The sequence below is a fragment of the Oceanobacillus kimchii X50 genome (genome assembly GCF_000340475.1).
In the GTDB taxonomy this organism is placed as follows: Bacteria; Bacillota; Bacilli; order Bacillales; family Amphibacillaceae; genus Oceanobacillus; species Oceanobacillus kimchii.
The window spans coordinates 2,595,935-2,653,605 of record NZ_CM001792.1; the positions used below are offsets into that span (position 1 = coordinate 2,595,935).

At 34.2% G+C, this 57,671-nt stretch carries 59 protein-coding genes and 1 riboswitch (2 of these 60 running past the window's edge); of the genes, 9 read left to right on the top strand and 50 right to left on the bottom strand.

Features of this window, described 5'->3' with window-relative positions:
* The 7 genes from flgM to C794_RS13650 all read right to left on the bottom strand — a co-directional run.
* Positions 1-159, bottom strand: partial view of a flagellar biosynthesis anti-sigma factor FlgM gene (gene flgM / locus C794_RS13620; RefSeq protein WP_017797699.1) — the 5' portion only. The gene continues 99 nt to the left of window position 1, outside the view; only the first 159 of its 258 coding nucleotides appear in the window; it begins with the start codon at positions 157-159; its stop codon lies beyond the left edge, outside the window.
* A 61-nt stretch (positions 160-220) separates the two neighbouring features.
* The gene (locus C794_RS13625; protein ID WP_017797700.1) at positions 221-646 is read right to left on the bottom strand and encodes a TIGR03826 family flagellar region protein; all 426 of its coding nucleotides are present in this window, start codon (positions 644-646) and stop codon (positions 221-223) included.
* Between the two features lie 598 nt (positions 647-1,244).
* Positions 1,245-1,922, bottom strand: a complete 678-nt coding sequence (locus C794_RS13630) for a ComF family protein (RefSeq protein ID WP_017797701.1) — start codon at positions 1,920-1,922, stop codon at positions 1,245-1,247.
* Positions 1,919-3,340: an ATP-dependent helicase ComFA gene (locus tag C794_RS13635; RefSeq protein WP_017797702.1), complete on the bottom strand. Its 1,422-nt coding sequence runs from the start codon at positions 3,338-3,340 to the stop codon at positions 1,919-1,921. Before C794_RS13635 ends, C794_RS13630 begins: the two co-directional genes overlap by 4 nt.
* 63 nt (positions 3,341-3,403) lie before the next feature.
* Positions 3,404-4,243 carry a DegV family protein gene (locus C794_RS13640; protein WP_017797703.1) on the bottom strand — a complete coding sequence of 280 codons (840 nt, stop codon included), beginning with the start codon at positions 4,241-4,243 and terminating at the stop codon, positions 3,404-3,406.
* A 130-nt stretch (positions 4,244-4,373) separates the two neighbouring features.
* Positions 4,374-5,066: a response regulator gene (locus tag C794_RS13645; RefSeq protein WP_017797704.1), complete on the bottom strand. Its 693-nt coding sequence runs from the start codon at positions 5,064-5,066 to the stop codon at positions 4,374-4,376.
* A 105-nt stretch (positions 5,067-5,171) separates the two neighbouring features.
* Positions 5,172-6,311: a sensor histidine kinase gene (locus C794_RS13650; protein WP_017797705.1), complete on the bottom strand. Its 1,140-nt coding sequence runs from the start codon at positions 6,309-6,311 to the stop codon at positions 5,172-5,174.
* Positions 6,312-6,465: 154 nt separating this feature from the next.
* On the opposite strand from C794_RS13650, the gene C794_RS13655 reads away from it, so the two are divergent.
* A complete protein-coding gene (locus C794_RS13655; RefSeq protein WP_017797706.1) occupies positions 6,466-7,116 on the top strand; it encodes a YigZ family protein in 651 nt (216 codons plus the stop codon).
* A gap of 52 nt (positions 7,117-7,168) precedes the next feature.
* On the opposite strand, the gene C794_RS20870 is transcribed toward C794_RS13655, so the two are convergent.
* The 9 genes from C794_RS20870 to C794_RS13700 form a co-directional block, all read right to left on the bottom strand.
* Positions 7,169-7,324 (bottom strand): hypothetical protein, encoded by a 156-nt coding sequence (locus C794_RS20870; RefSeq protein ID WP_017797707.1) that lies wholly within the window; start codon positions 7,322-7,324, stop codon positions 7,169-7,171.
* A 122-nt stretch (positions 7,325-7,446) separates the two neighbouring features.
* The gene (locus C794_RS13665; protein ID WP_017797708.1) at positions 7,447-7,932 is read right to left on the bottom strand and encodes a VanZ family protein; all 486 of its coding nucleotides are present in this window, start codon (positions 7,930-7,932) and stop codon (positions 7,447-7,449) included.
* A 345-nt stretch (positions 7,933-8,277) separates the two neighbouring features.
* A complete protein-coding gene (locus C794_RS13670) occupies positions 8,278-8,604 on the bottom strand; it encodes a helix-turn-helix domain-containing protein (protein ID WP_017797709.1) in 327 nt (108 codons plus the stop codon).
* A 78-nt stretch (positions 8,605-8,682) separates the two neighbouring features.
* A complete protein-coding gene (locus C794_RS20490) occupies positions 8,683-8,811 on the bottom strand; it encodes an anti-repressor SinI family protein (RefSeq protein ID WP_017797710.1) in 129 nt (42 codons plus the stop codon).
* 22 nt (positions 8,812-8,833) lie between these two features.
* Positions 8,834-8,918: riboswitch (cyclic di-GMP riboswitch) on the bottom strand.
* Positions 8,919-9,032: 114 nt separating this feature from the next.
* Positions 9,033-9,692, bottom strand: a complete 660-nt coding sequence (locus C794_RS13680) for a TasA family protein (protein WP_017797711.1) — start codon at positions 9,690-9,692, stop codon at positions 9,033-9,035.
* Between the two features lie 30 nt (positions 9,693-9,722).
* Positions 9,723-10,316, bottom strand: a complete 594-nt coding sequence (gene sipW / locus C794_RS13685; RefSeq protein WP_017797712.1) for a signal peptidase I SipW — start codon at positions 10,314-10,316, stop codon at positions 9,723-9,725.
* Complete coding sequence (gene tapA / locus C794_RS13690) at positions 10,313-11,092, bottom strand: amyloid fiber anchoring/assembly protein TapA (RefSeq protein WP_230199349.1); 780 nt, start codon at positions 11,090-11,092, stop codon at positions 10,313-10,315. The genes sipW and tapA overlap by 4 nt, the downstream gene beginning before the upstream one ends.
* 499 nt (positions 11,093-11,591) lie before the next feature.
* Positions 11,592-12,152, bottom strand: coding sequence for a TasA family protein (locus C794_RS13695; protein ID WP_017797714.1), 561 nt, complete (start codon positions 12,150-12,152; stop codon positions 11,592-11,594).
* A gap of 61 nt (positions 12,153-12,213) precedes the next feature.
* Positions 12,214-12,798 (bottom strand): TasA family protein, encoded by a 585-nt coding sequence (locus C794_RS13700; protein WP_017797715.1) that lies wholly within the window; start codon positions 12,796-12,798, stop codon positions 12,214-12,216.
* 525 nt (positions 12,799-13,323) lie between these two features.
* On the opposite strand from C794_RS13700, the gene C794_RS13705 reads away from it, so the two are divergent.
* The gene (locus C794_RS13705) at positions 13,324-14,286 is read left to right on the top strand and encodes an LCP family glycopolymer transferase (RefSeq protein ID WP_017797716.1); all 963 of its coding nucleotides are present in this window, start codon (positions 13,324-13,326) and stop codon (positions 14,284-14,286) included.
* A 121-nt stretch (positions 14,287-14,407) separates the two neighbouring features.
* Entirely contained in the window at positions 14,408-16,420 is a 2,013-nt protein-coding gene (locus C794_RS13710) for a penicillin-binding transpeptidase domain-containing protein (RefSeq protein ID WP_017797717.1), read from the top strand.
* Between the two features lie 41 nt (positions 16,421-16,461).
* Here the strand turns inward: C794_RS13710 and C794_RS13715 are convergent, their stop codons facing one another.
* The 9 genes from C794_RS13715 to C794_RS13755 all read right to left on the bottom strand — a co-directional run bounded on the left by C794_RS13715 (position 16,462) and on the right by C794_RS13755 (position 22,188).
* Positions 16,462-16,905, bottom strand: a complete 444-nt coding sequence (locus C794_RS13715) for an IDEAL domain-containing protein (protein WP_017797718.1) — start codon at positions 16,903-16,905, stop codon at positions 16,462-16,464.
* A 147-nt stretch (positions 16,906-17,052) separates the two neighbouring features.
* A complete protein-coding gene (locus C794_RS13720; protein WP_017797719.1) occupies positions 17,053-17,412 on the bottom strand; it encodes a DUF779 domain-containing protein in 360 nt (119 codons plus the stop codon).
* A 14-nt stretch (positions 17,413-17,426) separates the two neighbouring features.
* On the bottom strand, positions 17,427-18,947 hold the full coding sequence (gene exaC, locus C794_RS13725; RefSeq protein WP_017797720.1) for an acetaldehyde dehydrogenase ExaC: 1,521 nt from the start codon (positions 18,945-18,947) through the stop codon (positions 17,427-17,429).
* A 215-nt stretch (positions 18,948-19,162) separates the two neighbouring features.
* Positions 19,163-19,348, bottom strand: a complete 186-nt coding sequence (locus C794_RS13730; RefSeq protein WP_017797721.1) for a cold-shock protein — start codon at positions 19,346-19,348, stop codon at positions 19,163-19,165.
* Positions 19,349-19,718: 370 nt separating this feature from the next.
* The gene (locus tag C794_RS13735) at positions 19,719-20,459 is read right to left on the bottom strand and encodes a Cof-type HAD-IIB family hydrolase (protein WP_017797722.1); all 741 of its coding nucleotides are present in this window, start codon (positions 20,457-20,459) and stop codon (positions 19,719-19,721) included.
* An 87-nt stretch (positions 20,460-20,546) separates the two neighbouring features.
* Positions 20,547-20,798, bottom strand: coding sequence for a hypothetical protein (locus C794_RS20185; protein ID WP_017797723.1), 252 nt, complete (start codon positions 20,796-20,798; stop codon positions 20,547-20,549).
* A gap of 10 nt (positions 20,799-20,808) precedes the next feature.
* A complete protein-coding gene (locus C794_RS20190) occupies positions 20,809-21,051 on the bottom strand; it encodes a DUF1648 domain-containing protein (protein WP_017797724.1) in 243 nt (80 codons plus the stop codon).
* Positions 21,052-21,086: 35 nt separating this feature from the next.
* A complete protein-coding gene (locus C794_RS13750) occupies positions 21,087-21,590 on the bottom strand; it encodes a DUF1648 domain-containing protein (protein ID WP_017797725.1) in 504 nt (167 codons plus the stop codon).
* Positions 21,580-22,188 carry a pyroglutamyl-peptidase I gene (locus tag C794_RS13755; protein ID WP_017797726.1) on the bottom strand — a complete coding sequence of 203 codons (609 nt, stop codon included), beginning with the start codon at positions 22,186-22,188 and terminating at the stop codon, positions 21,580-21,582. Before C794_RS13755 ends, C794_RS13750 begins: the two co-directional genes overlap by 11 nt.
* Positions 22,189-22,369: 181 nt before the next feature.
* Here C794_RS13755 and C794_RS13760 point away from each other — a divergent pair, with 181 nt between their 5' ends.
* Positions 22,370-24,028: an SLC13 family permease gene (locus C794_RS13760; RefSeq protein ID WP_017797727.1), complete on the top strand. Its 1,659-nt coding sequence runs from the start codon at positions 22,370-22,372 to the stop codon at positions 24,026-24,028.
* Between the two features lie 40 nt (positions 24,029-24,068).
* On the opposite strand, the gene C794_RS13765 is transcribed toward C794_RS13760, so the two are convergent.
* The 5 genes from C794_RS13765 to motA all read right to left on the bottom strand — a co-directional run bounded on the left by C794_RS13765 (position 24,069) and on the right by motA (position 30,242).
* Positions 24,069-25,286, bottom strand: a complete 1,218-nt coding sequence (locus C794_RS13765; protein WP_017797728.1) for an MFS transporter — start codon at positions 25,284-25,286, stop codon at positions 24,069-24,071.
* A 333-nt stretch (positions 25,287-25,619) separates the two neighbouring features.
* Positions 25,620-26,087, bottom strand: coding sequence for a chemotaxis protein CheW (locus C794_RS13770; RefSeq protein ID WP_017797729.1), 468 nt, complete (start codon positions 26,085-26,087; stop codon positions 25,620-25,622).
* Between the two features lie 12 nt (positions 26,088-26,099).
* Complete coding sequence (locus C794_RS13775) at positions 26,100-28,136, bottom strand: chemotaxis protein CheA (protein WP_017797730.1); 2,037 nt, start codon at positions 28,134-28,136, stop codon at positions 26,100-26,102.
* A 548-nt stretch (positions 28,137-28,684) separates the two neighbouring features.
* Positions 28,685-29,464, bottom strand: coding sequence for a flagellar motor protein MotB (motB, locus tag C794_RS13780; protein ID WP_017797731.1), 780 nt, complete (start codon positions 29,462-29,464; stop codon positions 28,685-28,687).
* Positions 29,457-30,242: a flagellar motor stator protein MotA gene (gene motA / locus C794_RS13785; RefSeq protein WP_017797732.1), complete on the bottom strand. Its 786-nt coding sequence runs from the start codon at positions 30,240-30,242 to the stop codon at positions 29,457-29,459. Before motA ends, motB begins: the two co-directional genes overlap by 8 nt.
* A gap of 495 nt (positions 30,243-30,737) precedes the next feature.
* Between motA and C794_RS13790 the strand changes: the two genes are divergently transcribed.
* The 4 genes from C794_RS13790 to C794_RS13805 all read left to right on the top strand — a co-directional run bounded on the left by C794_RS13790 (position 30,738) and on the right by C794_RS13805 (position 33,320).
* Entirely contained in the window at positions 30,738-31,358 is a 621-nt protein-coding gene (locus C794_RS13790; RefSeq protein ID WP_017797733.1) for a sigma-70 family RNA polymerase sigma factor, read from the top strand.
* The gene (locus C794_RS20495; RefSeq protein ID WP_017797734.1) at positions 31,358-31,531 is read left to right on the top strand and encodes a YvrJ family protein; all 174 of its coding nucleotides are present in this window, start codon (positions 31,358-31,360) and stop codon (positions 31,529-31,531) included. The genes C794_RS13790 and C794_RS20495 overlap by 1 nt, the downstream gene beginning before the upstream one ends.
* Positions 31,528-31,794 (top strand): helix-turn-helix domain-containing protein, encoded by a 267-nt coding sequence (locus C794_RS13800; RefSeq protein ID WP_017797735.1) that lies wholly within the window; start codon positions 31,528-31,530, stop codon positions 31,792-31,794. The genes C794_RS20495 and C794_RS13800 overlap by 4 nt, the downstream gene beginning before the upstream one ends.
* Positions 31,795-31,994: 200 nt before the next feature.
* Positions 31,995-33,320 carry a short-chain fatty acid transporter gene (locus C794_RS13805; RefSeq protein WP_017797736.1) on the top strand — a complete coding sequence of 442 codons (1,326 nt, stop codon included), beginning with the start codon at positions 31,995-31,997 and terminating at the stop codon, positions 33,318-33,320.
* Between the two features lie 56 nt (positions 33,321-33,376).
* Here the strand turns inward: C794_RS13805 and C794_RS13810 are convergent, their stop codons facing one another.
* The 11 genes from C794_RS13810 to C794_RS13865 form a co-directional block, all read right to left on the bottom strand.
* Positions 33,377-33,616: a hypothetical protein gene (locus tag C794_RS13810; RefSeq protein WP_017797737.1), complete on the bottom strand. Its 240-nt coding sequence runs from the start codon at positions 33,614-33,616 to the stop codon at positions 33,377-33,379.
* A gap of 239 nt (positions 33,617-33,855) precedes the next feature.
* Entirely contained in the window at positions 33,856-34,818 is a 963-nt protein-coding gene (locus C794_RS13815) for an agmatinase family protein (protein WP_017797738.1), read from the bottom strand.
* Positions 34,819-35,040: 222 nt separating this feature from the next.
* A complete protein-coding gene (locus C794_RS13820) occupies positions 35,041-35,883 on the bottom strand; it encodes a carbohydrate ABC transporter permease (protein ID WP_017797739.1) in 843 nt (280 codons plus the stop codon).
* Positions 35,884-35,914: 31 nt separating this feature from the next.
* Entirely contained in the window at positions 35,915-36,808 is an 894-nt protein-coding gene (locus C794_RS13825; protein ID WP_017797740.1) for a carbohydrate ABC transporter permease, read from the bottom strand.
* 69 nt (positions 36,809-36,877) lie between these two features.
* Positions 36,878-38,206, bottom strand: a complete 1,329-nt coding sequence (locus C794_RS13830; RefSeq protein ID WP_017797741.1) for an ABC transporter substrate-binding protein — start codon at positions 38,204-38,206, stop codon at positions 36,878-36,880.
* Positions 38,207-38,379: 173 nt separating this feature from the next.
* Positions 38,380-39,366, bottom strand: coding sequence for an N-acetylglucosamine kinase (locus tag C794_RS13835; protein ID WP_017797742.1), 987 nt, complete (start codon positions 39,364-39,366; stop codon positions 38,380-38,382).
* Between the two features lie 191 nt (positions 39,367-39,557).
* A complete protein-coding gene (locus C794_RS13840) occupies positions 39,558-41,210 on the bottom strand; it encodes a glycoside hydrolase family 13 protein (protein ID WP_017797743.1) in 1,653 nt (550 codons plus the stop codon).
* A 285-nt stretch (positions 41,211-41,495) separates the two neighbouring features.
* Positions 41,496-42,545, bottom strand: a complete 1,050-nt coding sequence (locus C794_RS13845; RefSeq protein WP_268258104.1) for a LacI family DNA-binding transcriptional regulator — start codon at positions 42,543-42,545, stop codon at positions 41,496-41,498.
* Positions 42,546-42,565: 20 nt separating this feature from the next.
* Positions 42,566-43,405: a sugar ABC transporter permease gene (locus C794_RS13850; RefSeq protein WP_017797745.1), complete on the bottom strand. Its 840-nt coding sequence runs from the start codon at positions 43,403-43,405 to the stop codon at positions 42,566-42,568.
* Positions 43,405-44,727: a sugar ABC transporter permease gene (locus tag C794_RS13855; protein ID WP_017797746.1), complete on the bottom strand. Its 1,323-nt coding sequence runs from the start codon at positions 44,725-44,727 to the stop codon at positions 43,405-43,407. The genes C794_RS13850 and C794_RS13855 overlap by 1 nt, the downstream gene beginning before the upstream one ends.
* 596 nt (positions 44,728-45,323) lie before the next feature.
* Entirely contained in the window at positions 45,324-46,601 is a 1,278-nt protein-coding gene (locus tag C794_RS13865; RefSeq protein ID WP_017797748.1) for a sugar ABC transporter substrate-binding protein, read from the bottom strand.
* Positions 46,602-46,883: 282 nt separating this feature from the next.
* On the opposite strand from C794_RS13865, the gene C794_RS13870 reads away from it, so the two are divergent.
* Positions 46,884-48,635, top strand: a complete 1,752-nt coding sequence (locus C794_RS13870) for a glycoside hydrolase family 13 protein (protein ID WP_017797749.1) — start codon at positions 46,884-46,886, stop codon at positions 48,633-48,635.
* A 154-nt stretch (positions 48,636-48,789) separates the two neighbouring features.
* On the opposite strand, the gene C794_RS13875 is transcribed toward C794_RS13870, so the two are convergent.
* The 9 genes from C794_RS13875 to C794_RS13915 all read right to left on the bottom strand — a co-directional run.
* Positions 48,790-49,476 carry a YesL family protein gene (locus tag C794_RS13875; RefSeq protein ID WP_017797750.1) on the bottom strand — a complete coding sequence of 229 codons (687 nt, stop codon included), beginning with the start codon at positions 49,474-49,476 and terminating at the stop codon, positions 48,790-48,792.
* Positions 49,477-49,903: 427 nt separating this feature from the next.
* On the bottom strand, positions 49,904-50,872 hold the full coding sequence (locus C794_RS13880; RefSeq protein ID WP_017797751.1) for a sugar phosphate isomerase/epimerase family protein: 969 nt from the start codon (positions 50,870-50,872) through the stop codon (positions 49,904-49,906).
* 147 nt (positions 50,873-51,019) lie between these two features.
* A complete protein-coding gene (locus C794_RS13885) occupies positions 51,020-52,054 on the bottom strand; it encodes a Gfo/Idh/MocA family protein (protein WP_017797752.1) in 1,035 nt (344 codons plus the stop codon).
* Positions 52,055-52,059: 5 nt separating this feature from the next.
* A complete protein-coding gene (locus C794_RS13890; protein WP_017797753.1) occupies positions 52,060-53,091 on the bottom strand; it encodes a Gfo/Idh/MocA family protein in 1,032 nt (343 codons plus the stop codon).
* Between the two features lie 17 nt (positions 53,092-53,108).
* Positions 53,109-53,828, bottom strand: a complete 720-nt coding sequence (locus tag C794_RS13895) for a ThuA domain-containing protein (protein WP_017797754.1) — start codon at positions 53,826-53,828, stop codon at positions 53,109-53,111.
* A 38-nt stretch (positions 53,829-53,866) separates the two neighbouring features.
* Entirely contained in the window at positions 53,867-54,889 is a 1,023-nt protein-coding gene (locus C794_RS13900; RefSeq protein ID WP_017797755.1) for a LacI family DNA-binding transcriptional regulator, read from the bottom strand.
* Between the two features lie 33 nt (positions 54,890-54,922).
* The gene (locus tag C794_RS13905) at positions 54,923-55,741 is read right to left on the bottom strand and encodes a carbohydrate ABC transporter permease (RefSeq protein ID WP_017797756.1); all 819 of its coding nucleotides are present in this window, start codon (positions 55,739-55,741) and stop codon (positions 54,923-54,925) included.
* Positions 55,741-56,601: a carbohydrate ABC transporter permease gene (locus C794_RS13910; protein WP_017797757.1), complete on the bottom strand. Its 861-nt coding sequence runs from the start codon at positions 56,599-56,601 to the stop codon at positions 55,741-55,743. The genes C794_RS13905 and C794_RS13910 overlap by 1 nt, the downstream gene beginning before the upstream one ends.
* Before the next feature lie 86 nt (positions 56,602-56,687).
* Positions 56,688-57,671, bottom strand: partial view of an ABC transporter substrate-binding protein gene (locus C794_RS13915; protein WP_017797758.1) — the 3' portion only. It continues 315 nt past the right edge of the window; only the last 984 of its 1,299 coding nucleotides appear in the window; its start codon lies beyond the right edge, outside the window; it ends in the stop codon at positions 56,688-56,690.

Genomic DNA, 57,671 nt, shown 5'->3' on the forward strand with positions numbered 1-57,671 from the left:
TGCGCGCTTCGGATCACTTGCGCTTTCTTGTAATTGTTTTGCTTTAGAAGAAATCTCAATTTGGTCTTTTTTATAAGCATCACTTTTTTGTTCTGGTTTTGGTTGGATGGATTGTTTATATGGATTAAAATTGGTTGGATTTGGTCCATTTATTTTCATTTTCCGTCACCTCTTCCACTAAAAATAATATCGGTAATAAAGTACTTATTCTGTAATTGTATTATTTTCCATGTTTATCTATAGCATAATATGTATCTACTTTCTTTCCTTCAGACTGTTCATTAATTAATTTTCTTTCTTCAATTTGCTCAAAAGCAGATAATTCTTCTTTTAATTTGTCTAAACAATTATCACAGAATTTTCCACTCGTAATTGTTGTATTACAATTTTCACAAGGATACCCTAAGTTTGGAAAGTTTTTCACTTGTAATCTGCGTTCTTTTATAAACTTTGTTATTAGAACTTCTTTCACTTCTGTAGCATCTACAATTTCAGATAATGTTGCTTGTCTATTTTTTCTTACTCTTAGAAACGCATAGACTTTTTGAAATGCCTGTTCTTCCTTTTGAAAACAATCTGTACAAATATCACGAGTTGTCTTCACATAAACAGTGTCGCAACGTATACAATTTGCTAATTCCCCCACTGTTATCTCTCCTCTTTCAATGATAACAAAATAAGTCTACTCATAATTGATTAATTGGTAACGTTTTATAGTTAGGTTATTCTTGATTATATCATCGTCACAAATAGGCATTATGTTAATAGTTATATTAAAAATAAGCATATCGACCTAACCAGTCTCACTTTCATTGGAAAGAACGAATAAGTATATACCTTTATACCTATATCATTCACTAATTTATTCCAGGTATAAAAGAGTTAGTAAAAAATCCAACCGTTCATTATATTATTTTGTTGATGAAGCTTATTTGACGTATATACATTAATTACTAACAAGGGGGAGGTATAATGAAATACCTTTATCTTATTACCGTTCATCTTATCCATTTACTCTTGTTTCGCTATTGTAACCTGGTAGAATCCAAATTTTGTACCAATAAAGTTTACTATTTTTCCTTCTATCCCTTTTGATTGTTAATTACTTAGTTACAATCAGGAGTAAAAGATGGATTGTACTGCTAGTTTTAATCATATTTTACGCTGTCATTACTTTACTTACGCTCACAGTAGCAACGCCATATCTGTATAAATTTTTTATTTTTAAATGTTTGTACAAATCATTATCCTCTTATAAGTGTAAAAGCATAAACTTCCGGACAGCCATTTTTTAATAAAATCGAAGCTGCCTGTCGAATAGTAGTTCCTGTTGTATAAATATCATCAATAAGGACAACTCTTTTTCGAATTGGCTTCAAAAGATAATATGGATTAGAAGACCTCAATCTGTCTATTCTTGATTTCTTTGACTGTTTTTCACTTGCCTTTCTTCCAAGTGCTTCTTGAATGGGCATATCTAACATTTCAGCTAGCGCAAGAGCTTGATTAAAACCTCTCTCATTCATACGTTTAACACTAAGAGGAACAGGTACTAAAATTAATTCTTTGTTTTGAGATAAAAAAATACTCTCAAACGAATACTTCAACTCCTCGCGGAATATTTCACGTAATACATAGTCACCTCGAAACTTCCACAATGAAATAATATTTTTCATCCATTCATTATAATGAAATAAGGAATAATTAAATTGAATTACCTCGCCAAGTTGATCCCATTCAATACAATCATGACATATTGATAATTGACTTGGACGACTACAAACCGAACACCTACTTCCTGTTATCTTTTCCATGTTAGAAGCACAAACAGTACAAATAACATGTTCTCTTTTAAATGTTAACCAACTTTCCCAAGAAACTATCGTATCTAAAGATTGACCGCAACTTAGACATTGACTCATAATTTTTTTCCTTTTTTGTTCATATTAATAATCAATTGCTTACTTTTTTCCATTGCCTCTGTTCTCCCGTTATGAAAGTATACAACTTCTCCAGCAGGATCGTCAGCACTTCTCCCAGCCCGGCCCGCAATTTGCACAAGCGCAGCTTCATCAAAGACTTCATGTCCTGCATCTAGAACTGCAACATCTACGGATGGGAATGTTACTCCTCTTTCCAATATTGTGGTTGTAAGTAATACTTGTAATTTCTTTTCGCGAAATGTATTAACCTTTTCTTCCCTACGCTGATCTTCCGCATATACCTCTTGGAATTCTGATTGATGCTTGATAGTACGATGGTGAAGTAATTCTATACATAAGTCTTCTTTTAAATCTTTTGCTAGTTGAACTGTTGGAACAAAAATTAATAGTTGTCTTTCTGGTTTTTTTCGCATGGATAGCCATTTTAAAAAATTTGGAGGAATTTGTTTTTTAGACAAGTATTGTTGAAGTCGAAAAGTCATCTTCATTGTTGGTTCTGGTAATGGATAACCGTGATAACGTAAAGGAACAAAGACATGTGGAAGTTTTCGTTGTCGAATTCTTTTTTGTAAATCTTTACGAGGCGTTGCAGTTAGATAAACCGTAGTTGCATTGGGCTTTTTTGCATGAACTGCAGCATAAGCTAATGTATCATCATAATAAAAAGGAAAAGCATCTACTTCATCAATTACTAATACATCAAAGGCTTTTTTAAATCGCATTAATTGATGTGTAGTAGCCAATATAATTTGAGTCATTCCTTTCTTATTTACACTACTTCCATATAAAGCTTCTACAGGAACTTTCTCAAATGCTGACTGTATTCTCGGATACAATTCACGAATAACATCCACCCTTGGCGAAACAATCGCAATACGTTTTCCTTGTTGCAGACAGTAATTGATAGCGTGAAAAAGCATTTCAGTTTTACCAGATCCACAAACCGCCCAGATTAGAAATTCTTTTTCTTTTCTTTGGATGGCTTTTACTAAACCAGTGGAAGCAACCTGTTGAGCCTGCGTTAATTCGCCATCCCACGTTAAAGGATTCTTATGATATATGTGTTTCATTTGTATCCCATTCCATCGATATAAAGGTTTACATTCACTTATCCTTCCCATTTGAATACAATTTCGACAGTAGTAATGTTTTTGATTACAAAGGCTACAAGGATAAGTAGAAAAAAGGGTTCGTTTTTTATTGCCACATCGCATACATTGAATAGATAAACCTTTTTGGATAATCGCTTTTACGGGAATAAGTTGATGGGTCGATATGAGGGTTTGGTGACATTTCATGGGGAAAGGAATTTCTTCTTCCAATAACAATTTATTAGATAAATAATACGAGATTAATAATGGTGAGGATGTAATACGTTTACTACCTTTTTCTTTCATATATGCACCTCCAAATATTAGTATCGTGCTGTATATTAGCATACATACAGCACGAATTCAGTATTATTTTTTATACCATCCAACACCTACTGCACCTTCTCCAAGGTGAGTACCGATTACAGGACCAAAATAACTAATAGAAGTTTCTGCATTTGGATATTTTTCTTTAAATTGTCGTTCTAATTGTATTGCAGACGCTTCATCATTTCCATGGATAAACACAACTCGTAAATCATTGCTTTCAGCATCATCATCTAGCATTCCCATAATACGATGAATAGCTTTCTTTCTAGTTCGAATTTTTTCAAAAGGAACAATTAGCTTGTCCTGGAAATGAAGAACTGGCTTTACTTGCAACAGACTTCCAATTAACGCTTGTGCACCTGATAGCCTTCCTCCACGTTGTAAATTTGTTAAATCATCTACCATAAAGTAAGCACGTACAGATTGCTTCATTTCATATAAACGATCTATAATTTCATTCACTGATTTTCCTTCTTTTGCTAATTTAGCAGCCTCTATGGCATAAAATCCTTGAACCATACAACTTATTTCTGAATCAAAGGTAATTACTTTGATCCCTTCAACCATTTCCCCTGCACTTGTGACAGTTTGATAAGTGCCACTAATTCCACTAGATAAATGAATAGAAATAACTGCATCGAAATCCTCTGCTAATGATTCAAGCTTCTTGGTTACATAGCCAATGGAAGGTTGGGAAGTACTTGGAAGTTCTTTTGTTATTTTCATTTTTTTATAGAATTCTTCTGTCGTTATATCAATTTCTTCTTGATATGAAGCGTCATCAAAAATAACGCTTAGTGGTACCATATGTATATTATATTTTTCTCTATCTTCCCTCGAGATATAAGCCGTACTATCTGACATGACAGCTATCTTCATGACTATCCTTCTCCTTAATAGGTTTTAACTGTAGTTATTTTATTTTACATGAATTCCTACAAAAAATCGACCTTTCAACAACAGAAATAATGCCTTGGTGATGTACACCAAGGCATTTTTATTTCCCTTGTTAAATTACTTCTACCCATCCTTTACGGATAGCAGATACTACAGCTTGTGTTCGATCATTAACGTTCATTTTTTGTAGAATATTACTTACATGGTTTTTTACTGTTTTTTCACTAATATATAGTGTCTCTGCTACTGCTCGATTACTCTTTCCGTCAGCTAGCAATTGCAGTACTTGACATTCTCTTTTTGTAAGTAAGTGTAACGGCTTTCGATATTCAATTCCTTTATCCGCAATACTGGAAGAATTTTCTTTAGCCAAGCGTCGATATTCTTTTACTAAATTATGTGTAACACGCGGATGTAAGTATGATCCACCCTCGCTTACTACTTTAATTGCATCAATTAAAGCATCTGAATCCATCTCTTTCAATAAGTATCCTTGAGCTCCAGTTTTTAATGCGTGCGTAACATAACTTTCGTCATCATGAATCGATAAAATAATAACCTTTGAATTCGGAAAGTATCTTACTAAATCTGCAGTAGCCTGAACCCCATTAATCTCAGGCATATTAATATCCATAAGTACAACATCTGGCGCGTTTTCTTTTACAAGCTTAGATGCCATAGAACCATCATCACCCTCAGCTACTACTTCAAATGACGGTTCAAAATCTAGTATTCTTTTTACACCTTCTCGAAACAACTTATGATCATCAATTAATACAATTCTTACTTCTTTCTCTGTAATCATTTGGAAAAACTCCCTCCCGATGATAGTAATTCTTTTTATAGTTCCCTACACGAAATGACAGTAAATAATAATTCTATTTCTTCTATCTATTCTTCTATTATATACTTAACTTGGCGAATATGGAACTTTAATTATTATAGATGTTCCTTTTCCTATTGTAGATTTTATATTTAATTCTCCCTCAAGCATCTCTACTCTTTCTCTCATCCCAATAAGACCAAAGGATTTGTCATTTTTTTCATTTTGATCAAAACCTTTTCCTTCATCTTTCACTATCAATGTTAAATCTTCTCTACGAATCTCTAATTTAACTTGAATTAATGCAGCTTCACTATGTTTAATCGCATTTTGAATCGATTCTTGCATCAATCGAAACAGAGCAATTTCATACTTTTGGTTCAATCGTTTTTCTTCGCCAATAACATTAAAGTTTATTGTGATTGAATGATATTCTGAAATACTTTCTACATATTTTCTAATCGTAGGTATAAGTCCTAAATCGTCTAGTGCCATTGGACGAAGGTCGTAAATGATTCTTCTAACTTCATATAATGAAGATCGAACCATTGTACGAACACTACGAATCTCCTCAATTGCTTGCTCATGTGTTCCTTTTTTTATTGTTCTCTCTAGTATTTCTGATCGAAGTAACATATTCGCTAGCATTTGTGCAGGACCATCATGAATCTCTCTTGATAGCTTCCTTCGCTCTTCTTCTTGCGCTTCAATTATCTTCAAGCCAAATTCTTGCTTTTCTTTGGCGTTTTCGATCATTTCATTAACTTGACGAAAATCATCCTGTAAATAATTTAAAATAACAGCAATTTTACCTGCTAAATTTTCAGCTCGGTTGATAGTATGTGATAACCCAATTAACCTTCGTTCAAGTTCATCTCTTTTTTCCCTCAGCGATTTCTCTTCTTGTCTAAGAATAGCAAGTTTCGTTTGCATTAAATGTGTATTTTCATAAACTTCTCGAATTTCATCTTCGGAATATTTTTCAAAATATTTACTGACTTCAGCTAATCGCTTACGAGAAAATCGAACTCTTTCTTCCAGTTGGTCACCATTTTGAATATGGCGTAAAACTTTTTCTTTGGTTAATTTAAGCTCTCGAACTAAATGTTCATGCTCTTTTCTGGCTTCTTCACTTATATTAAAAATTTCATCTTTACTGTTTTCAACTACATCAACCATTTCATTAACCACATAATCCAAAGCTTTATCACTTATTTTTATTGCCATAATACATCCACCAACCTATGTTATAATTATTCGTAACGTCTCTCTGTTTGTAAGGGTCAGATTAAGAATATTTCAAAAGATATTATTTATCCCATCCTTATACTCATAAAGTGATCTATCTACTATAATGTAAGTTTGAGGTGAGAAAATCAAGATGTTAAATACTTATTATACCGTAAAACAACAAGGAATGGATGAAATAACTATTCAAAAATCTCGATTTATTGGATATGTCAAACGTGTGGAAACAGAAGAGGAAGCGCAAGAATTTATTCAAGAAATTAAAAAAAAACATTATAATGCAACACATAACTGTTCGGCATATATGATTGGAGAAAATGATCACATTCAAAAAGCAAATGATGATGGTGAGCCTAGTGGAACAGCTGGAGTCCCGATATTAGAGGTACTAAAGAAAAAGGGCTTAAAAGACACCGCAGTAGTAATAACTCGTTATTTTGGAGGGATAAAATTAGGAGCTGGTGGTCTAATTCGTGCTTATGGAAGTACTACTTCTCAAGCAATCAAAACTACCGGAATTGTAAAACGTCAACTAATGCAAGGTATCTCTGTAAAGGTTGAATATACTTTACTCGGTAAATTAGAGAATGAATTAAGACAGTCTACCGAATTTATATTGGATGATATTCGTTATCTGGAAAATGTGGAGTTTATTGTATTTGTTAAACAAGGAGAAGAATCTCAACTTCTTTCTTGGATTACTGATATAACAAATGACCAAGCAATAATTGAATTACGAGATACAAAATATATGGAGATTGATGTGGAAGATACTGCTTCCTGACTATGAGAAAAGCCTACGAACGTAAATCAAAATACGTTTGTAGGCTTTTTTACTATCTTGCAGTGTGTATATACTTTTTTAAGTTTGGATTCATTGATAACTCTTCAACAAGCTGCTTAATTAACTCTTCAGAAGAGCATATCTTTTGATTTTCGGTATCATGAATCATTCGTTGAAGAATATTCTGATACTGTTCTTGCTCTTTCATTTAACTCTACCGCCTTTTACTAGAATATAATTTTATATTCCGTTAATCATGTAGTCGGATTTTGTCTTATGATGAAATTTATTGTAGCTAATCGTAATTTTATACAATTTTTTCAAACATGTCTATACTTTTTTTGTAATCTGAAAAATCATAGCAATTACAATTAATGCTAGACTTCCTCCCAATATATCTAAGATTACATCTCCGACATATGGAGTTCGATTTGGAGTAATTCCCTGATGAAGTTCATCAGCAACAGCATATAGAGCAGTAAGAGTAATAGACCAAATATATATTTTACTTCTCTTCCATTGCGTGTTCTTTATAAAAGATATGAAAAATAAACATGTTAATACAAAAAATACGCCGACATGAGCACTCTTTCTTATAAAGAATTCAATAAAACCCTCTATTCCCAATGTTTTTACACTTACAATAGATGAATGATACGTAAATTCAATCCAAGATAAATATGGAGATAAAAATCGTAAGTCTAACCCACTTAATAAAGGTTTTACATCTTGGTTCTCATATGGCGTAGCAGATGAAATAAAAATTACTAACATCCACATAATTGGTAATAGCCAATATAATAATTTTAAGCGCATTACAAATACTTCCTTTTTGTGTGTTCAAAAAAGAGGATGGAAAGGACCGAGAAGATCGAGGCGGCATAGCTTTGAGTACCTGAAAATACGTGAAGAACTAAAAAAGAAAGCCAACGAACTTCCACAGGATGTGGTGATTGCTGCGTTGCCCACAGGACATGGGCGATTTTAGCAGAAGGTCCCTCTGAGATGTGTCATTTTCCGGACATTTTGAACAACCCTTTAGATAAACTTCTACAGAAATATTACTCGTATCTAGTATATACAATTTCAATATAATTGCCACATCATATGTACATCGTATCTAAAAATCATTAGCCTGTTAAGATTGTAAAACTTAACATACTAATGATTTTTTTTTTGACGCCATTTATTAAATTCAAGGTATTCTTTAAATTGCTCTTTTGATACCCCAGATTTCATCGCTTCTTGAACTATTTGCATCCATTCTTCATCAAGGTCAACTTCCTCATTATTATCTTCTAAGATTATTTCATTTACACTAACGCCTAACACATTACTGATTTTTTCAATAAATTGAATAGAAGGATTAGATTGAAGGTTACGCTCAATCGAACTTAGATATGATTTAGCGACTCCTGCTCTTTCTGCTAATTCGGAAATGGACATTCTTCTTTCTTGGCGAAGTTGTTTTATTTTCTTGCCGATCAAGCTCATCACCTACTTTCACTGCAAATTATAACATAACTGCAGCGAATAGTTCTATATTGCGTACGTTGTTGATACAAATTATAACTTTTGTCCCGTAATCATTATGAACTGTCTTATTTCTTCAATTGTAAGTCCCAATTCTTTCGCTTGTTTAATTAAACGTACCCACTCTTGATCAACCTTAACAGAATGTAATGTTTTATCCACAATTCAGTCCCCTACCTTACATCCAGATAGTCCAGCCATCTTAGTAAAAACACCTTAGATCTGTGACTTTGCGTCCCTACTTTTCAATAGGTTTGCCTTTTTCTGAGTATTTCGTTTGATTATAAGACTATCATACTATAATATCTTGCTTGTTTGTTTGACTTGTTTTGTCATATAAACACTAGTTTTGCAAGGGAAAATCATATTTATGATAAATGAATTTATTTAGGAATAGACTTGTATTTTTGCCAAATTACTACGAACAATCCAACAGATACAATCAAAAGTCCTAATAGTAATATTGAGAATATGGAAGTAGCCGTGTTTGGGAGCAATTGATTATTGGAATCTCCATTATCGTTATCAACTAAGCCCGAAACTTCAGCCACATCGTTGTCTTTATTTCCTTGAATGGTGTCTCCTTCTGCATAGAAGATAAATGAAAAAGAGCTAGATACACCTTGAAACTCATTACCTAAATGTTCAGGAAAAGTTACTGTGATGTGTAAATCTTCATGATTTTCTGCATCTAAATATCTTGAAGGTATTGAAGAAAACTCAGAAATCTTTCCATCATATAATTTGTTCTGATCAACATCTTCAATTAATAACAAAAGCTCATTAAACAACTTATCATTACCATTATTTTCGACAGACATTTGATATTCAAATTCGCTACTCCCTGAGTTATTAATCGTTAGCGTTCTTGGTGCCCAATCACCAGGTTTCATATTTTCAATATTAAATAGGAAGTCATCAGGTGTTATGGATAATTCAATTTCGTGCGCATTTGAATTATCAGTATCAGCATGAGAATGATAGGGAAATATTAACGATACGGTAATACCAAGACAGACAATAAGCAGTAAAATTTTCTTCATTTCTTCACCTCTACTTATATGTTCATACAATCATGTGGCGATTTGTTTATCTTCTTTATTATCGTGCAATGCTTTCTGATGTCTTTCTAATTCACGTAATCCCTGCCAAATGGTAATCACAGCATACCCCAAAAGCAATACACCTGGTATTAGCAACAGAAAAGCTCCATTTTGCGTTTGTGCGAAGCTTACGAGATATCCTAAATACGGTATTGTAAAACCTGTATATTCAGCGATAACATTTTCTGCAAAAACAGGATTAACATCTGCTGCGTTATTGTTATCTCCTTTTGTTTGGTACATGATGTGTTCTCCATTGTTCAATACTTCTGTAACCCGGTGAGTGACAAGTTTTGAATCCTCTTCCATAAATGTGATGACATCACCTTCTTGAAAACGAGTCGTATCCCCACCAGTTTCTACAGCAATGACAGATCCTGTTTGAATATCCGGCTCCATGGAACCAGATAATACAGTCTTGAACTGATAACCAAATAATTCTGGTTCTCCGCCACTTGCTTTCGTTGTAATAACAATAGTTGCCATCGCAACTAATCCAAAGAAAAGTACAAATGATATTAGATTACTTCCCCATTTTAGTAGCTTTTTTTTTGTTATTCTCATTGATTGCTCTCCTCGCTTTCACCCGTTTTTTCAGCTTCTGATTGTTCTACTTTTTCTTCATCCTCTATATTCGTTTCAGGTACAGTTTCTATATCTTCAATTTCAGCTTGATCATTATTATTTGAATTTTCTTCTAACTTTTGTTCTTCTGTATTATCAACATTACCCTTCGTATTCTTTTCCACATTATTGTTCTCTTTGCTACCGTTCTCTACTTTCTCTTCTTTTTGATTTTCATTCTCAGCTGTATCTTCTTTTTCTTGCTTGTTGGATTTACACTTAATCAAAATCTTTTTACTCCATTCATCATGCTGTTTTCCGTCATTTTTAAATTCAGGATGTTGGAGTACTCGAAATTGATAAGAACCATTTTTAGCAACATCAAATTTTAATGTAGCTTGTTTTCCAGATTTAAGAGGGGCTAATTCTTTTGTACTTATTTTTTCTCCCTTTGCTGGATCACCGTTTTTACTAAAATACACTTCATAAGTAGTTGACTGTTTCATATCTTTTCCAATATTTTTCACTTTCGCCTGGAGAGTTTGCACACCACAACTAGTAATTGGATCAGTTCCTTTTTCAGTGAATACAAGTTCACTTCCATCCCACCAAACTCCCGCTCGCACATACCCATCTTGATTTCTCTCTGAAAAAAACGAGGCTGTTCCAGTTGTAGTAATCATAGATAAACAGGCAATTGCTACGTATAATATGCCAACTAATTTAAGTATAAATATACTTTTCTTCTTTGATTTAAACTTACGAACTCGCTTCATACGCAAGTTAACCCCTCCCCTGATTAGCTATTACTTTGGTTTATTAATTATTAACCGGAATAATTAGTAAATCAAAGTATACTAAACAACAAATATGTATTAGAAACTGATATATAAATCAATTTTAAAATAAGATATTTTGTGTGAGATGCGAATTTCGCTGTTTTGATTTTCATTACAGGCGAACATTTTTTAGGTTTTTTAGCTATTTTGAAAAGAAGAACTCTTTTCAAGTGGATCCTCAACTCGTTATTCTGAGCAGGAGTCGCCGTCTTTCATTACAACCAAAGACAAGTTTTACTATAATTCGAACGTAATTATATATATCACTTAATTAATTAAAAGAAAACTTAGCTATTATGAATTGACTCATATATAGATAAAGAAGCAAAAATAACCTTTTTACCACGGTTAGAGATGAGATCCCGTGTACTAATGCACTGGGAGTCTCATCTTATTTATACACCCTGGTTTATTACTTATCTAAATAAATACCACTTTACTCTGCTTCCTCTTGACTTGCATGGAAGATTAGGTCGAATTTCAATTCATCACCTTGAAACATATTTTGATCGCCACCATTGTCTTTAAACCAGAAATCAAATTGTAGTTGTGTTGTAGATTCAGACACTTGGCCTTCGGTGAGAATCACATCTTTTAATTCACTTATTGGAATATACTCAGATAAAACTTCATCTGAGTCTTTATTAGTTATTTTGACTAAAATATGATCTGCAAAATTAGCTTTATTATTATCTTTATTTTTATCATTAATAGAATAAGAAGAAGTTAGAAGCACATCTCTAAACGTAAGCGATCCTGCATTATGCAGATTAATAAAATATGTTTCCTTATCCCCAGGTTTTATATCTTCTAAGGATATATCGAGTTCACCTGATTTATCTGGTGATTGTAATTCTAAATCCAGTGTTCCTGAGACAAATGAATTTTGAGTGGTTTCCGTATCACTAAAAAAGGCAAACGTCCCACCACCTACAAATCCCATTCCAATCATTCCTGCAGTGACACCAATTAAAAGTTTTTGCTTGTATTGCTTCATTGTCAAACCTCCCTAATCTATAAATTAAAAGAGAAGGGAGGTTAGCCCTCCCCTAGATGTATTAACGTCGTTCCCCTTCAGTTTGTTTTGCATTAAACAACCATTTAAGCTGTAGAGAATCGCCTTGGAATTCATTTTGGTCTTCTCCGTTATCTTCAAAAGTAAATTTGACTACAAAATTGTGTGTCTTGCCAACTTCTAAACCAGGTTTAGTCCAAAATAGTAGTCTTAATTCTTTGATTGCTTCTGGCGACATTGTTTCTAGATCCTTAAGTGTGGTGGAATAAATAACATTATCAAGTTGGTTTGCATTATATAAGAAATCAACTTTTATATGCTCACCAAAATCCCCAGTATTGTTACCATCTGCATCAATTACTTCATATTCTGTATCTAGCAACACTTCTTTTATAGGTAATGAACCATCGTTTTTTAGTTTAAAAGTTTCTATCATGTAATCGCCTGGTTTTAAGTTATCTACATCAACAATTACTTCCGGGTGAACGCTTAAATCTAAGGTACCAGCTGTAAAGTTTGCTGTTGCTTCTGCTGTATCACTAAAATATGCAAACGTTCCTCCACCAATTAGTCCTAAACCTAATATTGCAGTTGCAACACCCATACCTAATTTTTTCTTTAATTTCATGTTCTTTTCCTCCAATTCATCATTTAATTTCGCTGTTTTCTTTTTTCCTTTTACTACGATTGCTATAATTAAAATAAGTCCTTTTTAACGGGTCCATGCTAACATGACCACAGCGATTTGCCCCCTCCCTATGTAATTTTACCTAATTCGTTCGCAATAAGATTTTTTAAGTTCTTTATAAAGAACGATTAACCTAAGTATATTCACTTCCCTTGAATAAGAAAAGGAGTAAATTCTGCCATTTATTCTATATAAAGAACAATTATCTTTTGTTTACTTCTTTTTACTCAATTTTATGTAGTTTATTAAACTTTAAATTCTTTATAAAGAACAACATTCAAACACTAATATTGACTATATTTTGTTTAATTAATATAGCTAATATTAAAATAAATTGACTTTTCCTATAGACGCTCTCTTTTATTTCCGATATAATTTATGCAAGATTTGATATTCTTTTAGGTTTAATATCATACGAAAGTCTTAAATTGTCGAAATATACGATAAAGATAGCGGGGAATAATAGTGGCTTCTAGAACTGAGAGAAAGCACCATAAAAAACGTAAAAAATGGCCGTTTTGGGTTGGAGGAATTTTATTAGTACTTTTGTTATTAATTAGCGGTGGAATCTTCTTAATTTATAATCAAGTTGGTGCAGTTGTCGACACTATGCATAGTCCATTAACACGTGATAGTGATCCTGACAGACAAAAAGAAATTAATCAATTATATAAAGAAAAAGATGCGGTTAATATTCTATTGTTAGGTGTAGATGAAAGAGATGGAGATTTGGGTAGATCAGACACAATGATACTACTCTCCATTAATCCAAATACCGATAAAATGATAATGCTCAGTATACCGCGTGATACTTATGTGAATATTCCAGGAAGAGGAATGGACAAAATTAATCATGCATATCCGTTCGGTATTATAGATGATATCGGTGGACCTGACTTATCTGTGCAAACAGTGGAAGAAACTTTTAATCTATCCATTCATTCCTATATCCGTGTTAATATGGAAGGTTTCCAACAAGGAATTGATGCAGTTGGTGGTGTAACAGTTAATAATGCTCAAGCATTTAGTAGCAGTGGTTATAGCTTCCAAGAAGGGCAAATCACACTTGACGGTCAAGAAGCATTAGAATATATTCGTATGCGAAAGCAGGATAATCGTGGTGATTTAGGAAGAAATGATCGTCAACGCCAAGTAATTCAAGCTGCTATGAATGAAGCAGCAAGCTTCTCTAGCATTACGAAGGCCGGAGAAATCTTAGATATTTTAGGAAATAATGTACAAACAGATCTTGATATGGATAAATTACAAACGCTATTAACCAATTACGCAGGAGCACGTAATAATATCACTACAATGGAAATAGAAGGACATGGTGAAACTATAAACGGCATTTGGTATTATATTGTCAGCGATGAAGAGATTAATCGAATTAATTCTGAAATCACTGGGCATATGCAGCAACAATAACATAAAAGGTCACCTGTTCAGCGAGCAGTGTGACTTTTTCTATTCGTAAGAGAGAGATTCATATACTTACTTTAAAAAAATGCTATACTTAAAAACGAACAGATTTTATGGGGGTCTAATTATGTTTAAGAGATTATTAATGTTTGGGGTAATGGTCATTTTATTAGCAGCATGTTCCGATGATCAAGTTGCTCCAAATGATAGGCTAGAAGATTTTACAAGTAAGATGGAAGAAGAAAATTATGAAGGCTTGTATGATTATTTAACACCTGAAGCTAAAGATACTTATTCAGAGGAGGATTCAACGTTACGTACAAAAAATATATATGCTGATTTAAATGTAACCGATTTATCATTTGAAGTAGAATCATTAAGTGAAGATGCTTTAGACACTGCTTTTGAAGAAAAATCAGCTTCTGTACCTTTTCATGTTTCAATGGAAACACTAGCTGGACCGATTGAATTTGATTATGAAGCAAATTTAAAACTCCTTGGTGAAGAAGACGAGGAAAATTGGTATATCGATTGGAATCCTGGTTTTATTTTTTCTGAATTAGCGGATGGTGGAGATCTGGGTATTTCTTCAACTCCTCCTAAGCGCGGGGAGATATTAGATCGCAACAATATCCCATTAGCAATGAATGGAGAATTATATCAAATTGGGGTTGTTCCTGGTGAACTTGGAGAAAACGCTGAAGCAAACAAAGAGAAAGTAGCTGATTTACTTGGTCTTTCTGTTGAGAGTGTTAATGAAACATTGAATGCCTCCTGGGTAACGGAGGATGTGTTCGTTCCATTGGCAAGTATTATGACAGACAAAAATGAGCTATTCCAAGACTTAATGGCTATTGATGGTGTAACTTATCGAGAAATCACTGGAAGAATTTATCCAGGGGAAGAAGCTAGCGCACATCTAGTTGGGTATATACGAAATGTAAATGCAGAAGATCTTGAAGAATTAGATCCGGGTGAATACAGTGCAAATGATAAGATTGGATCACGCGGCCTGGAAAGTCTTTATGAAGAAAAATTGCGTGGTAAAAAAGGTGCTACTATTTATGTAGAACAAGAAGGACAGGATGATGTTCTAATAGCAGAAAAACCTGTAGAACATGGAGAAAATGTTCAACTCACGATTGATATCAATATACAAGAAAAAATATTTGATCAATTTGATGGTAACCCTGGTAATGCTACAGCAATAAATCCGTCCACTGGAGAGACAATGGCATTAGTAAGTAGCCCATCCTTTGATCCTAATGAAGCGTTATATGGAACTTCTGAAAATTTCTGGGGTGCTTTGGAAGAAAACGAGCTTAATCCTGTATTAAATCGATTTTCTGCGACTTTCGCTCCTGGGTCTGTGATTAAACCCGTAACTGCTGCTATAGGATTAGATAATGGATCCATCGCTTACGGTGAAGGAATCGAGATTAACGGATTGACTTGGAGTAATGGCGAAAACTGGGGTGATTATGAAGTTACTCGTGTATCTACCTCTAACGGTCCTGTAGATATAGATGATGCATTAATTAGATCTGATAATATTTTCTTCGCGATGAAAGCAGTAGAAATGGGTTCAGATGCTTATGTTGATGGGCTTCAATCATTTGGAGTTGGTGAAGAATTTCCTTATGAATATCCCGTTCCTGATTCAACAATATCGTCAAGCGGCGATTTAAATGATGAAGTTTTATTAGCGAACTCAAGTTATGGTCAAGGTGAACTTGAAATGAGTGCTATTCATCTTGCATCTACGTATACAACATTTCTTAATAAAGGTAATATGCTCAAACCTACCTTATTAGTCAATGAAGAAAAAAGTCAGGTATGGAAAGAAAACTTAATAACAGAAGAACAAGCTAATAACATTACAGATTCTCTTCGTAAAGTGGTAACAGAAGGTACCGGTAAAGCTGCCCAAGAAGCTGATTTCCCTATTTCAGGTAAAACAGGCACAGCTGAGCTTAAGCTTACTAGCGAAGATAGCGGTGACGAGAATAGTTGGTTTGTTGGATATCCAACTGAAGAACAAGATATTTTACTATCTTTAATGATGGAAGGAACCAAAAACCATGACAGACCACCTGCTGTAGAAGTAGCTACTGATATCTTTATCAAGCTATATGAATAACGATCTAAAAGAACTCCACCAAAACAATGGTGGAGTTCTTTTTACAGTAGACTAGTTAATTTTATAAACATGTCATAATCATGTTGATCTAATGCTTTGTCAATTAATCGTTTAATATTATTTATTTCCAATTCTTTTATAATACGATGGACTTCTTTTTGATGATCGGTTATAGAGGTTGATTCTTCGGTTAAGTAATAGGATTCCGCAATTCCGTGTAACTGCTCTAAAAATTCAGGAATAGATATCAGTTGAGACATAGAAATAGTAATAATATCTTTTCCATTTTGGAAGGCAAAGACAGCATCCGTATTGACGATCCGCTTTGTTTTCCGGTCTATTCTAATCTCATTTGCCTCAACAGGAATGAATTGATACACTTTCTTATTCATCATTACCGAGAAATATTGATACGCCAAGATAATTCGGACAAACTTTTCTTCTGTCTTTACATAGTATGGCTTTAACATTTTAACTGTAACCACCTGTTCCACCTCCCATAGTATCTTATCATCAATCTAAATTTTCAGTTAATTCATTTTACACGACTTTAAGTTGAATTTCAAGGGTATTTCTAACTAACAATTATTTCAGAAGTCGTCAAATCACAATAGAAATTTGACGACTTCTGACTATATTTGAAGTTCAGATTTCTCTTCTTCTGTAAAAACTCTGGATCTAGTTAAAAATCTCTTTCCTTCCGGACCCTCTAAAGAAAACATACCGCCTCTTCCATCTATTACATCAATAATTAACTGTGTATGCTTCCAATACTCATATTGGTCTAAGGAAATATAGAAAGGTATATCACCTAGTAAGTGTCCTAGTAAAATATCCGATTCACCCGTACGCAATTCGCCCTTGGGGTAACACATCGGAGAACTTCCATCACAGCATCCTCCAGATTGATGAAACATTAATGGTCCATGTATATCCATCAGTTTTTTCATTAGCTGTTCGGCTTCTTTCGTCGTAGTTACACGTTCAACCATTATGCACACTCCTTCTAGAATAATCCAGCTGTTCCTTCACCATAACTAATGAGTAAATTTTTTGTTTGTTGGTAATGACCAAGCATCATGAGATGATTTTCGCGACCAATTCCTGATTTTTTATATCCGCCAAAAGCAGCGTGTGCAGGATATTGGTGATAACAATTGGTCCAAACACGTCCAGCTTCAATACCTCTCCCGAATCTGTAAGCAGTATTAATATCCCTTGTCCATATACCTGCACCTAAACCGTATAAAGTGTCGTTAGCAACTTCCATTGCTTCATCTTTATCCTTAAATGTCGTAACAGATAAAACTGGACCAAATATCTCTTCTTGGAAAACACGCATCTGATTATTGCCTTTAAATATAGTGGGTTCCACATAGTAACCTGCAGCTAGTTCACCTTCTAAAGCATTCACATTGCCACCAGTCAGAACTTCTGCTCCTTCTTGTTTTCCAATATCAAGATAAGATTTTATTTTTTCCATTTGTTCCTGAGATGCTTGTGCTCCCATCATCGTATCCGTATCTAATGGATGACCTATCTTTATTTTATTTACTCGTTCGATTGCTTTTTCCATAAATCGCTCATAAATAGATTCATGTACCAAAGCGCGAGATGGACAGGTACATACTTCCCCTTGGTTCAAGGCAAACATCACCAATCCTTCAATTGCCTTATCTACAAATGCATCATCTTTATCCATCACATCTTCAAAGAAAATGTTTGGTGACTTGCCCCCCAATTCTAATGTAACAGGAATTATATTTTCAGAGGCATATTGCATAATTAATCTTCCCGTGGTTGTTTCACCAGTAAATGCGATTTTTGAAATACGACTATTCGATGCCAATGGTTTACCCGCCTCTACACCAAATCCATTGACCACATTTACTACTCCATCTGGAAGTAGATCCCTAATTAAATCAAGCAATACATGAATAGAAGCAGGTGTTTGTTCTGCTGGTTTTAGTACTACACAATTTCCTGCAGCGAGCGCAGGTGCTAACTTCCACGTTGCCATTAAGATAGGAAAGTTCCACGGTATAATCTGACCAACAACTCCTAATGGTTCATGAAAATGGTAAGCTACCGTGTCATCGTCGATTTGACTTAAAGTACCTTCTTGCGCTCTTATAACACCCGCAAAGTATCTAAAATGATCAACAGCTAAGGGAATATCTGCAGCAAGTGTTTCACGTACCGCTTTCCCATTATCCCAGGTTTCGGCAACTGCAAGCTTCTCTAAATTATCTTCTATTCTGTCTGCAATCTTATTTAGTATTACAGCTCTTTCTGCAACCGATGTTTTCCCCCAAGAGTCTTTAGCCGCATGAGCTGCATTCACTGCAGCATCTACATCTTCTTTTGTTGAGCGTGCTATTTCACAGAACACTTCACCAGTTACAGGACTAACATTTTCGAAGTAATTACCGTTTATTGGAGGTTGATACTTACCACCAATAAAGTTATCATACCTTTTTTCAAAATTTACGATTGCATCTTGTGTATTTGGATTTGCATACCTCAAAATAGTTTCCTCCTTTTAATGTAAGCGATTACATTTATTGTGTGATTATCTTTGTTGTTTTACTAAGAAAAGTATATCAGATATCCACACACTTTTCCAATAATTCAATATATTATCAATAAATACATCTCCAGAACGTAAAAAAGACCCTTCTCCTTCCAAGGAGGGGGTCCTTACTAATAAAATTATAAAGATGTGTGTACTTAATAGAGATACTACTTTTTCATTTCAGGAATTACACGAACTTCTTTTTCCATTGATGAATTACATAGCGGACATGTCGGTTCTTCTTCAAAACTAAACGACTCTCTCATCCAACCTTGACAATCCCCACTCATACATGACCACACATTCGTTTCAACCTCTTGCACCGGTTCTTTCGGTCCTCTTGAAAAAGACATTAAAGCATCTCCTTTCTTCTCCATCTTCTATTATACGCTTTATTTTGCATAAAGGTAAGGGCATTAATGAGAAGAAAATTTAATTACTAAAAACTATAACAATGCAGATAGTAGAAGGTCTTTATTATAGTCTATGTAACAATGGAAATAATATACATAACTAGATACAATTATCATTATGATAACCCCAACTAACCCTATCATTTTCTATATTTTTTTATTTCTTAAAAGAAAATTTAGCAATTATGAAATTTACTCACTTATTATTAATATATGAATAAAGGAATCCGGCTCTAACAATGAGACGAAATTCCTTTTCATTTACTTATTAATTTTTTTAATTACATCTTTTATTCCAGTTCATCTTTTCCTATAACGCATATTTTTCGATCGCTTTTCCTACACCATCTTCTTCATTCGTATCTGTTGTATAGTTAGCAACTTTCTTTATAGCTACCTGGGCATTTCCCATAGCTACTCCAACACCTGATTCTTGAATCATCTTAATATCATTTAAGCTATCGCCAACTGCCATCACATTATCCATCGTAATTCCTATCTTCTCACATAAGAATTTTAATGCTTGTGCTTTACTAACACCTTTTGGATTTATCTCTATATTTGTAGGTAATGAATTGGTTAATTCCAATTCTTCATTATAGGATAATTCTTTTATCATTTGATCCAATTTATTCTTATCTTCAGAAGCACATCCGAATTTTAACCATTGGTGGTCATACAAGTTATCTGGAGCATGCCCTCTAAAAACTTTTTCAGTCGAAATCATCCAACAATGCATATTTTTTTCTCTAGCAAGCAAATACATTTTTTCAACTGTTTCCGTTTTAAGTAAATGTTCTTGTAATAATTCTTTTTCTACAGTCCAAATCTGTCCCCCATTTGCAGTAATAAGGTAAGAAGTCAATCCTAATTCTTCTGCAAATGGAAAACACGTATCCCAACTTCTTCCCGTACTTAATATTACATCGATTCCTTGCTCCATTGCATTCTGAATTGCTTTTTTATTTCGTTCAGAGACTTCATGTTCCGGGGTTAATAATGTTCCATCCATATCTAATGCAATTAGTTTCACTCGTTGTTTATCTGACATTCATACAAACTCCTTTATGCTTCAACTTCATCTATATTCTATAGTATACGGTAATTGTTATATGGAATTCCAATACAATACTTTACTTTAATCTAGTTTATGCTTGCGTATTCTTATGAAAAAATAAATAATATGAATGAGTATGCCGATCATTAATCCTTTAATTAGCCATGGTGTCTCAGATACAATTTGTTCATGTTGCGCGTCATTTATAGTTTGCCATACAGTTGAACTCATAAACAGAACTAAAAATAAACCTAATGTAGCTAACATTAATCTTCCTTCTTTATAAACAGGTTCTGCATTTTCCTCTGTTACTTTTACTGGATAGTTACTCATGTATGGTATCTTACACATAAAAGAAAAAACGAAAGAAAAGATAGTAGTGATTATTGGAAATATCCATTCCTCCTTTTGACATTGTTCTTGTAATTTCTCCGTTAAAATTATAATGTGCAGGAATCTGATCTGGTAGAGAACTATATTGTAAAGTAACAAAAAGATATAGTAGTCCTAGAAACGTATAAGTGATGATATGTATTCCTCTTTCTAATCGTGTTGCAGGTACTTCTATAATAGGATTTGTTTTCATTTAATTCTCTCCTATATCCTAGTATAGTTTACTTCTTAATCCAGTTTATGTCTCCTCATACGGATAATGAAATAAAAAAGGTGGATAAAAATAGAAATTAGAAGTATGTTTATCCACAGATTAGACATTTGATTACCTGGATTCAAAGCATCATAAATTATATTTATCTCCAATACAAAAAACAAAATAACGATGAGCACATTCATAGTACACACCATTAATCTTCCTTCTTTGTACACCCCTTCTGCATTTTTTTCTGTAACCTTAAGTGGATAATTAAACATATAAGGTACTTTACATATGAAAGAAATAGGAATAATTATTAGAGCTGAAATTACTGGTAGGATCCATATTAATACTTTTGAATCCATTCGTGTAATCTCCCCGCTAGAATTATAATGAGCAGGTATTTCTCCAGGTAGTCTAGAATATTGTGTTCCAATATAAATAAACATCACCAAAAGTCCAAGGTAGGTTATGATATGCATAATAACTTCAAATTTCGTAGGAGGAATTTTAATAATTGGATTAGTTTGCATAATCTAAACATCCAATACATATTTCTACAGCACGCTGAAGATCCTTTTGCGCAAAACTCGGGACAGCATTTGTTAGTGCTAGCTTATGAGATGCAGGTATGTGAATAAATCCTGAAGGAATATCTAGCTTTTTTTGCTGAATTTCATGTAATGCACGATACATCACATGATTACATACATAAGCTCCTGCGGTATTAGATATTTTTGCAGGTATACCGTTATTTTCTAGTTCTTTCACCATCGTTTTAATCGGTAACGTACTAAAATAACCATCTGGCCCATCATCTATGATCTTTTCTCCATCGGGTTTATACCCTTGATTATCTTTAGGACCTTCATTACAATTAATTGCTATTCTCTCTGGAGTTATTCGATTACGTCCAGCAGCTAATCCTAATGATATTATTGCACTGGGTTGTACTTTATGTATATTCTCCACCAAATGTTCTCCAGCTAAATGAAAATCTACAGGGATTACTTCGCCTATAATTTCCCACCCATTTAAATTTTCTTGATGTAAAGCTTGAACAATATCTTCGGTTGGATTAATTAGATTATCTAAAAAAGGTTCAAATCCAGTTAACAATACTTTTTTCATGACATCGTCCCTTCCCCACTTTCTATTATTCTATCAAAATAATGGATTAATTTCGACAATTTAAAGTATAATTATGACGGTAATTTGAACTTATCTAGGATGTAAACGCAACCAATTTTTGTTGTGTGTTTTTTTATATGCATGTATAATTTGAATAAGTCTGAAAAAAGGGGGAGTTTTTATGTTACAGCTGACGTGGCATTGGATGTGGGAGAAACACGATCAAGTAAAAGATCTTTTTCGTTTATTTGTTAAACCAAGCGAAGTTATCGAGAAGAATAAAAAAAATGGGACTACTCCATCATCCACAACGAATAATAATAACGGGGATGATGGGGGAAATAAACGTCAATATAACAAGGCACAATTAATCGGATTATTTCTTGGACCGATTTCATTTATATTAACGCTATTATTCTTTTCGCCAGAAGGGCTAAGCAGTGAAGGGCAAGCAGTACTTGCAAGTACCATATGGATAGCAATTTGGTGGATGACAGAAGCTATTCCAATTCCTGCAACCGCATTGTTACCAATAATCCTTTTTCCACTCACAAATGGATTAGACATTGGTGCAACAACATCTGCATATGGAAGCGATACAATTTTCTTATTCATGGGAGGATTTGTCATTGCACTTGCAATGGAACGTTGGAATTTACATAGAAGAATCGCCATTAGTATTATATCCGTTATTGGAACGAATACAGATCGAATTATTTTAGGATTCATGGTAGCTACAGGATTTTTATCGATGTTTATTTCCAATACAGCTACTGCCATGATGATGGTACCTATCGGATTAGCAATAATTTATCAGGTTTCTGATACATTAAAGGAACAAGGTGGATTTGATACAAGTCCAGAGAACTTTTCATTTGGTAAATCTCTCATGTTAGGTATTGCGTATTCAGCTTCGATCGGTGGAATGGCTACATTAATTGGTACTCCACCAAATGTTATTTTTGCAGGTACAATTAATACGATGTATGGTATAGAGATTTCTTTTGCATCTTGGATGATGTTCGGTGTGCCTTTTGCATGGATATTTATATTTCTGACATGGTTCTACCTATCAAAAATAGCTTTCAAAATGGAAGTTACTCAAATTCCTGGTGGCGCAAAGATAATCAAAGAAGAAAAGAAAAAGCTTGGAAATGCTTCATATGAAGAAAAAGCCGTATTTGTCGTATTTATCTTAGCTGCTATAGCATGGATTTCTCGTGAATTTTTATTAGGTCCTTATGTGAGCGAGAATATTAATGACGCAATTATCGCAGTCACGGCAGCTTTAGTTCTATTCTTAATACCTGCCAAGAATAAAAAAGGTGATTTTCTTATGAATTGGGAAAGCGCTATAAAACTACCATGGGGGATCCTCTTACTATTTGGCGGGGGTTTAGCTATTGCTGCAGGCTTTACAGCTTCGGGACTATCTGATTGGATTGGTGAACAACTTGCTGGCTTAGAAAATGTCGCTCCAATTATTATTATTCTATCTATTGCAGCGCTTGTAGTCTTCTTAACTGAAATTACGTCTAATACAGCAACAGCTACAATGATGTTTCCAATTATGGCAGCGCTAGCAGTCGCAGTTGGGGTTCATCCGTTTATTCTTATGATTGCTGCAGCTCTAGCAGCATCTTGTGCATTTATGTTGCCAGTTGCCACACCACCAAATGCAGTTGTATTTGGATCTGGGTATTTACGAATACCAGATATGGCAAAAGCTGGTTTCGCACTTAATATTCTTGGAATTTTACTCGTAACTTTAACCGTATATTTCCTTGTACCAATGGCTCTAGGAATAGATATAAATGAAATTCCTGCCTATATAGAATAATACATATAAAAGGTGGTCGAGAAACATTTTCGATCATCTTTTATATAGCAGTTTCTTTATTTTCGCGCTTTTTATCAACCCGAAATTGCACATATCGCTTCAACAGAATGTAAATAAGAGGTAACATTAATGCTACCGTAACAATGCCGTTCCATCCAAACATATTCCATAAAGGTCCTGCAGAACTTCCTAATGTTACGCCAATATAATAAGACACTAGATATAAACTAGATGCACTTCCTTTATGATGCGTGGCTCTCTCTGTAACAGAAGCTGCAGTTAAAGAATGTGTAGTGAAGAAACCTAAACAAATGATACATAGTCCTATTACAATAACTGACACTGATGTACTAAAAGTAAGTGCAGTTCCAAGACATAATACTACAATCCCTCCTATTTGAACATTCGGTAACCCAAGTCTACTAGCTAACCATCCTGCCATTGGTGCACCGATAATTCCTAAACCATATGCGTAGAATGTGTTAGAAATCCCTTGTAGTGACATTGAGAAAGTATCTGACTCAAGATGGAAAGGTAAAAATGTCCAAATGGAAGTAAAAGCATACTGCAATACAACACCTAGTCCAAAGACGACAATCATGGATGGATCCTTTAAATGATATAACATTCCCTGTAAATCTTTACCTATACTGACTTTACTAGGATGAAAAAATTTTGATTTCGGTAATAATAGAGTCATAAGTATAAAAATAAAAATACCTAATGCGGCTAATACATAAAATCCTATTTCCCATGAGAACTCAGCAGCTAGTGAACCTGTTAATACTCTTCCAACCATACCTCCTAGTGCGTTACTAGATATATAGAGAGCAGTCGCTATACTAGCACTTCGCCGATCTATTTCTTCACTAATATAAGCAAGTGCTGCAGCTGGTAAACCAGCAAGCAGAAATCCTTGCACAAAACGAAGCGTAATAATTAATATAAAATAATCAACCATAGGTATTAATAAGAATGGAATAGCAGTACCTATTAAGGATAATTTAATAAATACGGTTCTACCAATTCGATCGGAAATAAAACCAAAAATAATTAATCCAATAATCAGACCAACGATATTCATAGATATAGTTAATGTTGATTGAGACACGGATATCTGAAATTCCTGTACAAAGACACTCGATAAAGGTTGTACGGCATAGAGACTAGCAAAAATAAAAAAGGAACCTAGTGCTAAAGCAAATGATATTCTCCAAAAAAAAGCGTCCTTCACTCCATATTTATTGTCTTTCTTCATATGTATGACCTTCTTTGTATAAAAATTCTGTTACTTCCAATAATTACTATAACACATTAAGTGAGACACATTCAGAGGATTTTTCCTTATTTCCCTACAAAATGTACATCATTATTTATGTGGAATTTATCCCTACCTATCCTCTTTCTCTTAACCTTAATGGCTTGAACTGTTCAATCTCTGCTGATTTACATGCTCGATACGTATTCTAAGAAGGATTCTCTTCTACACATATGGACAATATAATCGAGTAATTTACATATTTCCTGGGAAATAAAAAAGCTTCTAGCGGATTTTTGAATCCTTCTAGAAGCTATATATGTTAAAAATCAATTAAATTTCTTCTTCCAATACTTCTATTAGTTCATTAGTTTCTTCAAAGTTAATAATTTGTTCTAATTGAAGAATTAATAATAAACGTTTATCAACTTTTGCTACTCCTTTTAAGAAGGTATCGCGAACTTTTCCAACTAACTTTGGAGGTTCTTCTATCATTTCTTCCTCAATATCGATTACTTCTGTAGCAGCATCCACTACCATTCCAATTTGCATCTCATTTACATGTACGACTAGTATTCTTGTATTATCTGTCTCTTCTAACTGATTTAGTAGTAATCTTTCTCTTAAATCAATAACAGGAGTAGTTTCTCCTCGTAGTTTAGTCACGCCTTTTATAAACTCGGATGTACGTGGAACTTCAGTTATTGTCTGCATTCTTTCAATTGATATAATTTGTTGAACATTTACTGCAAATATTTGCTCTTGTAGTTTGAACAGTATATATTTCTTAGACTCTACCATCTTGTTTCCTCCTTACTTGACTAATGCATTGGGATCAATAATTAACGCTACTTCACCATCCCCTAGTATTGTTGCTCCTGAAATGGCAAAAACTTCGCCTAGGTAATTTCCTAATGATTTTAACACGACTTCTTTTTGTCCAATGAAAGCGTCAACGATAAGTCCCGTCAGTTTTTCCCCTTTTTTCACAACAACAATTGCATAATTTTGTTGATCTGGTTTCTTTTCCATTGCCGGAACATTGAATATAGAAGCTAACGATACAATTGGAATGACTTTACCTCTAAAATCCATTACTTCTTTTCCGTGTGCAAGCATTATTTTATTCTTCGGTAAAACAACTGTTTCTATGATGGAAGAAAGTGGTACAGCATATGTTTCTTTTTGAACAGAAACAAGTAAAGTAGCAATTATTGATAATGTTAAAGGTAGCTGAATGGAAAATATACTGCCTTGCCCCGCGTTCGTTTCAATGGAGACTTGACCCCCTAGAGATTCAATTTTACTTTTTACGACATCAAGTCCTACTCCGCGTCCTGAGATATCCGATACCTTATCGGCTGTACTAAATCCAGATGACATTATAAATGCAGCTATTTGGTCATCGGTTAATAATTCTGCTTCTTGTTCTGTTATTAATCCATTTTCAATCGCTTTAGACTGCACCTTATCTCGATTTATACCTGCTCCGTCATCCTCTATTTCTATAAAAACATGGTTTCCGCTATGGAAAGCACGTAGAACGAGTTTACCTTCTTCCGGTTTACCATGTTTTCTACGTTCTTCTGGTATCTCAATACCATGATCGACTGAATTGCGTATCAGATGCACTAAAGGATCGCCGATTTCATCAATAACAGTACGGTCTAATTCAGTATCTGCACCGATTATTTCTAATGAAATTTGTTTATTTAGATCTTTGGATAACCCTCTAATCATACGTGGAAAACGATTGAATACTTGTTCAATCGGAACCATGCGCATAGCCAAAATAAGAGATTGCATGTCTGACGAAACTCTACTCATATGTTCGACAGTTTCCTTTAAATCTATATCATCTATTGTTTCTGATATTACTTCTAATCGGCTGCGATCTATTACCACTTCTTCAAATAAATTTAATAAATCATCGATTTTTTCTAAATTAACACGAATTGTTCGAGAAGAGGATGTTCTTTTTTCTGATTTGTTTTTTGAATTCTCTTCTTTCTTCACAACTGCAGGTTGAATATCTACTGCTTCATTGTCTTTTTTAATACTTTCTTTTTCACTCTCGACTGAACCCAATGTTTTAGAAAGAAGTTGTATATTTGCTTCTTTCACTTCAGATACCTTTTCAATAATTTCTTTAATGGTATTTGATGAATCACCTGTTAGCAATGTTAATTGAAATGATTGTCCGAAGTTTCCGTCTTCAATTTCTTCAACTGTTGGTGTAGTTTGAATAATCTCTCCATGACTTTCTAAAGCTTCAAACACCATATAGGCTCTCGCACCTTTAAGAATACATTCATCACTTAATTCTACTGATATTTGATATGGTTCAAATCCTTGTTCTTTCGCTTGTTTTAAAATGGTTAATTGAAATTCATCTAAATCCAATTTTTCTACATCTACTGTATTTACTTGTTGGTCAGGTATAATTATCGTTTCCGTTGTCGCTGCAACCTCACCTTTTTCGATTTGTTCTAATCGTGATAAAAGGGTAGTAACATCTTTTTTTCCATCATTACCTTCACTAATAGACTGAACCATTTCTTCCAAATACTCTATTCCTACGATAATGCTATCTATGATCTCAGAATTGACAGTTAACTGATGATTACGGATTAAATCTAATACATTTTCCATCTTATGGGTTAAGGAAGCGATATCCTCAAATCCCATTGTAGCTGACATTCCTTTTAACGTATGGGCAGATCGAAATATTTCATTGACGATACTAATATCTTCGGGTTCTTTTTCTAACTGTAAGATATTATCATTAATTATTTGAAGGTGTTCTCTGCTTTCATCTAAAAACATATCTAAGTATTGCTCTGTCTCCATAGGTCATGTATCCTTTCCTCTTTTTCATTCTATTCTTTTTATATGAATCAATTTCATAATAAGATTTTTATGTGAAATCCGAATGTCATGCTGTTTTGATTTTCATTAGACGGATGCTTTTCCGCAGGTTCCAGTTTTTAGCTAACTTGAAAAGAAGAACACTTTTCAAGTTGATATTCAGCTAGCTATTCTGAGTAGGAGTCGCCGTCTTTCATTACAATCAAAGCCAAGTTATTCTTATACTTCGAACATTATCATACAACTATTACTAAAATATTCGTTTTTTGAATGAAACTTAGCAATTAAGAAATTGAATTGCCTCATATAATTATGTATGGAATTTATTAGAACTATTTCCCTAGTATTTATATCGGCACTTCCCTGTATATATAAAGTGTAATTAGTAGATAAAGTAACAGATTTAATAATGAAAAAGAGGTCGGACAGAAGTTTTATTGAAGGAACAGTACTTAAGGGTATACGTTAGTACATTGTTCATCTTCTTTAAATAAACTTTGTGTTATGTCCAAACCTCTTTAATATCATTATTATTCTGGTACTTGAATATCATAATTTGGTAATATTAATACTTCCACACGTCTGTTTATTGCTCTGTTTTCAGGACTCGTATTCGGTACAATTGGATGAAATTCTCCGTATCCTTTTGCACTAAACAAAGTAGGATCTAACTCTTTATTCTCTAAGATTAACGTCATAAAATTAATTGCTCGCGAAACACTTAATTCCCAATTCGAATTATATTCTTCTGTTTCAATCGGGACATCATCTGCATGTCCACTAATCACTACTTGATGCGGCGGCTCTGTATATAATAAGGCGGAAACATCGTTTGCTATTTCTTTGCTAGTTTCTTTTACTTCTGCACTTCCTGAATCAAAAAATACTTCATTAACCAAAGTTATCATTAATCCTTCATCCGTTAATTCCGTACCCAATTGTTCTGTCAGTTCATGGTCTTTTATATAATGATTAATTTGTGTCTGTAATGCTTGTAAATCTCTTAATTCACTTTCGCTTTGGTCTACTTCTTCATCCTGTTCTTCTATATCCTCGTCTTCATCTTCTTCGGTGCCTTCTTCAACTGGAGGTGGTACGGGCATTTCTTGATGGTCAAGGACTCCAGATCCTGCATTAGAAAATTCACTTCGAAATACGCTTGCGAGTTGCTCATATTTTTGTATATTAATATCACTCATGGCAAACAATACGATAAACAAAGCAACTAATAGAGTAAGTAGGTCTGCATAAGGAAGCAACCAAGATTCATCCATATGTGATTGGCTTTTCTTCTTCCGTCTCCTACTCATCCGAATTCCCCTCTTTTAACGAAGCTACATCTTTTGATGTAAGTAAAGAACCAAGTTTTTCCTGAACGATTAAACGGGAATCCCCAGTAGTAATTGATAAAATTCCTTCAACAATAATTTCTTTTTGTAAAACTTCTCTTTTCGATTTTTCACGTAATTTATTTGCAAATGGATGCCATAGAACATAACCAGTAAATATCCCTAATAAGGTCGCAATAAATGCAGCTGATATGGCAGCACCTAGTGCATCAATATCCGACATGTCCCCCAAAGCAGCTATCAATCCAATAACCGCTCCTAGAACTCCTAGCGTTGGAGCATATGTACCTGCCTGAGTAAAGATAGCTGCCCCTTCTTCATGCCGCTGTTCCATTGCCTCTATCTTTTCAAGCATAATATCTTTTATAAAATCTGGAGATTGTCCATCAATAGCAAGTTGTAAACCTGATGATAAAAAGGGATCATCGACTTCATTAACTTGCTGCTCTAGTGACAAGATTCCTTCTTTTCTTGTTTGATCCGCCCACTCACTAAACATTTCAATTATTTCTTTGGTGTTTGCTTGTTTAGGTTCTGTAAATATAATCTTAAAAAGTGCAGGTATCTTCTTTAAAGTACTTCCAGGAAATGCTATCGTAACTGCTGCCGCAGTCCCTAATAAAATAATTAAAATTGCTGCTGGGTTAATAAGAGCTTCCAGTCCCACCCCTTTTAATACCATTCCAACTCCAACGGCAATGAGGCCTAATATTAATCCAATAATTGATGTCTTATCCATTGATATCCTCCTATTAACAAAAGTTACTAATCTTTTTATCGGTAATTTTTATAACTTTTGTAGAAGTAGAGTTGTAATTTTTTGCAATAAGATAAATTGTCTCTAGATATTTCCATAGTGTATAAGATATACTCATAACTTTTTTTAAAACATGTATTATTTTTGAAATTTTTTTGTTATAAAAAAACAAGACTAATATCCTGGTTCCTATGATTGAAATCAAGAAAAACTGCTGTTATTATTCCATTTATTTCTATAATGTAATACAATTTTTCTCCATAGCATTAACGTTTTACAGTTATTATTACCTAGATTATTTACTATTAGTTGATTTCCTATATAAAACAAGACCTAAATACCTATTATTACTCTAGGTAATATGAAATTAGAAAAAATTGTAAATTTTCAATATAATATACAAAATTAACCATTTCTTGGTTGTGAACAAATCATTTATTTTGCCTTTATTACATTATAGAAGGGAGGAGAATAAGGATGAGTAATCAAGGCGTATCACCTGAAGAAATTCGTCAATTTCATTGTGCACAGAATTTTGTCAAAGATAATGAGCTAATCTTTCGTAATGCTTTGCTTCAGTCATTTATGCAATCACAGGAACATTGGGCGTTATTAGAAGAATCTCTACGTTGTCCGAGCTCTGATGCCACAAGGATCTTAGATAAAAAGTTTAAAGAACACTTCTCAGAAATATCACTAATTAGTCTTTTATCAAATGAAATTCGCAGGTTTGCTATCCGCTATGATCAACGATATCGTCGTAATACCAAGAGGCAGATGCTCATTCTCGACCGACCACGATATCACGACTCCCAAGTAACCACATGGATGGAATTAATTCCATCTAAGAAATCCTTGGAACAAGAAGCTTTTCAAACGGAAGAACGTTTAGAAAATAGAGTTGAAAATCCTATTATTCATAAGGCTATCAACGAATTAACAGCAAGACAGAAATTCATTCTCGAAGCAGCGTATATTCATGAGTGTACGGACACTGAAATCGCTCAAATAGATGGAGTCTCACAACAAACGATTAGCAAAACAAGGAAAAAGGCATTGCAAAACATTTACTCGTTTTTGCAAAGGGAGGGAGAATGATGAGCGATATTTCAATCATGACCTATCTTACATCCTTGTTAGAAAATGTTGGATTCCCTGTTATGGTTACCTTATTCTTATTAATTCGTTATGAAGTTCGAATAAAGCAGCTCGAAGATCACTCAAAAAATCTATCCGATCTTATTAAAGATTTAAGGAGGGATATGACATGACTAGACTCATTGAGTTAACCAAACGTGTTCAACTGGAAAATGACCTAGAGTCTCTAGAAACCATCCTTCATTTATTCGAACCAAAAATGAAACAATCACTTCTACAAACCAATTACCAAGAACGCGAAGATTTATTACAAGAATTACAAATTAAGACGATTGATATAATACAAAATTATGATTGGACAAAAGGCTATACCTTTTGGGAATATACTGAAAAACTCCAATCGGAATTCTATTCAACGTACCAAGAAGCTAACTAGTTTGATTTCCAACACCATCTAAAAATGATGGGGTTGGGTTACATAGAATTATCCACTAATCATCTAAAATATCTTCATCTTAATGTATCCTCCTACTAACAAATTCCTTTCTCTATCTATTTGCTATTCTTCTTTATTAGAATTATAGTATGTAATATGTATAAGTTGTAATGTAGCAGTTTTAAAGGAGAGAAAATAAATTGAAAACGGTAACTTCTTTTTTCGATAGAATGGTTCAACGGTATCTGCCCGATGCCTTTTTATTTGCCATTATATTAACAATTGCTGTATTTTTTATTGGGTTATTATTTACTGGTAACGGGCCAATTGAAATGGTTCAATTCTGGGGAAACGGCTTTTGGGGATTATTAGAATTTGCAATGCAGATGTCACTTGTCGTAATTACGGGATACATTTTAGCAAGTACTAATGTTGTCAAAAAATACTTATCTAAGCTAAGTAAAATAGCAAAAACACCAGCTCAGGCAATTATTTTAGTTACTTTTGTTGCATTAATTGCTTGTTTTATCAATTATGGATTTGGACTAGTAGTAGGTGCTTTATTTGCCACTCACGTAACAAGGCAAGTTCCAACAGCAGATTATCGCTTACTAATTGCTAGTGCTTATAGTGGTTTTTTGATCTGGCATGGTGGGTTTTCCGGTTCTGTACCATTAACTATTGCCACATCAGGTCATTTCCTAGAAGGACAAGTAGGTATCATTCCCATCACGGAAACATTATTTAGTCCTTATAATTTGTTTATTGTTATCACTTTATTAGTGGCACTACCTTTATTTAATCGTTATCTTTTAAGTGGGGTTTCAGCTAATAAAACGTATTTTGCTGAAAAAGTTCAACAAATAGAGGAAGAACCATATACACACACTAATATTCAACCAACTACACCTGCTGAAAAATTAGAAAATAGTTCAATTGTTTCAATGATAATTGGTTTTTTAGGCTTAAGTTTTATCGTCTATTATTTTGTAACAAACGGATTTAATTTAAATATTAATATCGTTAATTTCATCTTTCTGTTTCTAGGTATTATCCTGCATAAGACGCCGAGGCAGTTTCTCGATAATGTCAGTCAAGGCGTTAAAAATGCTGGAGCGATTATTATTCAATTTCCGTTTTATGCAGGAATTATGGGAATGATGGTTGATTCGGGAATTTCAGAGGTATTGTCTATGTGGTTTGTGAATATTTCTACTGAATATACACTTCCATTTTTATCTTTTATTAGCGCGGGTATCGTTAATTTCTTCATTCCATCTGGTGGTGGACAGTGGGCAATACAAGGTCCAATTATGATTGAAGCTGCACTTGAAATTGGCGCAGACACATCAAAAACAGCAATGGGTATTGCATGGGGAGATGCATGGACAAATATGATACAGCCTTTTTGGGCACTTCCGGCACTTGCGATTGCAGGACTAAAAGTTCGAGATATTATGGGCTTTTGTGTAATGATTTTAATATTTAGCTTTATTCCCATATCAATTGGACTGTTATTCTTCTAAATTTTGCTAATAAAAAAAGGCTTTCTTCATTGAAGAAGGCCTATATAAATATAGACTTACCCAACATGTCGAGCATTTATAGTATCCTTCGCCTTATCTATTACTGAGAAAAATCGGTCATTCAATTGATTAGCATTTTTTTCTAAATCATCTATATTTGATTCCATATTTTCTATTTTTGATTCTAATTCCTTCACCAATTCATCCATTTGATAGCTATTTTCCTGAATGTTCTCGACTTCATTTAAAAGTTCTGTAATATTCATTAGTAATCGATCTATCATTTCGGGTGTCATCGATTCCCTCCTTTATTGTTTCATCATACTTGTGAGCATATTTACAAGCAAGTGCATATTGTATGAATTTAAAATAAAAGTCAGGACTATATATGCAGGCATTCCTCATCAATGATGGATTAGTTGGATATTTTTTACAGATAGACTAAGACATATTGGGGATGTGACAGGAAATATGGGAGACTCTCTATGGAGGTGCTTCCCTTTCCCCGCCCATAGTATGACTCAGCCTATTATAATTATCTTTTTTCTTTTTCGTCGTGTATTAACTTACCAGCTAATGCATATAGAACAGCATAGGTAACAAAATGAGATGAGTTATCGTTAGTATCTTGTTGTGGATAGACTTCTACATAATCCATTCCATTTATTCCCATCTGTGAAAATTCCAAAATAAGTTCCAACAACTCATATGATGTTAATCCATTACCATCTACTGGACCACCAGGGTTGAATGCAAAATCCAAGACATCACTACAAATACTTAAATAAACAGCATCGGTACCTTCACTTGCAATATCATACGCTTTTTTAGCTAGCTCATGAAGTTGATTGTTTGCTTGTTTAATTTCACGAACGGAAATGGTAGTTGCTCCTACTTCATTTGCATATGTTCCTGTTTCTGGTTTATTTCGTGGACCATGAATCCCCATATGGACAATACTCTTATTACGTACGCTTTCACTTTCATAAATACGATGAAAAGGTGTACTTCTTGCATAAAGATCACCATTATAATCAGGATGATTATCATAATGTGCATCTAGATGAATAATCCCCACCTTTCCTTCTACTTCATTACTTAATGCTTGTACTATTGGATAAGTAATGCCATGATCTCCACCAAATGCAATTGGAAATTTCCCAGTCTCCCAAACATTACTGGCAAAGTCCTCTATTCTTCGCATTGTTTCTGGAGAATCTGCAGGCACTACATCTACATCCCCTAAATCTCCAAAAGAGTAATGCTTTAATACATCGATATCATTTAATTCTGGTAAATAACCAGAGTATCGTTCTGAATTTAATCTAATTGCTTTTGGACCAAGTTCGCAACCGGTATAATCTCCCCATGTGACGGCACCTTCCCACGGAACACCGTAAATAAGAACATCCTTATTCTTATAGGAGTTGTCCTGTAAAGATACTTTCTCACCATCTAAAAAGCATGGAGTATTTCCATAAATATAGTTTTTAGCCACTTCTATTCTCCTCCAATAACAATAACGTGTCCTAATACGTATTCCTTTAATACAAGAAAAACAAACCTTTTATATTAATTCAGTAGCTGTATTACTGCTCAGCCCTAGTTAGTTGAAGTCGTTCCTACTAAAAAGCGGCCGTATGCAATGGAAATCGAACAGAGTAAAATTACTTTTGTTACAAAGTAGCTTAATAAGTAATTAGATTCTATTATTTTAATATTACCCTTTAATTGCTCCTTCCGTCATACCTTTAGCAATCCTTCTTTGAAAAATTGCGTATAAAATAATTACTGGAATTATGGCGATAACAAGACTTGCAAATAATGTACCCCATGCATTTGTATACTGTGCCTCATTACTTATAAAATCAATTGCCAATGCAAGCGTGTAATTTTCACTAGAATTCAAGAAAATTAACGCCATAAAATATTCATTCCAAAATTGAATAGCATTCATTATTGTTACTGTTATAATTCCTGACATACTTAATGGTGTAACTATTTTCCATAACACACCATATGGAGACATTCCATCAATAGAAGCAGCTTCTTCTAATGATTTTGGAATGGTGCTCATAAAGCTTGTCAATACAAATATAGTAAATGGAAGCTGGCTTACACTGTAAACAATTGCTAATCCAAAAACATTATCAAGCAGTCCAATATTCGACAATAGAAAAAATAATGGAATCCAACCTAATACCATCGGAATCATCATCGCTGATACATAAAGTGTAAATAAAAGCTTGCTTCCTTTAAAATTAATACGTTCTATCGCATAGGCTGTTGGTATTGCCATCAATAGAGTTAACATTGTTCCGACTAAGGTAACAATAAGACTATTCCATACGCTAGTATCGATATTGTAATTTGACCAGGCATTCACATAGTTTTGCCAATTCAAGATTTCGGGGAATCCCCAAGGATTTCGGTAAATTTCTGCATTTGATTTTAAAGAGCCAATGAACATCCAAATGATTGGATATAAGACTGCTATACTCCAAAGGATTAAAGGGATTCGTATTCCCGCCCTACCCAATACTTGACCTACGCTTCGTTTCAAAATAATTCCCCCTCAGGCACACCTAGCTATGCTAGTACTCTACTTTATCCCTCCGTAATACAAACTGTAAAAGTAATACTGTAATCAATGATAATACTAAAATCATTACGCCAATTGTAGCTCCATAACCAAAGTTGAATTGTACAAAAGCTTGCTGATATAAATAGGATCCCATCACATGGGTAGAGTTATTTGGCCCACCGCCTGTCATTACCTGCACAATAACAAATGAACCATTGAGCGTAGTAATCACGATATATAAAATAGATATCTTCACCTGTGGCCAGACTAATGGAAGTGTTACTTTCCAAAATTTTGTCCATTCACTTGCTCCATCAATATCAGCTGCTTCATAATAGCTTTTTGATATATTGGATATACCTCCCATTAACATCAACATAAATAAACCAATACCAGCCCAAATAGATGGTAAAACAAGACTTGGCAATGCCCATTTTTCACTACCTAACCATGGTTTTGCCCAATCACCTAATCCCAGTATTTCTAATCCAGAATTGACTAAACCCATTGTTGGGTTATAGATAAACATCCATAATATACCTATAACAACCACTGACATAATATTTGGAAAGAAGAACACGATTCGATAAAAGGGAGCTTCTTTAAGTTTTAATTGTGTAAGTGCCACAGCAAAAAACATTGCCATTATCATAATTCCAATCACTTTTGTCACAACTAAAAAATAATCATGGATTATCGTATCTGGAACAATCGCATCTTTAAATAATTGGATATAATTATCTAGACCAATAAATGTCTTCACTTGTGAAGAACCCGACCATTCAAAAAACGAATAATACAATCCACTAAACAATGGATAGAGTGTAAAAATGCTAAACATAATGAATGTTGGGATAAGACATACAGCTAGAAATGTATACTTTTGCTTTTTGGACTGAACCATCAAACCACTCTCTTCTAAAAAATATACCGAATGAGACTGGACAATGTCCGAGCCTCATTCACACATATGCTATCTATATGCTTCAGCTGCTTTCTCTGCTTCCTCAATAAATTGTTCTGCTGTAGCATTTCCAAGCATCAACGACATTAGTGCATTACCAATTGGCGTCTCTAGATCTGCACTCATAGGGTGCGGCTTATTGTATATCTGCACGATGGAAGGATCATTAATCATTTCATTCGCTTCTGTTAAGTAAGCAGGAACTTTATCACTCTGCGTTAAATCTACATCAGTCAAATTCATAATTGCTCCAGTATGTTCCGAGAAGGAAACTGCATACTCTCTTGTGAATACAAACTCAACGAAAGCTTTCGCAGCTTCCGGGTTCTCTGCATTTTCAGCTATTGCTAAAGGTCGTAAATCTGGAACAATCGCATATGGCTCCCCTGCCTCTTGCATTGGTGAAGGTATAAATCCGAAATCAAATCCTTCTGGAATATCGTTAGCCATCTCATTTGGAAGCCAGAAGCCTACTGGTATAAAAGCATTATCATGTAACAAGAAATTCATTTGTGATTGTGTATGATTTAACGCTCCTAAACCAGAATCAATCATTCCTTCGTCGACCATTTGTTCCACATTCTTCATGATTTCTAAGGTTTCTTCACTACTCCATGCACCTTCTTCACCCTTAATTAAGTCAGATAGATATTCTTCTCCACCAGCAGCAGCAAATGCCGGGAATAACATGCCACGAATAAAATAATATGGATGCTGACCACTAGTTACAAAAGGTTCAATGTCTTCACCACTCTTAATTTCTCTCATTGATTCCATAAATGAATCGAAATCTGTAGGAACTGTATATCCTTTTTCTTCAAATAATGCACGATCATACCAAGTTCCCCACGTATCAAACACAAGAGGTAAAGTATAAATCTCTCCATCATAATCAGAAGGATCTACGATAAAACTCTCCTGTAACTTATCTCCACCTTCCAATTCAATGCCATCTAACCATTCAGTAAGATTCATTAATTGCCCATCTTCCACCATTTGTGTTTCATTGGAACCTGCTCCATCAATATAGACAACATCTGGTGGATCATTGGAAACCCAACGTGATCGCATCTCTTCATTAATATTTGGTCCAGCATGCTCTATAATATTTACATCTGGGTATGCTTCCTGGAAATCACCGATAACCTCTTTCCACCAAGCATCGCCATATCCACCAACAAAATATTGTATTTCTAGATCTCCAGCAATTTCACCAGTTTGAGCTTCTCCTGTATTTCCTTTATCCCCATCTTCTTTACCTTCTTCATCTGAGTTACAAGCTACAAGAAAAAATGAAATAACAAACATTAAACTTAGTAGATAACTGCTTTTCTTCATCTGAAACTCCCCCCTTTTAATAAATATTTCTATGAAACACATGGGTTTAAAACCCATGTTATTTCCAATAATTTACAAAAAAGGCTAATCAGGCTTTTATGTAAATCTAATAAAGTATACTTAGCTAATCTAATATTTATACTAAAAAAAGCTAGCAAATCATTTATAGTTTGCTAGCTTTTCTCCTTTAATTGATCAAAGGATTGTTGTAAATGCTGTCGAAATTCTTCGGTCAATTCATTACCAATTAATATTTGCGCACCGATAATCGCTCCACCAACAGGAGGAAGAGTTGGCTTTATCAAATGAACAGAAGCATTTGCAGCAAGCATTTCTTTTAAGTAAGTATGGATTAATTCTGTTTGAAATAAACCTCCACTTAAGATTACAGGAATTGGTTCTTCTTCACTTGTATATAATTGGTTTACTGCTGTTTCAATAGACAACGCAAGTTCATTTGCAGCTTCATATATTAACTGTTTTGCTAATTGATCTTCTCTCAAAGCTGCTTGGAATACCATGGGGGCAATCTTTGCTACTTCTTGTTTCACCTGATTTGATTGATAGATTCTCGAAATAATTTCTTGTGGATCATTTGTTTTATAATGTTCTTGGATTATTTCCAAAAGAATAGTAGGTTCTCCTCTACCATCAAAATATCGAAGTGAAACTTGTAGGGCCTTCATTCCTAATGTAGTACCGCTACCTTCATCTCCAAATAAATACCCCCATCCTCCTACGCGCACTTCTTTTCCGTCTGGATTAATTCCATAAGTCACCGAACCCGTTCCCGCTATTTGTACAATCCCTGATTCGCCAAAAGTACCTGAATATAATGCATTTATCATATCAGGTAAAACTAGTTTTTTTTCAACGTGCGGTAATAATTCATTCAATAAGCTTTCGACCCAATATCTATTTTTCTCATAACCTGTTCCTGCGATTCCTGCAAAAACAGAAGTGATTTGACTTATCCTCCCTCCACCTTGCTTTTCTAATTTTTGAATTAACTGTTCAAATCGATCCTTTATTTCATCTAGTGAAGTAGCTTGTAAATTAGAAGGACCACCCTGAACATGAGCAACAATATTCCCTGTATTATCTGATATTGCCATCGTGGTTGTTGAACCACCTCCATCAATTCCCAAACAATAGCTCATACGAACTCCTCCTTTGCTTGGTTAATCTTATGCTTATTCCTGTTCAAATTATGTCAGCAACATAAGATTAAGAGAAAGTGAAATTTCATTCAACGGGGAATTTCGTTTGGCTAAGCCCCAATTTCTTGTAGCGGGGGGTAAATTTTTAAAATAAAAAACTGTCGAGAAAATTCAACTCGGCAGTTTATTTGTTAGTTAACTTGATAGACTCTCGCTTCATATGGTTGTAATTCTTTATGCAATGTAGTTTCATAATTAGTTAATAGTAATGACTTTTCTACCTCAGCTAAAAACGATGGTAATTCAAAACTACATTTTTCAGGAAATAAGTTCACAAAAACAACAAATTGCTTTTCATCTAATGTTCTCGTATAAGCGTAAATTTGTGGATGATTTTCTAAAATTAAATCATATTCACCATAAATTAACGCTTCATGTTGTTTTCGTATTTCAATCAACTTACGATAATAGTGATATATAGAATCTACATCATTCAATTCCTGTTCAACATTTATATTAGTATAGTTATCATTCACTTTTAACCAAGGATTTCCACTAGTAAAACCACCATTTTGAGAACTATTCCACTGCATTGGAGTACGCGAGTTATCTCTTCCTGTCTTCCAAATAATCTCAAGTACTTCTTTGGAAGAAGCTCCCTCATGTATCATTTCTTCATAAAGATTTTTAGCATCTACATCATCATAATCATCTATGGAAGAATAATGAACATTTGTCATCCCAATTTCTTGTCCTTGATAAATAAATGGAGTCCCTTTCATAAGAAAATACAGTGTAGCGAGTGCTTTCGCAGATTTTTTATGATATGTTGTTGTATCACCCCAACTAGAAATTGACCTTGGTTGATCATGATTTTCTAAAAACAATGCATTCCAACCAATATTTTCTAGTCCTTTTTGCCATTTGGATAAGGTTTGTTTTAACGCTTTCAAATCTAAACCTTTATCCGTATTTTTCCCCCATAAGTCCAAATGTTCAAATTGAAATATCATATTGAATACACCATTATCCTCACCAACCCAGTCTTCGGCTTGTGAAATAGCTACTCCATTCGCTTCCCCAACAGTCATAACATCATATTTGTCTAATGTTTTTTCTTTGAACTCTTGTAGGAATTTGTGTATTCCATCACGATTCATGTGACCTTCAAAGGAAGGAACATATTTTTTATTTTCAGGATTAGGTAGATTTGGAAAATCAGCTATCTTTTTAATATGAGAAATTGCATCAACACGAAAACCGTCAATTCCTTTGTCTAACCACCAATTGACCATATTGTATAGTTCTTGTCTCACCTTTGGATTTTCCCAATTAAGATCTGGTTGTTTTTTAGAAAATATGTGCATAAAATATTCATTTGTCATTTCGTCATATTCCCAAGCAGATCCTCCAAAAATGGAAGCCCAATTATTCGGTTCCTGATTGTTCTTACCTGAACGCCAAATATAATAATCACGGTATGGATTATCTTTAGATGATCGAGACTCTATGAACCAAGGATGCTCATCAGATGTATGGTTAATTACTAAATCCATAATCAGACGCATACCGCGATTATGAACCTGTTCTAATAGTTCATCAAAATCCGCCATGGTGCCAAACTCATCCATTATACCCTGATAATCACTTATATCATATCCATTATCATCATTAGGAGATTCATAAATAGGACTAACCCAAATAACATCAATACCAAGATCCTTAATGTAATCTAGCTTTGAAATTATTCCTTGAATATCACCAATACCGTCACCGTTTGAATCCATAAAGCTCCTTGGATATATTTGATAGGCAACTGCTTCTTTCCACCATATTTTATTCATATAATTGATCCTCCTTGGATATGAAATAGTAAAATTAATTCGAAGTTGAAGGAATGGTGTTACGTACATGTTATCACGAAGTCGAATCAATCCATCAATTAAAGTGAAACTTTATCAACGGGAGTTTTCGTTCTTGCCCTGAATGTTCATAACTTGCAGTTACTAGTATTCTAACTTTTCTTCTTTCCTTAATACGCATTGTCTTAAAATGGGATATTACTCCCCAGTACTGCGAAAAAAAATGGAGAGTGCATACACCCCCCACCCCTTCTTTCAACTATTCTTTTATGATTTTCTTTTTACAGAATCTCGATAGATAATATAATGCGGAATAATTATTCGTTTCGGATCATCTATCCCAATTTTTTTTTCGATAATAGCCTTTGCTGATTCTACGCCAAGTTTATAAATTTGAATATCTATCGTTGTTAAAGCAGGGTGAATTATTTCTGAAAGATAAGCGTTATTAAAACTTACTAAGGAAATATCCTCTGGTACACTTAATCCCGACTCTTCTAACATTCCAATTACACCAATACTAATTAAATCATCACTTACTACGACTGCATCAGGTCTCTCAGGTAAACGAAGAATCTTTTCCACTGCTTCTTTTCCACCAGATTTTAAGAACTCTGTATGAATTAGATACTCTTCTAATATTGGTATATCCGCTTTTTTAAGTGCATTAGTATAACCTTGCATACGATCTATGGTAACGACTAAATCTTTTGCGCCACCAATAAAAGCGATTCGATTATGACCAGTCTCAATTAAATGGGAAGTGATATCTTCTCCAGCCTGAATGTTATCATTATCTACATATGTAGTTCTATCATTAACCTCTTGAGGTTTACCTACAATTACAAATGGGAAGTCTTTTTCCACTAGGAATTGAGTTACCCGATCATTCAAACGAGAATATAACAATATAATTCCGTCTACATAACTCCCTAATACAATTCTTTGTACTTCAGCATAAATCTCTTCTTCTGTTTGACCAGAGGAAAGCATCATAGAATATTGAAGTTTATGTGTAACAGATCCAATTCCTCGTAATATTTCTGAGAAAAATGGGTTTTGTAATGATTTATCTGCGGAAGAAGGTAATATCACCCCAATTGTTTTTGTTGATTTAACTGCTAAATTACGTGCAGTCAGATTAGGGAAATAACCTAAATCTCCCATCGCTTTTCTTACCTTTGCCTTTGTTTCTTCACTAATACGTGAATTATCAGCAATTACTCTTGAAACTGTTGATGGGGATACACCTGTCGCTTTGGCAATATCTTTTATCGTAACCATTCTTTCACCTTCTAGCTGTTCTTTACAACATATATTTCGTATATTACTCTATTCTACCCTTTTGTTCCACCTGCTGCTAACCCTGATATGAGATAACGTTGCAAAAATAAATAAATTACTGCTATTGGAACTGCTACCAAGACAGAACCAGCCGCAAAACGTGTAAAGTTATTCGAGAATTGGTCATTAATGAAGTTATATAAACCAACTGCTAATGTGTAATTTTCTTCACTCGAAAGTACGATAGATGGGAGTAAAAAGTCAAATAGCGGTGCCATGAAATTAAATAACGCTACTACTGCCAAGATTGGTTTTGCTAAAGGTAGCATGATACTCCAAAATACTTTCAGGTGACCTGCTCCATCAATTCTTGCTGCCTCATCTAATTCTCTTGGAATCGTATCAAAATACCCTTTCACTAACCAAGCATTGAATGGTATTTGTCCTCCTAAATAGATAAGAATTAGTCCAAATAAAGAATCTAATAAACCAATCATATTTAAAAAGATATATAATGCCACCATTGCCATCATTACAGGAAACATTTGCAATAACAGAAATACATACAAACCATTTTTCCTACCTACAAATTGATATCTTGAAAAAGCATATGCAACCAATGCAGTTAAAACAACACTACCGATTGCGTTAGCAATAGATACAATAAGAGAATTTTTATACCATAATAAATAATCACTCTCGGGGCTAAATAACCATTTATAATGATCTAAAGAGAAATTTTCTGGAATAATACTAGATGAGTATAGACTCGTACTTTGGTTAAATGACATTCCAATTGTCCAAACTAAGGGATAAAAGATAATTACTGCTACAATAGCGATAATCAAGTAAATACCGGTTACTTCTAATTTTGATTTTCGACTTGAGTTCATTATATTTCACCCTCTTCTTTAAACGATCTTGTCTTCCTAAACTGGTAAAAAGCAAAGGCAGATACAATTAACCCCATGATGATGGATATCACAGCTGCCATCGAGTAATTATTTGTATCAAATGTTAGTTTATATACCCAAGAAATAAGTATATCGGTCCCACCTGCATTTTGTCCTCTTACTGGAGGACCTCCTTCATTAAATAGATAAATAATGTTAAAGTTATTAAAGTTCTGCGCATATTGCATAATTAATAGCGGTGCAACAGCAAACATTACATGCGGAAATGTGATGGTTTTAAATTTTTGGAAACGAGAAGCTCCGTCAATGTCAGCAGCCTCATACCAATCTTTTGATACACTTTGCAGAATTCCTGTAATTAAGGCAAAGATAAACGGAAATCCTAGCCATGTTTGGATCATTATAATCGCAATCCTACTGTAGAATGGATCACTTAACCAAGCAATGCCTTCTCCACCAAATAACGGAATAATCATGTCTCTGTTAATTGCTCCAAAATCATCATTGAACATAGCTGCAAATACTAATATTGTCACAAAAGCCGGGACCGCCCACGGTAAAATCAATATTGTTCTAATTAATTTTTTAAATTTGACACGAGGATCATTTACTAATACGGCTAAGAAGAATCCGAGAGCAATCTGTAATGTAGTTGCAACTACTGTCCAAACAATTGTCCATGAAAAAACACTTAAGAATGTATCCTGCCAAATTGGTACAGTAAATAAATTTTTAAAATTATCTAACCCTACCCAATCTACTAAATTACGTGGAGGTGAATTATATAAATCATAATTTGTAAAAGCTAATAAAATCGAAAATAACAAAGGAAAAATAACGACAAAAATCATTAAGATTAATCCGGGAAAAGTCATTAAATATGGAAAAGAATAATCATAGATTTCTTTGATAGATTGACGGAACTTGAGTGGTTTCCATCCTGATCTAACTTTTTTAGCTTGTTTTCTTGCATCTATAACATTAAATACATACAAGGTTATAACGATAATTGTTACAATTAATGATAAAACCCCTAATACTAACAAACGAATAGAGTGATCCGTTCCTGGTATAGTTCCTAATGTTCGTAATCCCCATAACCCAAAGTTAATTGCTTCCAACGATGTAATGATAAAGGCAATTTCTATCACCATAAAAGAGATACCTTTTAAAAATCGACGATTATATATTTGACCTAGACCAGCAAAGAGAATAGATAATATCATCGCTACGGTAGGATTATGTTTTTTATATTTTTTTTCCTTTTTCTCGTGATTTTGAGGTTCTGATGGAGCAAACATTCAATTTCCCTCCTTATAAACTAAATTTCTATGTGAATGAATCAATTTCATAATAAGATTTTGATGTGAAATCCGAATGTTAGCTGTTTTGATTCTCATTACAAGACGGACGCTTTCCTCAGGCAACGCTTCAGCTAACTTGAAAAGAAGAACACTTTCAAGTGAATCTTCATCTCTTGTTATGCCTGCTGGAGTCGCCATCTTTCATTACAATCAAAGCCAAATAATTGCTAAAACTAATACTATTATGTAAAAAACACTGAAATGTTCGTTTTTTAAATAAAACTTAGCAATTATGAATTAATTCAAGTAACATTAAATAATGTATTTTGTTCTACTGAATTCACCCAATATTTCATTTTTTATGCTTACATCTATGAGGTTGGAACATAACAAAAAGTTTTAGTCAAAAGTCCAATGAAAGCTAGAATAAGCGTAAGAAATATACGGAGGTACTATGGAACAAAACCCCTAGGCGAGCCCCCGGAATTCGGAGCATCCGGAGGCTCACCAGCCGCCTTAGAATAAGAGCAGTATATTTCTGAAGCGGGGTTTCAATACCTATTCACCTTTAAGTAAATACTTTTTCTCAACCTCTAGTTACTTCCACCACTTGCATCAATATTTGTTTGAACCTGTTCTAGTGCTTCTTCCAGTACTGTTTTAGGATCTTCTCCTTCAGCAAGGAATTGTAAAGCATTATTCATCGGCTCCCAAACTTGTGCCATCTCTGGAGCACTTGGCATAGGAAACCCATGTTCAATCTGCTCAGCAAATGCAGCGTAAATTGGATCTTCTATATTACTTAAAGCTTTTGCATTTGGCGGTAATTCCCCTGCAATCTCAAAATACTCACCTTGATTTTCTTCATTCGTCATAAATACCGCTAATTCTTTTGCCCATTCTTTATTCTCAGAGTAATAAGAGACCATCCAAGATTTCACACCAACAAACGTTTCTGTTGGTTGATCATTAATCCTAGGAAATGGTGCGAATCCTAAATCTTCACCTAACGCTTCATTATAGCCAGGAACGCTCCATGGACCACTAATTACTGAACCAACTTTTCCTTCTGTAAATAATCCATCGATTACATCACCAGTAGTTGAGGTTGGAATCTTACCTTCTCCAAAGAAGGATTGATACAATTCTGCTCCCTCAATTGCACCTTCATTTGCTAACCCAATGTCTTCTATATCATAGTTCCCAGTATCTCCTCCAAAGATATAAGCGCCATAATTTTTAAAGAATGGAAAATTAAAATATAAGTCATTTGGACGCATTAAAAATCCAAATTGATCTTCTGAAGGATTTGAATTTTCTTCTAGAACTGTAAGTAAATCTTCAATTGTTTCAGGAGCTTCTTCTTGTAATGCTTTATTATAAAAAATTCCATAAGTCTCAATTACAGCAGGTATTCCATAAATGTTTGTATTTCCATCATACGTATACGTAACTGCTTCTACTGCAGTATCTACATACTCATTTAATTGTTCATCTGTCAGGTCTACAGGCTCTGCTAAACCTTGAGCAACAATATTTCCAATACGGTCATGAGGCTGAAAAAATAGGTCTGGACCATTTCCTTCTGGACCAGCTAATGATAATTCTTGCATTTGATCAAGCATTGATTTTGTTTCTAATTTAACTTGAATTCCTTCTTGTTCTTCAAACTTCTGAGTAATATTCTCTATCGCTTCAATTTGTTCTTCTTGATCATTTACCCAGATTACTAATTCATCTGGTTTTTCAGCAGCTTCTCCACTGCTATCTCCTTCACTACCTGCTTCTTCGTCTCGTTCAGGTGCACAAGCAACCAACAAAATAGATAAGCCTAGAATTGCAATTAATAAAAACCTCAAGTTTTTCTTCATTCGTACTCCCCCTATTATTGTTTAATCCAATGTACGACTCCGTATTATAAGTTTGCGCAACCGGTTGCACATTGTTTACAATTTAATTTTATACGAAACAAAACTTTTGCGCAAGCGCTTTCACAAAATATTTTTGAATTTATTGACTTTTAACAAATTTTATGTACTAATAGATATAGTACAATTTAAGGGCAATGCTTTGTAATTACACAACAACCCCGGTTTCCAGCAGTACCACGTTGGAAGTTGGGGTTATTTTATTTTTATAGGAGGAGAAAACTGATGCTAAAAGAAGCAGTATTTCATCGACCAAAGAATAATTATGCTTACCTTTACAAAGAGAATACTTTACACATTCGTTTACAAACAAAGAAAGATGATGTAGTAAAAGTCACACTTATCTATGCAGATCCTTATAATTGGGATGATTCAGGATGGATTTATAACAAGGCAGACATGCGTCTCGTAGCTTCCGACAAGCTATTCGATTATTGGCAAATTGAAATTTATTGTAAAACACGTCGAATAAGATATGGATTTCAATTATCTGATACTAAAGAAACTCTTATTTATACAGAGAAAGGATTTTATAAAGAAATTCCAAATGATGACACTGCTTATTACTTCTGCTTCCCTTTTTTAAACCCAATAGATCAATTTCAAGCACCAGAATGGGTAAAGGAAACCGTATGGTATCAAATTTTTCCTGAACGATTTGCGAACGGAAATGAAAAAATTAATCCTCCTGGAACTTTACCTTGGGGAAGCACTTCCCCTACACCTACAAATTTTTTTGGTGGTGACTTTCAAGGTATAATCAATCACTTGGATTATCTTGTAGATTTAGGTATTTCCGGTATTTATTTTACGCCTATATTTAAAGCATTTTCTAACCATAAATACGATACGATTGACTATATGGAAATCGATCCTCAATTTGGGGATAAACAGACATTTCGAAAGTTAGTTAAAGCTTGTCATCAACGAGGAATTCGCATTATGCTTGATGCTGTATTTAATCATAGTGGCTATTTCTTTGAACCATTTCAGGATGTGTTAAAAAACCAAGAGAAGTCTATTTATAAGGAATGGTTCCATATCGAGAGTTTTCCTTTGAGAACAGAGCCAGCACCAAACTATGACACCTTTGCATATGTAAGTTCAATGCCAAAACTAAATACAGAGCACCCGGAAGTGAAATCATATTTACTTAAAGTAGCATCATATTGGATTGAAGAGTTTGATATCGATGGGTGGCGATTAGACGTAGCTAATGAAGTGGATCACCAATTTTGGAGAGATTTCCGTAGACAAGTGAAATCCATAAAGCCAGATGTCTATATTCTCGGAGAAATATGGCATGATTCGATGCCCTGGTTACAAGGAGATCAATTTGACGCAGTAATGAATTATCCAATTACCAGTGCTGCACTTGATTTTATTGCAAAGGAAAAAATAGATGTTAAAGAATTTGTCCAACAAATTTCTAATGTTCTACTTTCTTATCCACAGAACGTAAATGAAGTAGCATTTAATCTATTAGGCAGTCATGATACTCCCAGAGTTTTAACACATTGTAACAATCAAGTCGAAAAAGCAAAACTTCTATATATATTATTATTAACGATGCCAGGTTCCCCTTGTATTTATTATGGAGATGAAATTGGAATGACTGGAGAAGGAGATCCTGGTTGCAGAGAATGTATGGTTTGGGACGATAATGAACAAAATGTAGAATTAAAATCTTTCCTTAAAAAATTAATTCATGTGCGGAAAACGGAAAAGGCTATTGCAAATCAAGGAGAATTTTCATTTGTAAAAACTGGTGATAATTATTTCATTTATAAACTTTCTCAACAGCATATGGAAATTTACATTATTATAAACCCAAGTAATCAGGCTCTCGAAGTATCACTTCCGGTAACCAAGTGGAACAGTGCCTTCGATTTATGGGAGGAAGATGATTTCAATATTAACACTCCAATAAGATGTGAGGAAAATAGTTTCAAAATAATAAAAGTAAATTATTCATAACCGGTATATTTTTTTCAAAAAGGCTGGGAATTTAAAGAATAAGTTTTAACTTTATGATAGGAGGCGACTTCAGTGGGGATGGGAGCTTTTAATATTCGCGGACTGTGGCCATTCCCTTGAAAAACGCCTCCTTTTATAAGGTAGTAATAACGTTTTATTTTCCCTCTTCCTTTACACGTAAAAAAAATCGATAAAAAGCAGAAAATGTAATAAAAGCAATTAGACTTCCGGTAAAGAAAGGAATAATTATAGGCAAATTTTGTATACTTACAAGCAGTATTATTCCTGTCACTATGATAATTGAGAAAAATAGCACAGGACTTCCAACCGTTAAAATAAATGCCTTTTTTAATAATGTCTTTAAATCTAAATTATAATGTACAATTACACTAAAAAATAATAGTGTAAATACATATAAAATTACTCCCATAATGAGAAAAACAAACATGAGTACTATATTTTCTTGTTGAAAATAAGAATAATCTACTGCCCAAATAAACCATAAAAGTGCGAAAATAATTCCAGCTTGCATACTTTGCTTATAGTTTTCTTTATAATATCCCCAAAAAGTACCTAGTATTGACGCTTTCTCCTGATTAATTATCCAATCTCTTACAAGCGCAAACATAGCAGATGTTGCTGGAAACAAGCAAAATGGAAAACATAGAAGAAGAAAAGGAGTTAATATAATTGCATCTTGAATACTGTTTATAAATAATAAGCTTAACCCAATAAATACTAGTGGAATATTAAATAGAATCCACAATAAATTTGTTACAGAAAAGCGCATTATCCATTCACATATAGTATAAATATTTCCCATCAAACCCGACTCTCGCAATTAAAATACCTCCTGATGTAAACGTTCTCAATCGAATCATTTTCATTATAAGATGATTTGTGTGAAAACCGAATGTTCGCTATTTTGATTTTCATTGCAGACGGACGCTTTCCACAGGCACGGCTTCAGCTAATTTGAAAAGAAGACACTTTTCAAGTGAATCTTCAGCTCGCTGTTCTGAGCAGGAGTCGCCGCCATCCATTCCGTTCAAAGCCAAGTAATTGTTTTAATCCGAACGCTAAATTACATTATCACTAAAGCGTTCGCTTTTTAAATGAAATTTTAGCAATTTTGAAATTGACTAGATCCATTATAAGAATAATAATTGGATAAGTGAGACCTCCGATTGTTTTTAGCAAACAAAAGTCTCACCCCACCAGTCGACCTAATTTAAGTAATTTCTACGCTCAGCCTTATTAAACTTATTTTATGCCCACCACATAGTAGCAGGAGATTCTTCCATATTAATCGCTTTTAAATTTTTTACAGCTGCCTGAAATCCTTCATCAATCGACATTATTGGATCTTCATGTTCAATACTGATTACATAGTCATAACCGTAAGTCCGTAACGCACTTACAATATTGGACCACTCTTGAATACTATGACCATAACCTACAGAACGGAAACTCCATGCCCTGGTTTGCACCTCACCATAAGGTTGCATATCGGTTAAACCATACATATTTACATTATCTTGATCGATATAGGTGTCCTTTGCATGGAAGTGGTGAATCGCACCTTCTTTTCCTAATATTTTTATCGCAGCTACTGGATCAATTCCTTGCCACCAGAGATGACTTGGGTCTAAGTTTGCACCAATTGCATCATTAGTAGCCTCACGTAACTTAAGTAAGGTATAAGGAGTGTGAACCAAAAATCCTGCATGTAATTCAAGACCAATCTTTACCCCATGATTTTTGGCGAATTCTGCTTGTTCTTTCCAGTATGGAATAAGTTTTTCTTCCCATTGCCATTGTAATATATCCGAGTACTCTGTTGGCCAAGGCGTAACTGGCCAATTTGGATATTTCGAACCCTCATGTGAACCTGGTGTCCCTGAAAAAGTATTAACTACTGGCACTTCTAATAATTCTGCTAGACGTACAGTTTTTCTAAAATCATCATGAGCTTTTTGAGCATGTTCTTTATTTGGCGAGATTGGATTATCGTGACAGCTTAATGCACTAATGGTTAGTCCTCTTGCATCGATTTTTTCTTTAAACTGTTTACGCTTCTCTTCGCTTTCCAATAACTCATCCACATTACAATGTGCTGTTCCAGGATTTCCGCCAGTGCCAATTTCTACTGCTTTTAAGCCCGACTCTTGTACATAATCTAACATTTCTTCGAATGATTTTTCTGCAAATAAAACAGTAAAAACACCTAGTTTCATATATAATCCCCTCCAAAATTTATTTTTCCTGTTAGTAACGCGTAGTAATATATCCACTTTAAAACGGTTAGAATTAGGCAATTGGATTAACTAGTATATGTCCGATTCTGTGAGCGAGAATGTAAACTCACTGAATGGAGTTTCACCTTATGGTATTCTTACACTTCTTCCCGAAATACTAGATTCATAAATTGCATCAATTAATTGTGTTACTTGGAGCGATTCCTCAGGTTTATTGACAAGATCAGCATGTCCTAAACAACTTTCTATGAAGTTCTTTGCCTGTAAAATCCCTGCTTGATGTTGGTCATCTTGCACATAAGCACTACTTGTTGTAAATGCCCCGTGTTTTGACTTGTAGGATTCAAAAGGAAATACTTGAAGACCGCCATCTACACCAGAAATACTGATTTGTGTCATATCCTCTTTAATATTTGCTGCCCAAGAACATTCAAACAACATGGTACTATGATCCTCAAATCGTATATACGCGGTAACATGATCATCTACATCGAATGTATCATGATCAAAAGCTCCCCATTCATTAATTTGATTTGGAGTTTTCGATAATCGATTATACGTCTGCCCAATCACTTCCACTGGTTTTCGTTTATCTAGCAACCATAAAGCTGCATCTAATAAATGACAACCCCAATCAATTAAACTCCCTCCACCCTGCATTTGTTGATTCGTAAAAACTCCCCAGCCTGGCACTTTTCGACGTCGCATCGCTTGTACTCTAGTAACTAGAGGATCTCCTACTTCGTTCATCGTTTTCTTTGCTAATTGTACGGATTCCACAAATCGATAATGATAGGCAATCGATAGTTTCTTCCCATTTCTTTTAGAAGCTTCTAGCATCAATTCTGCCTCTGCAGTAGTCATTGCCATTGGCTTTTCACAAAGAACGTGAAGTCCAGCATCTAATGCTGCAATAGCAATTTCAGCATGAAACTTATTTGGAGTACAGATAGTCACAGCATCTACAATAGAAAACATAGCATGATAATCATCGTAAACATGTTCAATCTCAAATTTATTAGCAACTTCTTTTGCTCGTACTGAATTCACATCACAAACAGCTGTAACTTCAACTATTTTGTTAAGATGAAGGTAAGCAGGGATATGTCTACTTTCTGCAATACCTCCAACACCGATAATACCCATTCTTAACTTAGTCATTGATTTCACTTCTCCATTTGAAAAATTTGCATTGTCTCTACAGAAGACAATGCTGCTAAAATTACGTTAAGCGACTTCATCCCTTCGTATCCATCGATAAGAGGTTGTTGATTAGCAGTAATTGACTTAATAAAGTGATCAATTACATGAGAAGTTGTTTGCCCACCTTCTTCATTTGATTGAATCCCACCAAGTTCATATTTTACAACTTCACCATTTGTGTACTGTACAATCATAGAATAGTTTGGATCATCTTCTAAACGAACAACTGCATTTTCAGCAAATATAACTGTCGAATTATCCTCTTTAGCATTATAAGCCCAACTAGCTGCCAATGTACCGATAATGCCACTTTCTGATTTCATAACCAATGTTGCGTTGTCATCAACGGTTGCTTTTTCTTTTGCACTTGTTTCGACGAAAGCTGCTACTTCTACAAACTCTTCATTTAATAAATAACGCATTAAGTCTGCTTTGTGTACTCCTAAATCACCCATCGCACCCACAAAAGCTTCATTTTTCTTAAAGAACCAACTATCAACTCCATCTGCGCTCCATCCTTCAGGACCACCATGACCAAATGTTGTTCGGAAACTATAGATTTTACCTAGTTCACCGCTTTCAATAAGCTGTTTCGCTTTTTGGTGAGATGGAACAAAGCGTTGGTTATGACCAATCATTAATTTGCGATTATTTTTCTCCGCAGCTTGGATCATTTCTTCCGCTTCTTCTTTTGAAGTGGCCATTGGTTTTTCACATAAAACATGGCAACCTGCTTCTAGAGCGGCAATGCTTACTGGAGCGTGTAAATAGTTAGGTAAACATACACTTACTGCATCAATATCTTCCTCATTTAATAATTGCTTATAATCAGTGTAAGCTTTTGCTTCATGTAGTTCTGCAGTTTGTTTCGCTCTTTCTTCGACAATATCACAAACTGCCACAATATCTACTTGTTGATTAGCTCTATATTCTATTAAATGACGATTTTTTGCAATACTTCCACAACCAATAACGGCTACACGTACTTTTGCCATTTTCATTTCCCCCATCCTTATTTTTTCTTAATTTTTTCTAACGGTTGTACATTTCCATACTTATGAACAGGTGTATCCGTATTTTTCGCCCATTTAACCGCATTCACAATAACTTGTTGAACTTCTTTTTGATGATATGTAGGATACGTTTCGTGTCCAGGACGGAAATAGAATATTTTACCTCTTCCACGCTTAAATGTTGCTCCACTACGAAATACTTCCCCGCCTTCAAACCAACTGATAAACAATAATTCATCTGGTGTTGGTATATCAAAATGTTCTCCATACATTTCCTCTTGAGGAATTTCAAAGTACTGACCAATACCTTGAGTGATTGGGTGAGTAGGATCTACATTCCAAACGCGTTCTTTCTCACCTGCCTCTCTCCATTTCAAATCACAACCAGTGCCCATTAAGCTCTTAAATACTTTCGAGAAGTGACCAGAGTGTAATACAATTAATCCCATTCCATTTAATACGTGTTGTTTTACTTTTTCTACAATTTCATCATTTACTTCTTCATGGGCTTTATGTCCCCACCAAATAAGTACATCCGTCTCTTTTAGTAAATCATCAGAAAGTCCGTGATTAGGTTCATCAAGTGTTGCTGTTTTCACTTTTAAGTTTGCTGTTTTTAAAAAGTCTGCTATCGTACCATGAATTCCTTCTGGATAAATATTAGCTACGGTTTCATTTTGTTGTTCATGTCGATATTCATTCCAAACAACTACGTTCATTTTTATCCTCTCCTTAATATGCTGTATACGCTCACCTATTACACTTTTAATACCTTCTGATGAGAATCTCTCAACTCCATCACTGTAGGAATAATTACGCTTCGTTTAAACATGTTTGGATCATTGATTAATTCTATTAAACACCTGGACGACTCATAACCTAATTGATATGTTTGTGTATTGACGGTTGTTAATGACGGCATTGATAATTCCGTAATAAACGTTTTATTAAATGTAACGATACTCATGTCGTTGGGAACGTGATAGCCTTTTTCATGCAAGATTTTTAATATGCTAATGGCTTGAATATCTGAAGAAATGACAAATGCTGTTGGAACAATCTCTTCATTAAATAACTCGGTAACAACTTTTGGGTTATTGTTGTTATCATCGTATTTAATGTATTCCTCACGGTATAATAGAGCATTTGATAACAAAGCCTCTTTATAACCATTCATTCGATCTTGAATGACTTGGAATTCTGGGTTATCTCCAATAAAAGCTATTTCTTCATGACCAAGATCAATCAAAAATTCAGTTGCTTCTTTTCCTGCTTGAACATTATCATTATCGACATACATAATTTCATTTGTATGTTCCATCGGTTTTCCAATCACCACGAAAGGTATTTGTTGTTCGATTAAAAATGGTACGACCTTATCATCTTTTTTTGAATAAAGTACAATAACACCGTCTATTCGCTTTCCATTTACCATCTTTACTACCTCTTTATAGATTGAATCTTCGGATTCTCCGGTTGTTAATGAGATACTATAATCTAAATGGTGACAGTACGTACTAATCCCTCTTAATACTTCTGGAAAAAATGGATTATGCCATGAATGAGTGGCAGAGTGTTTCATTACAATCCCAATTGTTTTGGTCGATTTTTGAACAAGTACTCTTGCATTGTAATTAATATGATAACCTAACTCATTCATAACTTTTCGTACTTTTCTTTTCGTCTTTTCACTTATCTTATCACTATCAGAAAGAACTCGAGAAACAGTAGAAGGTGATACATTTGCTTCCCTTGCAACGTCTTTTATTGTAACCGACACGGTAATCAGCCTCCTTTCTTTTAATCAAAAGGATTATTTGACAGCTCCCTCTGATACTCCCTTAATAATATGTTTCTGTGCAATAAAGTAAATAATGATTACTGGAATAATTGCTATAGTTAAACCAGCTAATGCTAAATGCCATTGTTTCGTATATTGACCAAAGAAGAAGAACATTTTCAATGGAATAGTAGCTTCATTAGCACTCAATACAAGAGATGGTAATAAATAGTCATTCCAAATCCAGATTAAGTTCAAAATCATCACCGTTACAGAAATCGGCTTTAGCATCGGGAAGATAATCTTCCAGAATAATTGCCATTTATTTGCTCCATCAATGATAGCTGCTTCATCTAATGATTTAGAAATCCCAGTCATTGCACCATGATATAAGAAAATGGATAGACTAGAACCAAATCCAAGATACATAAAAATTAATCCCCAACGATTTAGCATGTCAACCTGACCAAAGACTGATACAAGTGGAATCATGACAGATTGGAATGGAATTAACATGGCAGCGACAAAGATCATAAACAAGACCGCACTTAGTTTACTCGTATTTCGAGCAAGTGCATATCCAGCCATTGACGAGAAGATAATTATAATTCCGACACTTAGTAAACTAACAAGTACTGAATTAAATAATGAATTAGCAAAATCTAAGTCAATAAAAGCTTGCACGAAATTATCTAATGTCCATTCTGTTGGAAATCCTAAAATATTTGTGAAAATATCATTCTTTGTTTTAAATGCATTAACAAACATTAAATAAAATGGAGATAACCATAATAATGTAAGGAATAAACCTAAGATTAATAATAATAATCGATTTCTTTTTTTCTCTTTCATTATAGGTCAACCTCCCTCTTCTTATTATAGTACACTTGTGTCAAAGCTACAGCTGCAACGAGGACAAAGAATACAACTGCTTTTGCTTGAGCAAATGCCATATCATAATCACTAAAAGCAGTATTATAAATATCCATTGCGATCATTTCCGTCGATTTGAAGGGTCCTCCTCCAGTTAATGCAAGGTTTTGATCGTACATTTTGAATGCATTTGACAGTGTTAAAAACATGCTGATAGTAAATGCAGGTGCCACTAGTGGAAATGTAACTTTCCAAAAACGTTGAAAAGGATTTGCTCCATCAATTTCAGATGCTTCCATTAATTCTTGAGGAACCGCTTCAAGATAAGCAATATAAATAATCATAATATAACCGCCATATTGCCATGCATTTAAAATGACTAATCCCCAGAAACCAGTAGTAGCATCGGAAAGCCATCCTTGTAGGAATTCTAGTCCTAGTAATTGTCCTGCACTATTAAATGCACTTACAAAAATAAACTGCCAGATGAAACCTAAAATCAATCCACCGATTAAGTTAGGCATAAAGAATACCGTACGGAATAGGTTACTTGTTTTTAATTTTTGCGTAACGAGAAGCGCAAGTCCTAAACCGATGATATTCACAAGAACAATAGATACAACTGCAAATTTTATCGTAAACCAAATTGCATTTAGAAATTCTCTTTCCTGAAATAATTTAATATAGTTTTCAAATCCTAAAAAGTTGTTTGCTTGTAATCCGTTCCAATCCGTAAATGAATAGAATAAACCATATATAAAAGGAACAAATACTACTAAACCTAAAGCTACCAATGTTGGTGTCATAAATAACCAGAAAGATAGACTTCTATTTTTCATGACTACTTCCCCTCCTTTGCTTAATGCCGATATATTAATAGCCAACAAAATAATCTTCATTATTTTGTTGGCTATTTCTTCATACGTTATTGTCTAGCGTTTTCCCAATCAGCGGTAGATTGTTCAATTACTTCTTCCCATGAAATATCTCCACTTAAATAACGCTGCATATTAACCGCCATTGAATCTTCTTGCCAACCTACAGGAGATGCCATAAACACCCAACCAATCGTGTCACCTTCCTGTGCATATTTATATACTGTTTGAGAGAGAGGATCAGCAATACGTTCTGTATCATACCCTTCATATGCAGGAATAAATTTAAACTCATCTAAAACAAAATCTTTACCAGCATCGGATGTATATAACCAATCTAAGAAATCTTTTGCAGCTTGTTGAACTTTTTCATCTTTATTCTTGTTTACTACCCAATATTGAGGAACACCAACTGGCAACTGGCCTTCCAAGCCGTCAACCGGAATTGGAATCATACCGATATTGTTTTCTGCAAACTCCGCGTCCATTTGTTCTACTGTAGGATAAATCCAATTACCTTGTTGAATAACTGCTACTTTTCCAGTTGAGAATAATTGTTCTACTTGTTGAGAGTAATCTAGGCTCAATACTGGTTGTACAGAATATTCATTCTGTAAATCTAGCATACGTTGTAATTCGTCACCTTTTGAAAAAGGAATAGTTGGAGATTCATAAGCCTCCATAATATCATTATTAAAATCTGGTGCGATATACGTATTTGCTAAGTGATTCCCCATTACCCATAGTTCTTTAGCAGGTAAAGCCATTACTGCTTCAAGACCTAAATCTTCTTTTTGACTATCAATTGTAGCGAAAGCTTCTTCCAACGCTTCATAAGTAGTTAATTCCTCTGGATTGATTCCAGCTTGCTCAAAAATTTCTTTGTTATAAATATATCCATATCCTTCTTGGCTATATGGAAGTCCTAATATTTTATCTTCTTCCATAACCCCTGTTAACGTCCCTTCCAATGCTGCTTCAGCTGCTTTTGTATCAGAAAGATCGGCTAAATAATCATGATACTCCTCTACTTC

What these genes read in the sequence shown, in the direction of transcription:
- C794_RS13910 (WP_017797757.1), bottom strand. Translation starts at nt 56,601, where the DNA reads ATGAAAAATAGAAGTCTATCTTTCTGGTTATTTATGACACCAACATTG.
- C794_RS13650 (WP_017797705.1), bottom strand. Translation starts at nt 6,311, where the DNA reads ATGGCAATAAAAATAAGTGATAAAGCTTTGGATTATGTGGTTAATGAA.
- C794_RS13700 (WP_017797715.1), bottom strand. Translation starts at nt 12,798, where the DNA reads ATGAAATTAAAGAAAAAATTAGGTATGGGTGTTGCAACTGCAATATTA.
- C794_RS20190 (WP_017797724.1), bottom strand. Translation starts at nt 21,051, where the DNA reads ATGAAAACAAATCCTATTATAGAAGTACCTGCAACACGATTAGAAAGA.
- C794_RS13885 (WP_017797752.1), bottom strand. Translation starts at nt 52,054, where the DNA reads ATGACTAAGTTAAGAATGGGTATTATCGGTGTTGGAGGTATTGCAGAA.
- C794_RS13630 (WP_017797701.1), bottom strand. Translation starts at nt 1,922, where the DNA reads ATGAGTCAATGTCTAAGTTGCGGTCAATCTTTAGATACGATAGTTTCT.
- motB (WP_017797731.1), bottom strand. Translation starts at nt 29,464, where the DNA reads ATGAGTAGGAGACGGAAGAAGAAAAGCCAATCACATATGGATGAATCT.
- C794_RS13835 (WP_017797742.1), bottom strand. Translation starts at nt 39,366, where the DNA reads ATGAGCTATTGTTTGGGAATTGATGGAGGTGGTTCAACAACCACGATG.
- C794_RS13840 (WP_017797743.1), bottom strand. Translation starts at nt 41,210, where the DNA reads ATGAATAAAATATGGTGGAAAGAAGCAGTTGCCTATCAAATATATCCA.
- tapA (WP_230199349.1), bottom strand. Translation starts at nt 11,092, where the DNA reads ATGAAGCGAGTTCGTAAGTTTAAATCAAAGAAGAAAAGTATATTTATA.
- C794_RS13730 (WP_017797721.1), bottom strand. Translation starts at nt 19,348, where the DNA reads ATGTCTTTTTCAAGAGGACCGAAAGAACCGGTGCAAGAGGTTGAAACG.
- C794_RS13880 (WP_017797751.1), bottom strand. Translation starts at nt 50,872, where the DNA reads ATGAAACTAGGTGTTTTTACTGTTTTATTTGCAGAAAAATCATTCGAA.
- C794_RS13765 (WP_017797728.1), bottom strand. Translation starts at nt 25,286, where the DNA reads ATGAAGAAAGACAATAAATATGGAGTGAAGGACGCTTTTTTTTGGAGA.
- C794_RS13810 (WP_017797737.1), bottom strand. Translation starts at nt 33,616, where the DNA reads ATGACACCCGAAATGATAGATCGATTACTAATGAATATTACAGAACTT.
- C794_RS13855 (WP_017797746.1), bottom strand. Translation starts at nt 44,727, where the DNA reads ATGTTTGCTCCATCAGAACCTCAAAATCACGAGAAAAAGGAAAAAAAA.
- C794_RS13735 (WP_017797722.1), bottom strand. Translation starts at nt 20,459, where the DNA reads ATGTCAGATAAACAACGAGTGAAACTAATTGCATTAGATATGGATGGA.
- C794_RS13775 (WP_017797730.1), bottom strand. Translation starts at nt 28,136, where the DNA reads ATGGAGACAGAGCAATACTTAGATATGTTTTTAGATGAAAGCAGAGAA.
- C794_RS13825 (WP_017797740.1), bottom strand. Translation starts at nt 36,808, where the DNA reads ATGGTTCAGTCCAAAAAGCAAAAGTATACATTTCTAGCTGTATGTCTT.
- C794_RS13760 (WP_017797727.1), top strand. Translation starts at nt 22,370, where the DNA reads ATGTTACAGCTGACGTGGCATTGGATGTGGGAGAAACACGATCAAGTA.
- C794_RS20495 (WP_017797734.1), top strand. Translation starts at nt 31,358, where the DNA reads ATGAGCGATATTTCAATCATGACCTATCTTACATCCTTGTTAGAAAAT.
- C794_RS13850 (WP_017797745.1), bottom strand. Translation starts at nt 43,405, where the DNA reads ATGAACTCAAGTCGAAAATCAAAATTAGAAGTAACCGGTATTTACTTG.
- C794_RS13755 (WP_017797726.1), bottom strand. Translation starts at nt 22,188, where the DNA reads ATGAAAAAAGTATTGTTAACTGGATTTGAACCTTTTTTAGATAATCTA.
- C794_RS13770 (WP_017797729.1), bottom strand. Translation starts at nt 26,087, where the DNA reads ATGGTAGAGTCTAAGAAATATATACTGTTCAAACTACAAGAGCAAATA.
- C794_RS13655 (WP_017797706.1), top strand. Translation starts at nt 6,466, where the DNA reads ATGTTAAATACTTATTATACCGTAAAACAACAAGGAATGGATGAAATA.
- C794_RS13680 (WP_017797711.1), bottom strand. Translation starts at nt 9,692, where the DNA reads ATGAAGAAAATTTTACTGCTTATTGTCTGTCTTGGTATTACCGTATCG.
- C794_RS13890 (WP_017797753.1), bottom strand. Translation starts at nt 53,091, where the DNA reads ATGGCAAAAGTACGTGTAGCCGTTATTGGTTGTGGAAGTATTGCAAAA.
- C794_RS20870 (WP_017797707.1), bottom strand. Translation starts at nt 7,324, where the DNA reads ATGAAAGAGCAAGAACAGTATCAGAATATTCTTCAACGAATGATTCAT.
- C794_RS13905 (WP_017797756.1), bottom strand. Translation starts at nt 55,741, where the DNA reads ATGAAAGAGAAAAAAAGAAATCGATTATTATTATTAATCTTAGGTTTA.
- C794_RS13640 (WP_017797703.1), bottom strand. Translation starts at nt 4,243, where the DNA reads ATGAAGATAGCTGTCATGTCAGATAGTACGGCTTATATCTCGAGGGAA.
- C794_RS13895 (WP_017797754.1), bottom strand. Translation starts at nt 53,828, where the DNA reads ATGAACGTAGTTGTTTGGAATGAATATCGACATGAACAACAAAATGAA.
- C794_RS13790 (WP_017797733.1), top strand. Translation starts at nt 30,738, where the DNA reads ATGAGTAATCAAGGCGTATCACCTGAAGAAATTCGTCAATTTCATTGT.
- C794_RS13800 (WP_017797735.1), top strand. Translation starts at nt 31,528, where the DNA reads ATGACTAGACTCATTGAGTTAACCAAACGTGTTCAACTGGAAAATGAC.
- C794_RS13865 (WP_017797748.1), bottom strand. Translation starts at nt 46,601, where the DNA reads ATGAAGAAAAACTTGAGGTTTTTATTAATTGCAATTCTAGGCTTATCT.
- motA (WP_017797732.1), bottom strand. Translation starts at nt 30,242, where the DNA reads ATGGATAAGACATCAATTATTGGATTAATATTAGGCCTCATTGCCGTT.
- C794_RS13645 (WP_017797704.1), bottom strand. Translation starts at nt 5,066, where the DNA reads ATGATTACAGAGAAAGAAGTAAGAATTGTATTAATTGATGATCATAAG.
- C794_RS13635 (WP_017797702.1), bottom strand. Translation starts at nt 3,340, where the DNA reads ATGAAAGAAAAAGGTAGTAAACGTATTACATCCTCACCATTATTAATC.
- C794_RS20185 (WP_017797723.1), bottom strand. Translation starts at nt 20,798, where the DNA reads ATGAGTAACTATCCAGTAAAAGTAACAGAGGAAAATGCAGAACCTGTT.
- C794_RS13750 (WP_017797725.1), bottom strand. Translation starts at nt 21,590, where the DNA reads ATGCAAACTAATCCAATTATTAAAATTCCTCCTACGAAATTTGAAGTT.
- C794_RS13665 (WP_017797708.1), bottom strand. Translation starts at nt 7,932, where the DNA reads ATGCGCTTAAAATTATTATATTGGCTATTACCAATTATGTGGATGTTA.
- sipW (WP_017797712.1), bottom strand. Translation starts at nt 10,316, where the DNA reads ATGAGAATAACAAAAAAAAAGCTACTAAAATGGGGAAGTAATCTAATA.
- C794_RS13830 (WP_017797741.1), bottom strand. Translation starts at nt 38,206, where the DNA reads ATGAAGAAAAGCAGTTATCTACTAAGTTTAATGTTTGTTATTTCATTT.
- C794_RS13720 (WP_017797719.1), bottom strand. Translation starts at nt 17,412, where the DNA reads ATGGTTGAACGTGTAACTACGACGAAAGAAGCCGAACAGCTAATGAAA.
- C794_RS13695 (WP_017797714.1), bottom strand. Translation starts at nt 12,152, where the DNA reads ATGAAGCAATACAAGCAAAAACTTTTAATTGGTGTCACTGCAGGAATG.
- C794_RS13710 (WP_017797717.1), top strand. Translation starts at nt 14,408, where the DNA reads ATGTTTAAGAGATTATTAATGTTTGGGGTAATGGTCATTTTATTAGCA.
- C794_RS13870 (WP_017797749.1), top strand. Translation starts at nt 46,884, where the DNA reads ATGCTAAAAGAAGCAGTATTTCATCGACCAAAGAATAATTATGCTTAC.